Source organism: Pseudotabrizicola sediminis, assembly GCF_004745575.1.
GTDB lineage: Bacteria > Pseudomonadota > Alphaproteobacteria > Rhodobacterales > Rhodobacteraceae > Pseudotabrizicola > Pseudotabrizicola sediminis.
The window spans coordinates 1-56,982 of record NZ_RPEM01000011.1; the positions used below are offsets into that span (position 1 = coordinate 1).

The following is a 56,982-nucleotide window of genomic DNA, read 5'->3' on the forward strand; positions in this document are numbered from 1 at the left end:
TTAGGGGGAATCGGTAACAAGTGTCAGACTCGGAACACTAGTGGTGGCGGGCGAGCAGGCGGATGCCGGCACTTTGACGATTGACTTCGTTCAAACCGCTGTTGAGTGTCCATCATTTACGACCAGCGATAGGTGTGTAGCCTACAGTGGCTTCTCAAGCGTGCTGGCCTTTGTGTTCGATGTGTCTCTAAGTTTCGATGCGTCTCTAAGTTCAGTAGGTTTCCGCTACTCTGAAGTTGACATTGATGAATCAAGAGGCCAATCAGGAAACACCTTCAATCCCTACAACGCCATTTTACTTTATCGGCCTGTTGGCCACTTGGGCGGGTATTTTGAGCGTAACTTTGACATCTTAGTTACACGATCTTCTGTATCGGTGTCTGGCCACCTATTTGATGGACAAGATAATTTATGGCTCTCCCCACAAGGTGCCATTGAGGGTCATAATGGAGACCAATACATTTTTGGGGCGCGAGGGTTTTGGTCGGCACGCTATGAGCCGAGTGGGTTGGACGACGGAACTCCCTTCTCGGTTGTTGCCGCGGTCCCGATCCCCGCAAGCCTTCCTTTACTCTCTGCGGGCCTCGGAATGCTGGTGTTGACAAGACGGCGCAAAAATTCCCTCTGACTTGGATTTCACCTTGTTAAGTTGCCAAGTCTGCCGCGCAATCTGACTTCCATGAACAGACGCAGAACACAGGCCGGGATTGCGATGGGCCGCAAGGGATCATCTTCACGAATAGATGAACACGTCGGACGGTCGAACGCGGCATTTCAACGGAGGCATATGATGAAAGCGATTTTGGCAGCGGCAGCGCTGGCCGTGACAGCGGCGCAGGCGGATGCGGCAGTTTACGAGTTCAGGTTCGATAGTGATATATCGAAGTTTATTGCGAACGAATGCGAGGAAGCCGCATGCGGCGAAGAATCTAAGATAGATGTATTAATCAGAGTTAGACTCCCTTCAATAAATAACGCAAGTTTTAGCGCTGATTTGCACAGAGATTTCACCTCAAATGATGATTTTCTCTACAGCAGTTTAGGCTTGCCTTATGTTTATGGATACTTTAATTTCTCTACTGATGTAGATGGAAAACTCACTTTTATTGAGGCAGCGTTTTTAAGCGATAGCCCGGATTATATTTTCACCATGGATACGGCCACTTATGGCTCAGGAGGCTATCCGTGGTATGAAGCTCAAGGCTCTTGGTCCGTCTCACAAGTTCCTTTGCCTGCATCTGTGTTGTTGCTCTTCGGCGCAATAGCATCGCTTGCCGGTATCCGGAACCGAAGAAAAGTGGTGCCATAGTCGACAGAAAAGGGGAGGGGGTATCCTGCCGGGCAGGACCTGGTTGTGCAGCTTGCCACCTGTCACCCTTGATGGAAAAGTGCCGATACCCTTGATTGCACAGATCAATCGAATCACAGCCCCGTGATCCGCGGCAAACCTGCCGCTGCGTTCCGTGGTGCAGTGTGATGCGTGCCCGGATCGCAACATCTTGTAAGTTTCATCCCGCTGCGACACAACATGACCGTGACCGGATGGACATGACCGGCCCGAACCCGGACGGTAAAGCCGAATTCCAGGGGCGGGGCGGCTGTGCAGATCGCCCGGCAAAGGGAGTGTGCCGTTGAAGATCCTCGCCTTCACCTGTGTGCGCAACGAAGGCCCGTTTCTGCTGGAATGGATCGCCTATCACCGGCTGATCGGGGTTTCGGATTTTGTGTTCTTTTCCAACGATTGCGAAGACGGCAGCGATGATCTGCTGACCTGCCTTGCGGCGCAGGGGGTGCTGCGCCACATTCCCCACCGCGCCGCGCCGGGCAAAAGCGTGCAATGGCAGGCCCTGCAACGGGTGGCACGCGACCGGATGCTGGCGGGGTTTGACTGGGCGATGTGCGTCGATGTCGACGAATTCCCCCAGATTCACGCCGATGGGCACCGGCTTGCCGATGCCATTGACGCTGTGCCGCCTGATACCGATGCCATTGCCATGGCCTGGCGGCTGTTCGGGGCCAGCGGGCATGTGCGGTTTGACGACGCCCCCGTGACCACGCAGTTCCAGCGCTCCGCCCCCGAAGACCTGTCCCACCCCATCGCCGCGCGCTACATCAAAACCCTGTTTCGCCCTGCGCGGTTTCACAAACCCGGCGTGCACCGGCCAAGGCGCCATCCCACCGGCCCGCTGCCGGTCTGGCGCGACGGCTCTGGCGACAGGCTGCCTGATGATTTCGCGGACCGCGAGGCCCAGATCGCCCTGCCCACCCTGACGCCCGGACGGCAGATCATCGAGTTGAACCACTATTCCCTGCGCTCGGTCGAAAGCTTTCTGGTCAAGACGGCGCGCGGACTGGCCAACCGGACCGGCAAGGGCATTGATCTGAGCTATTGGGTTGAGCGGAACTTCAACACCGTCAAAAATACCGCCATAACGCACTGGTCTGATGCCCTGACCACCGAAATTGCGGATCTGCGGCAGCTGCCGGGGGTTGCGTCGCTGCACCAGCACAGCTGCGACTGGCACCGCGCCCGCAGCGCCCAGATCATGCGCTCTGAGGTGGGCTACCGGCTTTATTGCGATTGCCTGCACGCCGCCGACTCGGCCCCTTTGCCGCGCGCGCTGGCGCTGCATCTTTACCGCGTCTTTGCCGAATTGCGCGGGCAAAAGGGCTAGGCCGTGGCGATGCACATCCACATCGGCCTGAACGCCCGACGGACCAATGCGCAAAGCTGGGGCGATCTGCCCTTTGCGCACAGCCTGGCGGCAGCTTTCGCGCAGTTCGGCCATGCGTCGCAGCTGTTTTTCCGCGATGAAGCCCCCACGCTGACCGGGCAGCGCGATGTGGTTTTGCGCATCATCGGCCCGCATCTTGATGAACCGGTGCCGGGGGTACCCAACCTGCTCTGGATGATCAGCCCGCCTAATATGGCCCCGCTGGCCTGTCTGGCGCGGTATCAGGCGCTGTTTCTTGCCTCGAACGCGCTGGTCAGGCGCTGTCTGGCGCAGGGTCTGAACGCCGTTCACCTGCCGCAGGCCACCGACACCCGGGTGTTCAACCCGCTGGCCAGGGGCGATCTGCCGGTGGATCTGCCGATCAGTTTCGTCGGCAACCACGCCCCCCGCGCGCCGCGCCTGACGGTGCGCGCGGCCCTTGATCTGGGCTTTGATGTCAAGATCTGGGGGCAGGGGTGGGAGGGCGTGGTGCCGGCCCATCATCTGTGCGGCACAAGGCTGGACAGTGCCGAACTGGCGCAGGTCTATGCCCGCTCGCACGTCGTGCTCAACAGTCATATGCCCTACATGGCCGAACTGGGCTTCATGAACAACCGCAGCTTTGATGCGCTGGCCTGCGGCGCGCAGGTGGTGTCAGATCCGGTGGCGGGGTTTGCCGACCCGGATTTGCCCGCACTGCACCAGTGCGGGGCTGGGGACACGCTTGGACCGCTGCTGGAACGCCTGCTGGCACCAAACCCGACCGCGCAACAGCGCGCCGATATCGCGGCCAGCGTGGCGGCGGGCTACAGCTTCATGGACCGTGCCACTGCCATTGCCCAATGCGCGGAAAGCCTGCTTCAGCGAAACGCGCGCGCCCGACCCGCCTTTGCCCTGCTGCCGCCACAGCCCCGGCGCGGCGTGCGGACCCCGGTCACCCTGACCGATTGCGCGGACGGGGATGTGGAAACCATCAGCCAGTTTGAGACCCGGCTGGATGCGCTGATCGCGCAACACCAGCTGGATGTGACCCTGATCCTGTCAGACCCCACGACCACCCCGCCGAGCCTTGGGGTGGAACCGGCCATGCGCCGGGCGGCACTGGCTGTGGGGCGGATCGGGGCGGTCATCGCGCGACAGGCTTCTTTTGCGGCGCTGACCGTGCTGGCCCCGCCCGGCCACGCGGGGCAGGGCGTCATCCATGCCGTGATGCACGATCACCGCGCCGCGCAGGCCGCCGCGCTGGACCCGTCCACACCCGCAGCGCTGGCCGTGCTGGAGCCGCTTTGTGCCCGGGCGCGGCGGCTGCTGGAAAGCCCGGCCGAAGAGTGTCTGGCGCTGGCGCAGGGCGATGACGGGCTGGACCCGGTGCAGACCGCCATCCGTCTGCTGACCAACAGGCCACTTTATGCCCATACCCCGGCGGGGTTTTCGCGCGACCGGCAGAAGCGCCACCTGCGGCTGTGGCCCCGCAAGGCGCTGGCGCGCAGTGATCTGTCGATCGGGGTGTTTGTCCATCTGTACTACCCCGACCTCGCAGCGGTGTTTCGGGAACGCTTCGCGGTGCTGGACTTGCCCTACCGGCTGTATGTTTCAACCGACACGGCGGAAAAGGCGATGGCGATCAAGGCGCAGCTGCCAACGGCAGAGTTGCGGGTTGTGCCGAACCGGGGGCGCGACGTGTTTGGCAAGCTGGTCGGCTTTGCCGACGCCCACGCGGATCATGACATCGTGCTACACCTGCATGGCAAGAAATCCCCGCATGCCAGCGGGTTGGACCAATGGCTTGACCATTGCCTGACCTGCCTTTTGCCGAACCGCGAAGAGGTGTTCCGCATCCTGTCGCTGTTCCGGTCCCTGCCTGACCTGGGGATGGTGGCCCCCTTGACCTACCGCTCGGTGCTGGCGGCGGCACATTGGGGCGACAACCTTGATATCGCGCGCGAAATCCTGGCGCGGATCAGGCCAGACCTTGCCCTGCCGCCTGATGAAAGGCTCGACTTTCCGGTCGGCTCGATGTTCTGGGCCAGGGCCGCAGCGCTGCAGCCGCTGCTGGGGCTGGGCCTGAAGGCCTGTCATTTTCCTGTAGAGACCGGTCAGGTCGATGCCACCCCCGCCCATGCCATCGAACGGCTGTTCGGCGTGATCTGTCAGGCGGGCGGCTACCGGATGATCCGGGTGGCTCCGGCGGCCAGCCAGCAGCACAAGGGGCAGCAGATCGTGGCCACGCGGAACGAAGATGTGCGCCGCGCCCTGCAGACCGGGATGTTCGACCCATGACCGCAGTTGCACCTGACTGTCAGGGCTTTTTCGACGCGGATCATTATCAGCGCCAGCTTGCCGCGCCGGTGCCCGACCCTTTGGGTCACTTTCGCGCCCAAGGTGACCGGCGTGGGCTTGATCCGTCTCCCTATTTCTCTACCCGCCATTACAAGGCGCTTTATCCCGAGTGGCAGGCGGGCGGAGCACCGACCGCGCTGGATGATTTTCTGGCGCGCGATGGGGCGGGCCAGTGGCGCAGCCCGCATCCGCTGTTCGACCCCGCCGCCTACCTGCGGCTGTACCCCGACGTTGCGGCGGCGGGCCTGTCGCCGGCGGGGCATTTCGCCCGCCATGGCGATAGCGAAGGGCGCAACCCGTCAGACCGGTTCGATGCCCGCTTCTACCGGCAGCGCTATCTGCGGCTGACCGACAGCTGCGCCTTTGCGCATTACATCGCGGCAGGGCTGGCGGCGGGCCATTTGCCGAAACCCGACCCGCGCAGTGCCGCGCAATCGGCGGGGGCGGCGGCGCAGGCCGTGGCCCGTCTCTCGCGCCCCATCCTCCTTGGCGTGCATGACGCGCAAGAGGCAGGCACGCCGCTGCTGGTGCGCGACATGGCCACACTGCTTATGAAACGCGGCCATGCGCCGCTGTTCGTGCTGCGCGATGGCGGGCCACTGGTTCCAGAGCTGGGGCGGTTGGGCCCGGTTTTCGTGCTGGCCGATGGCTGGGATGCCGCGGGGCTGGTCACCGGCATCGGGCCGGGTGTTCCGGCCCTTGTGCACAGCGCCGAGGCTGCAAGCATCGCCCGCGCCACCGCACAGGCCGGGCTGCCCACCGCGCTGATGATTCACGAAATGCGCGGCTACCTGACGGCGCGGGGCCTGCTGCCCGATCTGATCGCGGCCCAAAGCGCAGGCGCGCGGCTGATCGCGTCTTTTCCCCGCATGGCCACAGCACTCGCCCCCGATCTGGGGCCGTTGGCGGTGGAGCCTCCCGGTGCCGCGCTGCCGCCCGCCCCGCTGTCCGCCTTCCGCCGCTGGCACCGGCTGCGGGCTGGGCGGGCACTGTATGTCGGGGCGGGGCTGGCTGACCATCGCAAGGGGTTTGACCTGTTCTTGCAGGCGGCGCAGGGCATTCATGCCCAACACGCCGATGCCATCTTTGTCTGGCTTGGGGCGATGACCGCGTGGTCGCAGCCGCTGGCCGATCAGGCGATGGGTGATGGCCTGCCGCTGATCCTGCCCGGCTTTGTGACCGACTCCTTGGCCTGCTACGCGGCGGCAAGCGCCTATCTGCTGACCTCGCGCCAAGATCCTGGGCCGACAACCCTGATCCATGCCGCCGCCACCGGCACGCCTTTCGTGGGATATGGGGCCGACATCGGTCTGCGCGGCGTGGTCGATCCGCTGGGGAAATTCGTGGCCTGCGACGACAGGGCGGGGTTTGTTGCGGCGGCGCTGGCCTTCGCGCGGGCCGAGACACCCGCCACGCGGCGCAAACGACGCGCAATGCTGCGGCCCTATCTGGATATGGAGCGCTATCTGGACGCGCTGCTCAGCCTTGTTCCGAACCCTTCCTGACCAGCGCCTGCAGACGCGCCCAATCGCGCACCGTCATCGCCGGGTTGCCCATCATCCGCGCGCCCGCCGGCACATCGCGCAGGACAACTGCCCCCACCCCGATCACGGCGCCGTCGCCGATGCGAAGCGGACGGCCCAGCCTGCCATTGCAGATGATGGCACCGGACCCGATGGTGGCCAAGGCACCGATGCTGATATGGCCATTCAGGATTGACCCGATGGCAAGGGTCGCAAAATCGCCCACCGTCACATCATGCCCGATCGCCTGCGCCAGCACCTGCACCCCGGCGCCCAGCACCACATTGGGGCTGATCGGCGTTTCGGGGTAGATCACGCAGCCCGGCCCCACCTGCACATTGGCGGCCACTAAATCCGGCCTGCGCCGGATCGCTGTGGCAAGCACCGCGCCTTCGTCCGCCAGCCGCGCCGCAATCCGCGCCCGCACATGCCCGTCGCCCATCGACAGCAGCACCGGCACCCGCGCAAAGCGCGCCAACCGCTCGACCCCCGAAATCACCGGCACATTCAGGCCCGGATGCATAAAGCCATGGTTCAGATCATCAATCACCGCCCGCAGGCGGACCCGGTCCTGCCACAACCCCTGCAGCACCATCATGATCATCTCGCTGTGGCCGCGCCCCCCGTAGAGCACCACCTCGTCGAAATCCTCGACCCCTTGCATCCGCTCCCCCGTCACCCAAGCACCCGCCGCACCGCCTGCACCACCCGGTCCGCCCCCGCGCGCCCGATTGCGCCATGCAACGGCAGGGACAGGTACTGTCCCGCCAGCCCACCCGCAACTGCGCGCGCGCAGCTGCTGTGCACTATCGCGCCCTCATACATCGTGCCCGGACCGCACAGCAGCGGAAACGGCGTGCGCGGCAGGATATCGTCGGCATGCAGGCTTGCGATGGTGGCCGCGCGCTGCTCTGCAGGCATCACCAGCGTGTAATACAGATGGCTTTCGCTGGTGCCGGGGCGGGGGGGCAGCACACTGACCCCCGGCATCCCGGCAAAACCGGCGTCATACCAGCGTCGCAGCTGGCGGCGCGCGGCCGTCTCTTCCGCGACCCGTGGCAGCACCGCCAGCCCGAAGGCCGCATGCAGTTCCGACATCTTGGCATTGATCCCCGGGCCGGTCATCCGCCCGTCTTCCAGCCCGAAGTTGCGCAGCCGGGCCAGCGCCGGTGCCAGCCCTGCATCGCGCAGCACAATCGCGCCGCCCTCTGCCGTGCTCAGAAGTTTGGTGCCGTGCAGGGACAACGCGCTTGCATCGCCCGACAGGCAGATGTTGCGCCCCGACGTTTCGATGTCCGGGGCCTGCGCCGCATCGAACACCAGCCAAAGCCCATGCCGTCGCGCGATATCCTCCAGCGCGGCGATATCACAGGCGATGCCCTGAAAATGCACCGCCAGAATCGCCACGCTGCGCGGCGTGATCGCCCGTTCCACCGCCTGCGGGCAGAGTGTTGCGAAGGCAGGCTCGACATCGGCAAACACCGGCACCAACCCGCACCAGTCAATCGCCTGCACCGAAGCGGCAAAGCTCAGCGGCGTGGTGATCACCTCTCCCCCCCGGGCCAGCCCCCCCAAGCGCAGGGCCAGCATCAGCGCCATGGTGCCAGAGGAAACCAGAGACACATGGCCGCCGATCTGGTGGCACAGTGCCGCTTCCAGCCGGTCGTGCAACGCGCCGCCATTGGTCAGTTGCGCAGAGTGAAAGACCGGGTCCAACAACCGTTCAAGATCGTGCTGCTGCGGCATCAGGGGCCTGCCAAAGACAATCCGGTCGGGGCGTTCTGACATTAGACCTTGGTCTCCTTCAGGCTGGCCCCGCATCCCCGCCGCAAACCGGGCAGCACCGCAGGATCACCGCCACCGCGGCTCACCCCGCCGCCCCACCCCACCATCTGATCTGCTTTTGTCCACAGGTTCAACACCCCTCTGCAGACATGGGGGGTCAGGCCACATGGCGCACTGGAATAACGATAGGGATGAGGAATTTGGAGGCGGGTATCGGAATCGAACCGATCTTCACGGATTTGCAATCCGGTGCATAGCCTGCCTGCCCACCCGCCGTTCAGGGGGTCAAGTAGCGCAGCTTGGCCGGGCATGCAAGACCTCAGTTGCGGGTCTGGTCACCCGGATTGCACCCGTGCTACCACTCCCGAAACAGGGGTGTGTCATGATTTACGGATATGCAGAGCAGGACGGGCGGCTGGTCGGGGTGACCGACGGCCTGCCTGCAGCGGCGGTCTGGCTGGATCTTGTTGCGCCGGATCGCGGTGACGAGCAGATGCTGGAATCTCAGCTGGGACTTGACCTGCCCACGCGGGAGGACATGGAAGAAATCGAGCAATCCTCGCGGCTTTATGCCGAGGATGGTGCCCTGTTCATGACCATCATGTTCCCCGCGCACAGCGAGGGCGACACGCCGGTCATGGCGCCGGTCACTCTGGTTCTGACCGAACGGCAACTGGTAACGATCCGCTATCACACGCCCAAAGCGTTTGAGATGTTCGCGCAGCGCAGCGCAAAGGGCGGGCTGCCCTGTGATGGCGCAGATCAGGTGATGTTGTCCCTGCTCGATGTCATGGTGGACCGGCTGGCCGATGTGCTAGAGCGTGTGGGGCGCGATATCGAGGTCATCTCGCGCAGTGTCTTTGCCAAGGACGGGGCGAAGGCGCGCAAGGGCACCGGCTGGCGCTCGGTGCTGGAAGAGATCGGGCGCAAGGGCGATATGGTATCGGTGATCCGCGACAGTCTGGGCACGCTTGACCGGCTGACGGTGTTCTGGGGCCAGCGCCTGCGCGACGAGCCTGACACCAAGGACCTGCGCGCAAGGCTGAAGGATCTGACATCGGATGTGCGCGGACTGGAGGATCATTCGGCCTTCATGGCGCAGAAGATCAGCTTTCTGATGGATGCGACGCTTGGCCTGATCGGGATTGAACAGAACGGGATCATCAAGATCTTCTCTGTTGCTTCGGTGGCCTTTCTGCCGCCCACCCTGATCGCCTCGATCTACGGGATGAACTTCGAGGTGATGCCGGAACTGAGCTGGCCTTATGGTTATCCCATGGCGCTGGGCGTGATGGTGCTGTCGGCGGTTGTGCCATACGTTTATTTCCGCCGGCGCGGCTGGTTGTGACCGCGCAGACCCATCGCATCTGCTGAAAATTGCTGCGAAACGCTTCAAATCGCTAGGTCTGTGTTCGGATATACGGGGTCTCGCTCGCCCCAGGCGTGTGAGTGTTGTATTGATCTTAACGGAAACAGGCTGCACTAAGGCCCGAAAATTCTGCGCCGGGTCGCGCATTGCGACCACGCGCTTTCGTTGGAAGCGAGACTTTATCCATGGCTAAACGTCTTATCATTGCGGTCATTCTGCTTGGCCTGATTGTCGGCGGAATCGTGTGGTTCAATTCTTTCCGGGCCGGCATGATTGCCCAATTCATGGCTGGGCGCGTGCCGCCGCCGGTTCCGGTGACCGTGCAGATGGTGGAGCCGGTGACCTGGACGCCGGGGATCGATGCGATCGGCACTGCCGTTTCCGCGCGCGGCGTCGATCTGGCGATCGAGTCCGGCGGGCTGGTCCGGGCGGTGAACTTCACCTCGAACGACAAGGTGACGGAAGGCCAGATGCTGCTGCAGATCGACGACGACAGCGAACGCGCGTCCCTTGCCGCTGCCGAAGCGGCGCTGGGCGTCACCCAGACGGAATCGCAGCGCGCCGAGACCCTGACCGAACGCGGGGTCGGGACTGCCAACTCGGTGGAAACCGCCCTGGCGCAGGTGGAAAGCGCACGTGCGCAGGTGGCGCAGGTGCGCACGGCCCTGGATGCCAAGACATTGACGGCACCGTTTGATGGCGTGGTCGGCATTCCGCGCGTGGAACGGGGGCAATATGTGACGCCCGGCACGGTTTATGCCACCTTGCAGGATCTGGATCAGATGTATGTCGATTTCACCGTGCCCGAACAACAGATCGGCGCGCTGGATCTGGGGCGCGCCATTTCGGTCAGCACCGAAGTCGCGGATTTTCAAGCCGAAGGCCGCATCACCGGTATTGAGCCGCAGGTTGACCCGCGCTCGCGCCTTGTGTCGGTGCGCGCGGCGGTGGACAACACCAACGGCGGCCTGTTCCCCGGCCAGTTTCTGCGGGTGCGTGTGGCCCTGCCGGAAGAGCAGGGCGTGATCACCGTGCCGCAGACGGCGGTGATTTCCAGCCTTTATGGCGACTCGATCTATGTGGTGATGCCCGAGGGCGAGGGGCTGAAGGTCAATCAGGCTTTCGTGACGCTGGGCCGTCGCTCGGGCGACCGGATCGAGGTGGTCGCGGGCATCGCCGCCGGCGATCAGATCGTGACGTCAGGCCAGAACCGGCTGTCCAACGCAGCGAGTGTGGTGATCGACGACACTGTACAGCTGTCGCCCGCCGTCACAGCGCCCGCCGCCACACCGCCCGCTGAGCCGGCATCCGGTGAAGCCGACGCAACCGGCGACGCCGCTGCGCCCGCTGCGGCCAGCGAATAGGGGCGGCAGATGCATTTTTCAGAACTCTTCATCCGCCGCCCGGTCCTGTCCTCTGTGCTGGCGGCGCTGATCCTGTTCCTTGGTCTGGCCGCCATGGTCAACCTGCCGGTGCGCCAGTACCCCGAGGTTGAGGAAAGCGTGATCACCATCACCACGGTCTATCCCGGTGCCGCCCCGGAACTGATCCAGGGCTTCGTCACCTCGCCCATCGCGGCGGCGGTTTCGACCACCGAAAATCTGGATTATGTGACCAGTGAATCCCGCCCCTCCGCCTCGGTGGTGACGGTGCAGATGCGCCTTGGGGCCGACCCCGATATCGCGCTGACCGAGGTGATGTCCAAGGTGCAGCAGGTGCGTGGTCAGCTGCCGCAGGACACCGAAGATCCGGTGATCGCCAAGGGCACCGGCCAGTCCTTCGCGCTGATGTATCTTGCGGCGCAAAACCCCAATATGACGCCGGAACAGCTGACCGAATACCTTGAACGGGTGGTGCGCCCGCGCGTGACCAATATCGCCGGCGTGGCGCAGATGGAGATTCTGGGGGCGCAGAAATTCGCCATGCGAATCTGGCTTGACCCGCTCTTGCTGTCGGCGCGCGGCGTCACCGCGTCCGAGGTGCTTGCGGCGATCCGGTCCTCGAACTTCCTGTCGGCCCCGGGCAAGACCGAGAATGAATATTTCAGCTATTCCCTGACGCTCGATTCCACCATCCAAAGCCCCGACGCTTTTGGCGCCTTGCCCTTGGGGCAGGGCGACAGCGGCGTGGTGCGCCTGCGCGATGTGGCGCGGATGGAACTTGCCTCCGGGGCCAATGATGCCATCGTGACCTTTGCGGGGGAGCCGGGCATCTTCATCGGCATCATCCCGGCACCGGGCGAAAACCAGCTGGATGTGGCAGGCAATGTCATCGACGCCCTGCCGGGTCTGGTAGAGACCTTGCCCGCCGGGATGACGGTCGATCTGGTCTACGACTCGACCGAAACAATTTCCGCCTCGATTTCCGAGGTGTTCATCACCATCGCCGAAGCCGTGCTGATTGTTGTGGTGGTGATCCTGCTGTTTCTTGGCTCGTTCCGGTCGGTTCTTATGCCCATCGTCACCATTCCGCTGTCCCTGATCGGGGTCTGTTCGGTGATGCTGATGCTGGGCTATTCGATCAACCTGCTGACCCTGCTGGCCATGGTGCTGGCCATTGGTCTGGTGGTCGATGACGCCATCGTGGTGGTGGAAAACATCCACCGCCATATTGATGACGGCATGACCCCGGCGGCGGCCTCTATCAAGGGGATGAAGGAAATCACCGGCCCGGTGGTCGCGATGACCATCACACTTGCCGCCGTGCTGGCCCCTCTTGCCTTTACCGGTGGTCTGACGGGCGCGCTCTTTGCCGAATTCGCGCTGACTCTGGCCGGATCGGTGATCATTTCCGGCATCGTCGCGCTGACCATCACCCCGGCCATGTCGGCGCGGCTGCTTAGCCACGGCGAACCGGGGCGGTTCCAGCGCATCGTGGACCGCACGCTTGGCGGGCTGGCCAACTGGTATGAACGCCGGGTGTCCTCGTCGCTCGATTACCGCCCGGTAACCATTCTGATGGTGGTCTCGCTTTTGGGGGCCACGGGGTTCATGTTCATGAACACCTCCTCCGAACTCGCGCCCGAAGAAGACAGTGGCGCGCTGTTCGCGATCATGAACGCCCCGCGCTATGCGACACTGGACTACACCGATGCCTTCACCACCGAGATCGGCAAACGCACGGGCAGCATCGAAGAGGTGCAGACCTCGTTTTCGGTGGCCGGGATGGGCGGGGCCGCCAATACCGGCTTCTATATCTGGGCGCTGAAGGACTGGTCCGAGCGTACGCGGGGGCAGGCCGAAATTCAGGCGCAGTTGCAGGGCATTCTGGATGCCGCGCCGGGCTTGCAAAGCTATGTCTTCGCGCCGCCCTCACTGCCCGGTTCGGGCGGTGGCCTGCCGATTTCCATGGTGATCCAGTCGATCTATGCGCCCGAGCGGGTGGTCGAGGTGGCCGAGGAAATCCGCACCCGGGCCATGCAGTCGGGCATGTTCATCGTGGTGCAGAACAGCCTGTCGTTCGACGCGCCGCAGGTCCGTGTCACCATCGACCGCGACCGCGCGGCCCAACTGGGCGTGGCGGTCAGCGACATCGGCTCGACCCTTGGCATTCTGGTCGGCGGTGGCGCGGTTGCGCAGTTTGACCGCGATTCCAACAGCTATGATGTGATCACCCAAGTGCCGCCCGAATGGCGCGACAATCCGGAGCGTTTGGGCGAATTTTTCGTGCGCTCGGGCAGTGGTGTCATGGTGCCCTTGTCATCGGTGGTCAGCATCCTGCCCACCGTGTCTGCCGCGTCGATTTCGCAGTTCAACCAGCTGAACTCGGCCACTTTGTCCGGCATGCCGATGATCGGCCTGTCCACCGGGGTTGCACTGGCAGAGCTGGAACGGATCGCGGATGAAGTCCTGCCGGATGGGTTCTTTGTCGAATACTCCGGCCAGTCGCGGCTGGAGAAATCCGAAGGCAACACGATCATCCTTGCCTTCGCGGCGGCGATTGTCGTGATCTATCTGGTGCTGGCAGCGCAATTCGAAAGCTTCCGCGACCCGCTGATCATCCTGATGTCGGTGCCGATGTGTATCTTCGGGGCCATTCTGCCGCTGTATCTGGGGGCAGGGACGCTGAACATCTACACCCAAGTCGGGCTGATCACCCTGATCGGCCTGATCACCAAACACGGCATCCTGATGGTGGAATTCGCCAACCAGCAGCGCGAAGAACACGGAATGCCGCAGCGTCAAGCCATCGTGGCCGCCGCCAAAACCCGTCTGCGGCCCATTCTGATGACCACGGCCGCCATGGCGCTGGCCGTGGTGCCGCTGATCATTGCCGAAGGCGCGGGGGCGGCGGCGCGGCAGGCCATGGGTCTGGTCATCTTCACCGGCCTGCTGATTGGCACCATCTTCACGTTGTTTGTGGTGCCGGCCTTCTACACGCTGATCTCGCTCAGCGATGCAAAATACCTGTTGCACAAGCGCAAGGTAGAACGGCAGTTCGGGTCGGACTCCGGCGCGGCCGCACAACCACATTGATCTGGCAGACCCGCAGGACCATGTCCTGCGCGGCGCGCAAAGTCACAAGGGCGGCATTCGAAAGGATGCCGCCCGAAATTATTGACAAATCACGAAGGTCGCAATGCCAAGTAGTTGATGTCAAAGGGTTCCATGATTTGCAACACAGTGGGTAACCCGTGTTTCATCCCGCTATCACTTGGCCCGCGTCGGGCGGTCAAACACCTTTTTGCCCATCAGGCTGCCGACCAGATCGACCATCAGCCGCGCTGTCATGCCCCGGTCATCGAGGAAGGGGTTCAACTCCACCAGATCTAGGCTGGTCACCAGCCCGGACTCGTGCAGCAGCTCCATCACCAGATGCGCCTCGCGGAACGTGGTGCCGCCCGGCACCGTGGTGCCGACCGCCGGGGCAATCGCGGGGTCCAGAAAGTCGACATCCAGACTGACATGCAGCATGCCCCCCGCCGCACGCACACCCTCCAGAAACAGCCGCAGCGGGGCGACGACCCCATGCTCATCCAGAACCCGCATGTCATGGATGGCAATGTCATGGTCCAGCAGCGCCGCATGTTCGGCGGGATCGACCGAACGGATGCCATAGAGACAGATCCGCTCTGCGGGAACCGGGGCTGGGAAGGGTGGAAACGCCTCAAACCCGGCACGCCCGGCAATATAGGCCACCGGGGTGCCATGCAGATTGCCGCTGGTCGTGGTCATCGCGGTGTGGAAGTCCGAATGCGCATCCAGCCACAGCAGAAACAGTGGCCGCCCGACACTGGTGGCATGCGCCGCTGCGCCGGAAACCGTGCCGAGCGCCAGCGAATGATCCCCGCCAAGGATGATCGGCATCGCCCCATCGTCCAGCGCGTCACTGACCTTTTGTGCGAGGATCTGCGTCCAGCCCAGCACCTCGGCCAGCGAATGCACCGCAGGGTTGGGGCAGGGCGGTGCCACGACCTGAGGGCAGCTCAGATCGCCCCAATCCTCCACCCCATGCCCCTGACCAGAGATTGCCTGCGCCAGACCCGCAACGCGGTAGGCCGCCGGACCCATCAGACACCCGGGCCGCTGTTGGCCCGCGTCGATCGGGGCACCGATAAGGATGGTTCTGGTCACTGCATTCTCCTGTTCTTTGGCCGGGGACGGCCCAGATGGCGGTTGGTTTGATCCGGTGTCCAGTGCAAAATGTACAGGCGGTCAACCAAAGCGGCGGGGTCCATACGCAAACGGACGACCCCGCCTGCTGCCAAAACCGGTGCACAACGGCGCGCCGCCACTCCTGATCTGCCTGAAAGCCTTGGCCTGTTCCCCTCACCGTTCGCGCCGTGGGCAGCCCGAAACCAGACCGCGCCGTGTCGACCAGGCACCACCCACCCGCCAGCCGCCCTGCCAGGGTTGCGCAGACACAACAAAGCAGAAGAATACATCCCAAAACGCGAAGGCCGCCCAGAAGGGCGGCCCGCTAACGTCTTGTAGCTATTCGATATTTTGGCTCCGGCGGTAGGGATCGAACCTACGACCAATTGATTAACAGTCAACTGCTCTACCGCTGAGCTACGCCGGAACACGTGGGCCGTATAGCAAGTGCTTTTGGGGGCGTAAAGGGGAATTGGGGAAAAATCTTCATCGGGTGTCAGTTGGGGTGAAGATTGTGTCGGGGCCGGGAAGGTCGGTGCAGGTCACCAGGTTTCTTTGTTCAAGATCAATAAGATGCGCCAGAACGTTTCTTTGGGCGGCAGGCAGCAATGCGGCGGGTGTCATGTGGTAGATGCGCCGGGTAAGCGTGGCGGGGCTTGCCGGGCCGGTCTGCAGCGCGGCCAGTACCTCGGCTTCGCGGGTGCTGCGATGGTCGGCAAGGGCCTGCAGGCGCGCCGACACGTCAAAGACCGGAGCACCATGGCCGGGCAGCATCAGACACCATCGCTCTTCCATCAGGCGGTGCAGCGATGCCATATAGGCCCCCATGTCGCCATCGGGTGGCGAGATCAGGCTGGAGGCCCAGCCCATGGCGTGATCGCCCGAAAACAGCACATCACCGTAACCTGCGCAGATGTGCCCGCCCATATGGCCTGGCGTGTGCAGGATGCGCAGGCTCTTGCCGGCGCAAGGCAGCACCTCGCCATCGGCCACAGCCCTGTCGGGGCGAAACGCGTGATCCACCCCTTCACCGCCGCTTGCCAGCCCGCTGGCCATCAGCCGCGCCATCACCGGACTGCGCCCGGACGCGGCATCGCCAAAGGCAAGCACCGGGGCACCTGTCAGGACGGCAAACAGCCGTGCGGCGGCGGAGTGGTCTTTGTGGGCATGGGTCACCAGAATGGCCGAGACGCGTTCCGAAGGGGCCAGAGCCGCCAGGATCGCGCCGATATGCGAGCGGTCTTCCGGGCCGGGGTCAACCACGATCACCTCCTTGTCGCGCCCCAGGATATAGGTGTTGGTGCCCGGCCCGGTCATCGGTGATGGGTTGGGGGCAAGAATGCGCCGGATATCGCTTGTGATCCAGTCCGCCACGCCTGCCTGCACCGTGTTGCCCGCTTTCATTTGCCCGTTTGCCCGGCTAGGCTAACGGCATGCGCCTCAGTCTCAAGCCCTTTTTGCCCCGCAGCCTGTTCGGTCGTGCCGCGCTGATTCTGGTGGTGCCGATTGTTACCGTGCAGCTGATCGTCTCGGTCGCCTTTATCCAGCGGCATTTCGAAGGCGTTACCCGGCAGCTGGTGCATGGCGTGGTGGTCGAACTGGCCCTGCTGCGCGACGCGGTCGACTCGGCCAGCAGCGCCGAAGCCGCCCGTGCGGCGGTGCTGCCCCTTGCCCGGACGGTCGAGATGACGGTTGATCTGCCCGCGAAGGATATTGCCGTGGCCGATCTGCGGGGCTGGGCCGATCTGACGGCGCGGCCGGTGATCACCGAACTGCGCAACCGGTTGCCGAACATCCTGTCGATTGATCTGGCCAGCCGGAAGGGCATCGTTCTGCTGGCCGAACAGACCCGTCATGGCCCCATGCTGGTGTCTTTGCCGCGGTCGCGGGTGTCGGCGTCGAACCCGCATCAGCTGCTGGTCATCATGATGCTGTCTTCGGTTCTGATGACCTTGATCGCCTATATGTTCCTGCGCAATCAGTTGCGGCCCATCAAGCGATTGGCCGAGGCCGCCGCGGCCTTTGGCAAGGGCGACGCGGTGCCTTACCGCCCGCGCGGCGCGCTGGAGGTGCGGGCGGCGGGGGCGGCGTTTCTGGACATGCGGGCGCGGATCGAGCGCGCCATCGAGACCCGCACCTTGATGCTGTCGGGCGTCAGCCATGACCTGCGCACGCCGATCACCCGGCTGCGGCTTGGGCTTTCGATGCTGCCCGAAGATGAGGACACGCTGGCGCTGCTGTCTGATGTGCGTGAGATGGAGCGGCTGGTCGATGCGTTTCTGGCCTTTGCCCGGGGCGACGCGATGGAAGAGCCGGTCGAGTGCGATCCGGCCGAGATTGTCCGCCAGATCGTAGACAATGTGGTGCGGTCGGGCCAGAGCCTGGAGGCCGAGTCGCGGCTGGATGGTCCGGTCCAGATGCGCATGCGCCCCCAGGCGGTGCAGCGGGCGGTGGAAAACCTGATCGGCAATGCGCTGCGCCACGGCGCTAAGGTCAAGCTGACACTGTCTGCCACCGACAGGGGGGTGCGCTTTGTGGTCGAAGACAACGGCCCCGGAATCCCGGAAACCCAGCGCGAGGCGGCAATGGCACCCTTTGCCCGGCTTGGGGCTGCGCGCGACCCCAACCACGGCGGTGGGGTCGGTCTGGGCCTGTCGATTGCGGCGGATGTGGCGCGCAGCCATGGGGGGCGGCTGATGCTGGGCCGGTCTGACGCCTTGGGCGGGCTGCGGGCGGAACTGTTTCTGGCCCGCTAGATGCTGACCGGCTCACCAAGCGGCGTGATGACAGGCCCACCAGCCGCGCGGGCATCCTCAACATCATGGGTCACCAGCACCGCCGGAAGACCTTCGGACCGGACCCGCGACAGCACAAAGCTGCGGATCTGCACGCGCAAGGACGCATCCAGCCGGGAAAACGGCTCATCCAGCAGCAGGGCGCAGGGTCTGGCCAGCAGCGTCCGCATCAGGGCCACGCGGGCACGTTGACCACCGGACAGGGTGGCCGGATCACGCGCCGCAAAGCCGGACAGGTCTGCCTGATCCAGCGCGTCATTGATCGCTGCACGGCGCGCGGCGCGACCCTTGACCGATGGCGGCAGCGCAAAAGCCAGATTGTCGCCCACCGACAGATGCGGGAACAGCACATCATCCTGAAACAGCAGGCCGACACCGCGCTTGTGCGGGGGCAGGGTGGTGATGTCGCGCCCCGCCAGCAGGATCTGCCCTTCCCACCGGAAGGCGGCGGAAAGCGTGCCCATCATGGCAGCCAGCGCCGTGGATTTGCCCGAACCGGAGGGGCCCATGATGGTCAGCACTTCGCCGGGGGCCACCTGTTGGGTCAGGCTGACCACCAGCTTGTCGCCCTGTGTGATGCGCAGGGCTTTCAGGTCCAGCGTGCCTGTCATGCCGCCACCGCCATGCCGCGCCGGTTGCGGAACAGGATCGCGGGCAGCAGCAGTGCAAGGGCAAAGCCAAGCGCGGGCAGCAGCATCTGCAACAGGGCATAGGTCCCGATCAGCCTGCGATTGCCGCCAGAGGACAAGGCAACAGCCTCGGTCGTCAGTGTCTCGACCCGCCCGCCGCCGATCAGCAGGGTGGGCAGGTATTGCCCGACCGACACCGCCATCCCCACCGCCGCCGCCGTCAGCACCGGGCGCAACAGCATTGGCAGACGCAGGCGCCAGAACACCCGGGCTGGCGTGGCCCCCAGCGACAGGCCAGCCACCGATATGCGCGTGTCCCAGGCCCGCCAGCTCGGGGCCAGCGATAAAAAGACATACGGCAGCACGAACACCAGATGGGCGGCGGCCACCGCCAGCCAATGCCCCTCGACCCCGCTGCGCAGGGCGGCGAATTGCAAGCCCGGCAGGAAGGCCACCTGCGGCACCAGAAGCGGCAGATAAAGCACCCAAAGCGCTCGCGCGTCGGGCGACAGGGCAAAGCGGTGCTCGGCCTCCAGACAGGCCAACACAAGCGCAAGTGACAGGGCGGTGGCCGTCACCGCGATGCCAAGCGTCAGCGCGCCGGTGCTGGCCAGATCGGGGGCGGCGCGCATCCATGTCCGCAGCGTCAGGGCTTCGGGCAGGGCATCGGGAAACTGCCAAAGCCCCGCCACCGACCACATGGTCAGCCCCGCCAGCCCCAGAATCAGCGCCCCCGCCGTCACCGTCCCGGCAAAGACCGCAAGGATGCGGGCGATGGCGTCCAGCGCATGGGCGCGCAGGCCAGCCCGCGCCAGCGACACGATCCCCCGGCGTGCCAGACGCTCCAGCAATCGCCACCCCACCAAAGCAAGCAGCACCAGCCCCAGTTGCAGCACCGCCCCGGCGGCGGCTGTGGCCTGAAAGCGCAGCGTGGGGTCGGCCATCCAGATCACAACTTGCGCCGACAGCGTGTTGGGGCGGGTAGGGCCAAGGATCATCGCCATCTCGACTGCGGTCATCGAATAGGCCAGAACTGCATAAACCGGCAGGCGCAACTGCCTGTAAAGGCTTGGCAATACAGAAATCACAAAGGCGGCGATCCGGCCTGCGCCCAGACTTTGCCCCACATTCATCCGGCGCGCGACATCGGTCTGCGGCAGGGCGGCGAGTGCCATCAGAAACAGAAACGGCACCTCCTTGGTCACCAGTCCAAGGGTCAGCGACAGACCATAGGGGTCATTCAGGATCAGCAGATCCGGGGGTTGCGTCCATCCGGTCGCCCAAGGCGACAGCAGCCGGACAATCCAGCCCGATGGCGCGATCAGAAAGGCCAGCCCAAGTGCTGCCGCCGCATGTGGCACCGATAGCAAGGGGGCCAGCAGATGCTGGATCAGCGTGAAAATCCGCGTGCCCCACAGGCTGGCCACCAGCACCAGCGTGATCGCCAGCGACAGGCCGGTCGCGGCGACCCCGGTGGTCAGCGACAGCCAGACAGCAGGGCGCAGGCCGGGCCAGTCAAGAAGATCTCGCAAGCCATTGGCATCATTATTGAAAGCCGGAATGACTGTTCCCAGCAGACCTGCCGTCACCGGCAGGATCAGCAAGGCCACAGTAACGCGGGGGGCCCACCGCAGCGGGCCGCCCGTGATCATTGAGCAACGCCATAGCGTTGCATCCAGTCCTGCCCGATCCGCACCATCCAGCTGCCATGCGGCTCCAGCAACGCGGGGCCCAGATCGGCTGGCGCCATTGTGGCTACACCCAGTTCCAGCGCATCAAACCGCGCGCGATCTGAGTCTGAAAGTGAAGAAAGGTCCAGAACGGTCTGGAATCCAAGAACATTCGGGTCTTGCGCGCGGGCCTGAATTTCGGGGTCCAGCAACAGGTTGGCGATCACCTGCGCGCCTGCCTGATGCGACGCGTTGAACGGGATGGCGACGAAAGACGCATTGCCGATGGTGCCGCTGTCAAAGGTGAAGGTGCGCACCGTGTCGGCCAGATTTCCCGCCGCGATTTCGGCACTGGCGCGGCCGGGGTTCAGGGCAAAGCCGATGTCCACCTCGGCATCGGCAAGCAATTGCCCCAGCGCCGGTTCGTTCTGCGGATAGGCCGCCCCCGACCGCCACAGCGCTGGGGTCACGGCATCGAGCCATGCCCACATCGGGGCCACGGTCGCCTCATAGGTCGCGTCATTCAGCGGCTGCTGCATCACCATTGGGTCGGCCAGCGTGCCATAGGCCACCTGCTTCAGAAACGTCGTGCCCAGGTAATCGGGCGGCTGCGGATAGGTGAAGCGGCCCGGGTTGGCGATGATCCAGTCCTTCAACGCATCAAGGCTGCGCGGCGGGTCGGGCAGGCGGGTGGTGTCATATTCAAACACCAGCTGCGCCATGGCCCAAGGGGATTCGTACCCTTCGGTCGGCAGTGTGAAATCGATGGCCACGGCAGGCTTGCCTGCCACATCCACCAGTGGCCAGTTCGGCAAATTTTCAGCAAAAGGGCCGAACAACAGGCCCTGATCCTTCATGGCGGCAAAATTTTCGCCGTTGATCCAGATCAGGTCTACCGCGCCCCCGGTCACGGTGCCCGCATTGCGTTCGCCCAGCACCCGCGCGACCGCATCGGCGGTGGAGGCCAGTTTGACATGCGCAACCGACACGCCATGCCGGGCCTGCGCCTGTTCGCCGACGAAGGCGATGAAATCATTGATCTTCGGATCCCCGCCCCAGGCATGCCAATAGACCGTCTGGCCGCGCGCCTGTGCCACGATGCTGTCCCAGTCTGCCTGGGATTGTGCCTGCGCCGGCAGGGCCAGCAGGGCGGCGGCGGTGATCAGGAAATGGCGTCTGTGCATGGAAAACCCCCTTTGAAAGGGCCTTTTACGGCCCGGTCTGCTTGTCGCAGGATACGTCTTCGGGATAGTCAGGGCAGGGCCGCGCATGCAAGGGAAAATCTTTACAGACAAGTGTTCGTGACGCCCCGACACAGTTGCGCTACCCCCTGTAACGATCCCCTGCTTTCAACCGAAAGCAGGGGGAAGCCCTGCGAAGACGGAGTGCACAACGATGCTTGACGGAGCCATGCGGCGGCTGATCGACCCACCGCTGAACCACGCCGGCCGCTGGCTTGCGGCACGCGGGGCCACGGCGGACGTGGTGACGCTGCTGGGCCTTGGATTCGGGTTGGTTGCGGCAGTGATGCTGGCGCTGGGGCTGCCGGGCTGGCTGGCGCTGGTGCCCTTGCTGACGGGGCGGCTGCTGGATGGGCTGGACGGCGCGGTGGCGCGGGCCACCTTCAAGACCGACTTTGGCGGCTATTTCGACATCTTTTGTGATTTCGTCTTCTATGCAGCGATTCCGCTGGCCTTTGTCATCCGCGATCCTGCGGCCAATGCCGTGGCTGGCGCATTTCTTCTGGCGGCATTTTATACAAATGCCGCCAGTTTTCTGGGTTATGCCATCATCGCGGCCAAACGCCGCATGACCACGACGCAGCAGGGGGAAAAGTCGCTGTATTACGCGGTCGGCCTGCTGGAAGGGACCGAGACGATTGCGTTTTTTGCGCTGATCTGCGTGATGCCGTCGCTGTTTGCGCCGGCCGCGCTGATCTTTGGGGGGCTATGTCTGATGACCGCCCTGGCCCGGGTTGTACTGGCGCGCCGTGCCTTTTTCGATGCACCCTCAGGGCGCGATTAAACCAGGTGGCGCGCGGCCTGATGAAAGCGGGAAAACCCATGCGTCGCATGCGGCCAAAGGGCGGCATCATAGGGCCGCATCGCCCGGATCAGGCGGATGTTCTCGGCCGCCAGCCGCTTGTCGAGCGAGGCCAGCAGCCCTGCCACCGGCCCGACCGGGGCAAAGGGTGTTACCACCTGCGCGGCCCCGGTCTGGCGCGCCCAGGCCACCAGCGCATCGACCGCGCCCGGCCCTTGCACCGGGCCGTGCAGGCTTGACAGATCCGGCCCCAGACGGCGGCTGCAATCTTCCACCGCGCCGCGCAGGAAGGCCTTGATCAGGGGCGAGACGGGGCGGGGTGAGCGCGCATCGGGGGCCACCAAAAAGGCGGTGGACTGCGGGCGCAGGCCCGCGTTCAGCAACCAGTCGGGGGACAGGTCGTCTTCGTGCAGCAACAAAGCGGTCGGCAATTGCCGGTCCCACGCCCCGCCTTGCGGGCAGGGGCCGGGGACCGGGTTAGACGGGCCTGCGACGACAAAGGATTGCGTCGCAAGCCCTTTGGGCCAGTGTGCCCCGTCGCTCAGCGAGGTGATCACCTCGGATTTGGCAAGATAGGCTTTCCCGGGGGTGTGCAGGCCCGCAACCCAGCGCCAGGACAGGGTGTTCGAGGCCGGGTCGCCATCCAGCAAATTGCGCAGGAAAAAATCGGCCCCCAACTCCCACGGCAGATGCAGCGTGAAGATCCAGATCGAGGCAAAACACATCCGCTGGTGATTGTGCATGTAGCCTGTTGTGGTCAGGGCGCGGGCCCAGTCATCAAAGCCCTCAATCCCGGTGCGCCCTTCGCAGGCGGCTTCATAGGTATGGGCAAGATCGCGGTCCCGGTCCAACCTTGCCAGACCTGCGTAAACCCCGGCCTGCGTTTCGCGCCAGACCTGGGGCCGCATTTCCAGCCAGCCTTTCCAATAGGCGCGCCACAGGACCTCGGCCACAAAAACATCGGCGCGATTGCCATGCAGGGCGCGGGCCCGATCAATCACCTCGGACTCGGACAGCACCCGGTGCCGCAGATAGGGCGACAGGCGCGAGACGTGATCATGCTCTGGCTGGTGCAGGTTTCGCAGCTTTGCATAATCCTCGCCCGCAACGGGCAGGAATTGCGCAAGGCGGTCAAGGGCACTGGTACGCGTCGCAACTGTGGGGAAAGCGGTCATCATCATTGTTCGCGAGATGTAGCCCCCACACAGGCGTGATCAAGCCCGCCGGCCCCAGCCGGCAAAGCCGGTGGAACCGAGGAAAACGCCACCTGCCCTTGCAGCCCCCGCATCGCACTACTAAGACTCTGTCAACCACCGCCCGATATTCACCGTTCAGACATCCAAGAGGCAGGCCCCCCATGCGCGATCCCGTTGACTACTTCACGAATAACCTTGTCCCCATGGTTGTCGAACAGACCAGCCGGGGGGAACGAGCCTATGACATCTTTTCGCGCCTGCTGAAGGAGCGGATCATTTTCGTGAACGGGCCGGTCCATGATGGCATGTCCACCCTGATTGTGGCGCAGCTGCTGCACCTTGAGGCGGAGAATCCTTCCAAGGAAATCTCGATGTACATCAACTCGCCCGGCGGGTCGGTGGTGGCGGGGATGAGCATCTACGACACGATGCAATATATCCGGCCCAAGGTCTCGACCCTGGTTTGCGGGCTGGCCGCGTCGATGGGATCGGTGATTGCGGTGGGCGGGGCCAAGGGGCAGCGCTTCTCGCTGCCGAATGCGGAATTCCTGGTGCACCAGCCTTCGGGCGGCATGCAGGGCACCGCGGCGGATATCATGATTTCCGCCCGCCACATCGAACAGACCCGCGAACGCATGTACCAGCTGTACATGCGCCACACCGGCCAGGACTACGATACGGTCCGCGCCGCGATGGAGCGCGACAAGTGGATGACCCCGGAAGAAGCCAAGGAATGGGGCCATGTCGACGAGATCGTGGCCAACCGCGAAAAGCTGGATGACACGGCGAAGTGACGCTTTGCCTCCCGGGCGTTCGGTCCGGGGGGCAATTTGACATTGTGGAGGGTCCGGGCTTGGCCTAGACTTATCCAGACAAGGCTTGAGGAAACCCATGGCGAACAATTCCGGCGACAGCAAGAACACGCTTTACTGTTCCTTCTGCGGCAAAAGCCAGCACGAGGTGCGAAAGCTGATTGCCGGGCCCACTGTGTTCATCTGCGATGAATGCGTGGAACTGTGCATGGACATCATCCGCGAAGAGACCAAGGCCACCGGCCTGAAGGCAACCGATGGGGTGCCTGCACCGCGCGACATCTGCAAGGTGCTGGATGACTATGTGATCGGCCAGATCCATGCCAAGCGGGTGCTCTCGGTTGCGGTGCACAACCATTACAAGCGGCTGAACCATTCGTCGAAATCCGATATCGAACTGTCGAAATCCAACATCCTGCTGATCGGCCCCACCGGCTGCGGCAAAACCCTGCTGGCACAAACGCTGGCGCGTATTCTGGATGTGCCCTTCACCATGGCCGATGCCACCACGCTGACCGAGGCGGGTTACGTGGGTGAGGATGTCGAAAACATCATCCTCAAACTTCTGCAAGCCTCGGAATACAACGTCGAACGCGCGCAGCGCGGCATCGTCTACATCGACGAGGTCGACAAGATCACCCGCAAATCCGACAACCCGTCGATCACCCGCGATGTCAGCGGCGAAGGCGTGCAACAAGCGCTGTTGAAGATCATGGAGGGCACCGTGGCATCGGTGCCGCCGCAAGGGGGCCGCAAGCATCCGCAGCAGGAATTCCTGCAGGTGGACACGACCAACATCCTGTTCATCTGTGGTGGGGCGTTTGCGGGCCTGGAAAAGATCATCGCGCAGCGCGGCAAGGGGTCGGGCATCGGCTTTGGGGCTGATGTGAAAGACCCTGATGGCCGCGGTGTGGGCGAGCTGTTCAAAGAGCTGGAGCCGGAAGACCTGCTCAAATTCGGCCTGATCCCGGAATTTGTCGGCCGACTGCCGGTGCTGGCCACCCTGACCGATCTGGATGAGCCGGCGCTGGTCACCATCCTGACCGAGCCGAAGAATGCGCTGGTCAAGCAGTATCAGCGCCTGTTCGACATCGAAGGCGTCAAGCTGACCTTCACGCCCGATGCGCTGGTCGCCATTGCCAAACGGGCCATCAAGCGCAAGACCGGCGCGCGCGGCTTGCGGTCGATCATGGAAGATATCCTGCTGGATACCATGTTCGAACTGCCGGGAATGGAAGGCGTTCAGGAAGTCGTCGTCAAGGAAGAGGCGGTGAACGCGGGGGCCAAGCCGATGCTGGTTTATACCGAGGTGCCGAAGAAGAAAGAAACGGCAAACGCCGGGTAAGGGTTTGCTGGCCTGATCGGGCCGCTAAAGGCGCGGGGTTGTCCCCGCGCTTTTAATTTTCGCAAAAAATTTGTCTGATGACCGGATATATTTTTCTGCGCAAAATCGCGCATACCCCCGCCAACCGCGCCCGTCGATCGATTGCAGACCCTAGACCTTGCCCGCCATTTCGGCCATATCAGGGCCAAGCAACCGGAGGCTCCCGATGTATTTCCTCAAGCGCCTGCTCACATGGTGGAACAGCCAGACCATCGGCACCCAGATCTTTACCGCCCGCAAGGGCATAAAGGTGGGCGAGGATGATCAGGGAAATCTCTACTACCAAACCGCCGACGCAAAAAAACGCTGGGTGATCTACAATGGCGAGATGGAGGCAACCCGCGTCTCGCCCGACTGGCATGGCTGGCTGCATTTCACCTGGGATCAGCCGCCGACCAAGGCACCATTGACCCATAAGGTCTGGGAAAAGCCGCATCAGGAAAACCTGACCGGGACCATGGGGGCCTATGCGCCTGCCGGGTCGCTGCGTCGCACGGCCCCGGTGGCCCGCACCGATTACGAAGCGTGGCAACCGGAATAATGGCGTCGGAACGGGCTGAAATCCTGACCGGCGCTGCGGTGCTGGCGGTGGCAGTTGGCTTTCTGGCCTATGCCGCCAACTCTGCCGGTCTGATGGCACGCGGGGGGGAGACCTATCCGCTGACCGCCAGCTTCCGTGCAATGGACGGCATCAGCGTGGGGTCTGACGTGCGGCTGGCGGGGATCAAGGTGGGCACGATCAGTGACCTGCGCCTGAACCCGCAGACCTTTTTCGCCGATGCCACCATCCGGCTGCGCAGCGATATTCTGCTGCCTGATGATTCTGCGATCCTGATTTCGTCGGAAGGTCTGCTGGGCGGCAATTTTGTCGAGATCCTGCCCGGTGGGTCATTGGACAACTATGCTGCCGGAGATGAAATCGAAGACACCCAAGGGGCTGTCAGCCTGATCACATTGCTGATGAAGTTCGTCGGCGGCGGGTCTGATGCGGCCGGGGCGGCGGAATGATCCGGGTTCTGGCTCTGACCTTGGCCGTGCTTTGCCCGCTGCAGGCTGCGGCGCAAGAGATGCAAGCGGCCCCCGGCGGCACTCTGCGGCTGTTGGACAAGGTGACTGGCCGGGTGGCGGATCTGGCCCTGTCGCGTGGGCAGTCGGTCGGTCAGGGCCGTGTCACCGTTCAGCTGGATGAATGCCGCTATCCCCGCGACAACCCTGCCGCCGATGCGCAGGCGCATCTGACGGTGGTGGATACGGCGGCTGGAACGACCGTGTTTTCCGGCTGGATGCTTGCCTCCAGCCCGGCGCTGTCGGCGATGGATCATCACCGCTATGATATCTGGGTCTTGTCCTGCGATTCCGGCTTTGTGGCCCCCGATGTGACCGCACCCGAGGAAGACCCCGACGCGCCGCTGGAAGAGATCAACGAAGGATAGGGCGCATAGCCGGGCGGGTCGAAGGTGGCCGTCCGGCCAAGGGCATGTTGCAGCCGGGCGTGATAGGCCGCGCGCGAAATTTCCTGAGCGCCAAGGCTTGCCAGATGCGTCGTCAGGAATTGCGTGTCAAACAGGGTGAATCCCCCCGCCCGCAACCGGTGCACCAGCCAGGCCAGGGCGATCTTTGACGCGTTGGTTCGGCGGGAAAACATGGATTCGCCAAAAAACGCCGCCCCCAGCACCACGCCGTAGACCCCGCCGATAAGGGTCTCACCGTCCCGCACTTCCAGGCTATGGGCATGGCCCTGGCTGTGCAGGGTCAGATACAGCGCGGTTAATCTGTCATTGATCCAGGTTTCCGGCCGGTCGGCGCAAGCGGCCAGCACGCCCGCAAAATCGGTGTCGACCGTCACGCTGTATCCGCCGCGCAGGATGGCGCGGTGCAGGCTGCGCGAGATGTGGAAGCCATCAAGCGGAAACACCCCCCGCCTGCGGGGATCAACCCAGTGGATCGTTGGGTCTGTAACCGATTCTGCCATGGGGAAGATTCCCATGGCATAGGCGCGCAATAGCAGATCGGGGGTGATATCGGTCTGATCCGCCATCAGGGTCGGACCTCGCAAGGCGGAAAAGGGGGCCAATGGCCCCCTTTGTGCTTTACTGCCCGAACTGTGACGCGAGCCATTTTTCCAGCCAGTGAATGTTATACTCGCCGCTCTGGATATCCGGCTCGTTCAAGAGCGCCTCGAACAGCGGGGTGCTGGTGTCGACGCCGTCGATGATCAGCTCACCCAAAGCGCGGCGCAGACGGGCCAAGGCCTCGGGCCGGTCGCGGCCATGCACGATCAGCTTGCCGATCAGGCTGTCGTAATAGGGCGGGATCGAATAGCCGGAATAGAGCGCCGAATCCATCCGCACGCCAAAGCCGCCCGGCGCATGGAACATCTTGACCTTGCCAGGGCAGGGTGAAAAATTCGGCAGCTTTTCGGCGTTGATCCGCACCTCGATGGCGTGGCCGTTGATCTCCAGCTCATCTTGCGTGAACGACATTGGCAGGCCCGATGCCACGCGGATCTGTTCGCGCACCAGATCCACCCCGAAGATATATTCAGTGACCGGGTGTTCGACCTGCAGGCGGGTGTTCATCTCGATGAAATAGAACTTGCCGTCTTCATACAGAAACTCGACCGTGCCCGCACCGATGTAGTTGATCTTGGCGCAGGCATCGGCGCAGATCTTGCCAATCTCGGCCCGCATTTTGGGGGTGATCGACGGGCCGGGGGCCTCTTCGAACACCTTCTGGTGGCGGCGCTGCAAGGAGCAGTCGCGCTCGCCCAGATGCACGGCATTGCCCTTGCCGTCGCCGAACACCTGAATCTCGATATGGCGCGGTTTTTGCAGGTATTTCTCGATATAGACTTCGTCATTGCCAAAGGCGTTCTTTGCCTCGGATCGGGCGGTGCGGAAAGCGACTTCCAGCTCGGCGGCGTTTTTTGCCACCTTCATGCCGCGCCCGCCACCGCCTGCGGTGGCCTTGATGATCACCGGAAAGCCGATCTTTTCGGCCACGCCGATCGCGGTTTCAAAATCGGGCACACCGCCATCGGACCCCGGCACGACCGGAATGCCCAGATCCATTGCGGTGACCTTGGCGGTGATCTTGTCCCCCATGATCCGGATATGCTCGGCATTGGGGCCGATGAAGGTCAGGCCGTGGTCTTGCAACGCCTGCGCAAAGCTCGCGTTTTCCGACAGGAAGCCATAGCCCGGATGCACGGCTTGCGCGCCGGTGATCTCGCAGGCCGAAATGATCGCGGCCTTGTTCAGATAGCTTTCCGAACTGGGCGCGGGGCCAATGCAGATCGATTCGTCGGCCATGCGCACATGCATGGCATCGGCGTCGGCGGTGGAATGGACGGCGACCGATTTGATCCCCATTTCACGGCAGGCGCGGATCACGCGCAGGGCGATTTCCCCCCGGTTGGCGATCAGGATTTTTTCAAACATCGGCGTCACTCGATGATCAACAGAGGTGCGCCGAATTCAACGGGCGTGCCATCCTCGACCAGAATGCGCTTGATCACACCGGCGCGTGGGGCAGGGATGTGGTTCATGGTTTTCATCGCTTCGATGATCAGCACGGTCTGACCCTCGGCCACGGTGGCCCCGATGGTGATGAAGGGGGTCGCACCGGGTTCGGCGGCCAGATAGCAGGTGCCGACCATGGGAGAGGTGACAGCTCCCGGGTGCTGGGCCGGGTCTTCCAGCGCCGCTGGTGCGGCTGCTGATGCGGCGGCGGCAGGGGCTGCGGCATAGACCGGGGCCGGGCCGACCATCTGCGTGGTCACGATATTGGCCTGCTTGACCACCCGCACCTCAAGGCTGTCATCCTCGCCATATTCGCGCTTCACGCTCAGCTCGGTCAGCTCGTTCTTGTTCAGAAGTTCTGCAAGGGCCGAGATAAAGGCCACATCTGCGTCGGGGGAATGTTTGCTCATACCGTCCTCTGGTTGGCTTTTGTGCCAGTTGGTGACCGATCTGTCCGGGCACAAAGGCCGGGCGTCGGGGCTGATTGCTTATAGCCCGCGTTTTCGGGCGAGAAAAGCACCCATTCGGCTGCGCAATTTTTGGGCAGTTCTGCTCGGCGGCACCGGAATTTTGCTGCGCGCTAAAATTTACCGTTTGATAAAAAAACGGACCTGTGCCAATTTTTTTCTAAAGAACAACCAAAAAGGGAGACGACTGCCCATGACCAACAGCCCGCTGACGCCCGGCATTGTGCCCAGCCGTCTGCCAGCCGACCGGATCGCCCGGCACTTTGCCGATCACACGCCGCCGCTTGACGGGCATGAGGCGCTGGTGGCCGCTGACCGCTGCTATTTCTGTCATGATGCGCCCTGTGTCACCGCGTGTCCGACCAGCATCGACATTCCGCTGTTCATCCGCCAGATCGCCACAGGGACTGCCGAGTCTGCGGCAACCACGATCTGGACGCAGAACATCCTTGGCGGCATGTGTGCCCGCGTCTGCCCCACGGAAACCCTGTGCGAAGAGGTCTGCGTGCGTGAGGTGGCCGAAGGCAAGCCGGTGGAAATCGGGCGGTTGCAACGTTTTGCCACCGACACGGCGATGGCGCGTGGGCTGCACCCGTTTGTGCGGGCGGCCAGCACCGGCAAGTCGGTCGCTGTTGTGGGGGCGGGGCCTGCGGGGTTGGCCTGTGCGCACCGACTTGCGATGCACGGGCATGAGGTGGTGGTGTATGAGCGCCGCGCCAAGGCGGGCGGGCTGAACGAATACGGAATCGCCAGCTATAAATCGACCGGGGACTTTGCGCGAAGGGAGGTGGACTGGCTGCTGCAGATCGGCGGCATCACGGTGAAAACCGGGGTAGAGCTGGGCCGCGATGTCACGCTTGACGGCTTGCTTGCAAGCCATGACGCAGTGTTCCTTGGCATTGGCCTCGGTGGCGTCAATTCCCTGCGCGCGCCCGGCGAGGACAAGGCCGGCGTGGCCGATGCGGTCGATTTCATTGCCGAGCTGCGTCAGACCGCTGACCTGACCACGCTGCCGGTGGGCCGCGATGTCGTGGTGATCGGCGGCGGCATGACGGCGGTGGACGCCGCCGTCCAGTCAAAACTGCTGGGGGCGGAAAACGTGACAATCGTCTACCGGCGCGGACAGGAAAAGATGTCTGCCAGTGGCTACGAGCAGGACCATGCCACAAGCGCCGGTGTGCGGATCATCTGCAACGCGGCCCCCGTTGCCGTGCACGGCAATGGCGCGGTGCGCGAGGTGGAGTTCGGCTATATGGCCGACACGCCCGCAGGATTGCAGCCGACCGGCGAGACCTTCCGCCTGAAGGCCGATCAGGTGTTCAAGGCCATCGGCCAGACCCTGACCGGCGCGCCCGAAGGGGCTACGCTGGAGGGCGGCAAGATTGCAGCCCTTCCCGCGCGGGTCTGGGCCGGGGGGGATTGCACCGGCGGCGGCGAAGACCTGACGGTGACGGCGGTGGCGCAGGGGCGCGATGCGGCGGAAGACATTCACAACGTCCTGATGGGGGTGGCGGGGTGAACCCCGCCCTACGGAGAATTTGACATGGCAAACCTGACAACCGACTTCATCGGCATCAAATCCCCCAACCCTTTCTGGCTGGCCTCGGCCCCGCCGACGGACAAGGAATACAACGTCCGCCGCGCGTTTGAAGCGGGCTGGGGCGGGGTGGTGTGGAAAACCCTCGGCTCTGAAGGGCCGCCGGTGGTGAACGTCAACGGCCCGCGCTATGGCGCGATCTGGGGCGCGGACCGCCGACTTTTGGGGCTGAACAACATCGAACTGATCACCGACCGGCCGCTGGAGGTGAACCTGCGCGAGATCAAATCGGTCAAGCGTGATTACAAGGACCGGGCGATGATCGTGTCGCTGATGGTGCCTTGCGATGAGGAGTCGTGGAAAGCCATCCTCGCCCATGTCGAGGAGACCGAAGCCGACGGGGTAGAGCTGAACTTCGGCTGCCCGCATGGCATGGCCGAACGCGGCATGGGCTCTGCCGTGGGGCAGGTGCCGGAATATATCGAGATGGTGACCCGCTGGGTGAAACAGCACAGCCGCATGCCCTGTATCGTCAAGCTGACGCCCAACATTTCCGACATCCGCAAACCGGCAGAAGCGGCAAAGCGCGGCGGTGCGGATGCGGTGTCCTTGATCAACACCATCAACTCGATCACGTCCGTTAACCTCGACAGCTTCAGCCCCGAACCGATGATCGACGGCAAAGGCACCCATGGCGGCTATTGCGGCCCGGCGGTCAAACCCATCGCGCTGAACATGGTGGCCGAGATTGCGCGATCGCGCGAAACCCATGGCTTGCCGATTTCTGGCATCGGTGGGGTGACAACATGGCGCGATGCGGCAGAGTTCATGGCGCTGGGGGCGGGCAATGTGCAGGTCTGCACGGCGGCCATGACCTATGGTTTCAAGATCGTGCAGGAGATGATTTCCGGCCTGTCGCAGTATCTGGATGACAAGGGCATGACTTCGACCGCCGATCTGGTGGGGCGTGCCGTGCCCAATGTGACCGACTGGCAGTACCTGAACCTGAATTACGTCACCAAGGCACAGATTGATCAGGATGCGTGCATCAAATGCGGGCGCTGCTATGCGGCCTGCGAAGACACCAGCCATCAGGCCATCGCGATGCTGCCCGGTCGGATGTTCGAGGTGATGGATGACGAATGCGTCGCCTGCAACCTGTGCGTCAACGTCTGCCCGGTCGAGAATTGCATCACCATGGTGGAAATGCCCAAAGGTGCGGTCGACCCGCGCACGGGAGATGCGGTGGGCGATTATGCCAACTGGACCACGCATCCGAACAACCCGAGCGTGCAGGCGGCCGAGTAGGGCGGGGTTCACCCCGCCGCCCCTAATTTCTCACCGCGCGCCGGGGCTTTGAAGCCTGCGGCGCGCGGCCTCGGCCAGCCGTTTGTGCGTGGTGCCGGTGCGGTTGCGCAGGTGCATCGCGGCAAAGACCGGTTGGCGGATCACTGGTGCATCGCTGACCATGTGGAACCCGCCCGCCGCCACCAGACCCTGCGCGTGGCTTTCCATCACATACCCCGCACCGCCAAGGCTGGCCAGCAGCAGCGCCACGGCGCTGCTTTGCCCCACCGACAGGGGCGCGGCATGGAGGGCTGGCAGAAGCTGGCGATGCGCCGCCTCGAACGCGGGCGAGAAGTTGGCGCAGATGTAGCGGTCCGGGGTCAGGTCGGACAGGCTGGCAGGGCACGACGAAATCAGCCGGTAGGGGATGTCAGGCAGCGACTGGAAAAACAGGTCCGGCTGCGGCTTTGGCGTGAACAGGATGGCGAAGTCCAGCGCCCCGGTGACCAGATCGGCGCACATCTGGGTGGAGTAATCCGGCTCGACATACAGCGCCGCCTGCGGCAGCAGCGCGCGGTAGGCGGCGATCAGCGCGCCCAGATGCTCGGCCACCAGATCATTCTGGATGCCGATACGCAATGTCAGCGCCGCCGTGCCAGAGTCGGCCACCGCGCGGCGCGCCATCATCCATTCCTGCCGCAAAAGCCGCGCATGCGGTTCGAACTTCAACCCTTCGGTGGTAAGCTGCGTGCCCGCGCGCGACCGGGTGAACAGCCGCGCGCCAAGCGCCTGTTCAAGGGCGATCACCCGACCCGAAATGGTGGATTGCGTCAGGCCCAGACGTTCCGCGCTGCGGTTGAAGCTGCGGGTCTCGATCAGGTCGAGGAAGGTGTCGATCAGCTCGATCTGCATGGGATGATCCTGTGGCAAACCCCCGGGGCTCTGCCCTGGACCCCGAAGTACTTGGGTCAAGATGAAGCTGATCGGAATTTCCGATCAATAGCGGGCATGAGGGTGAATTGAAAGACTTTGTCTCTGCGCGGATAGTAGCGACAGTTGGCAGGGGAGAGTGGCATGGCAGGCTTGCCGGGCAGCGCGCGTGTGGTGATCATCGGGGGCGGCGCTGTGGGGGCGTCGTGCCTGTATCATCTGGCTTTGGCCGGGTGGCGCGACTGCGTGCTGCTGGAAAAGAACGAGCTGACGGCGGGCAGCACCTGGCATGCGGCGGGCAATGTGCCGACGTTTTCCGCCAGCTGGTCGATCATGAACATGCAGCGCTATTCGGCGGGGCTGTATCGGGGGCTTGGCGAGGCGGTCGGCTATCCGATGAACTACAATGTGACCGGATCGGTGCGGCTGGGGCACAGCGCGGAGCGGTTGCTTGAATTCCGGCGCGTGGCGGGGATGGGGCGGGCCCAAGGGATGGATCTGGACATCCTTGCGCCAGAGGAGATCCGCACGCGCTATCCGTTTGTGGAAACGCATGATCTGACCGGCGCGCTGTATGACCCCTATGACGGCGATATTGACCCGGCACAGCTGACCCAGGCGCTTGCCAAGGGCGCGCGCGATCTGGGCGCGCATGTGGAGCGGTTCTGCCCGGTGACGGGGGCCGCTTGGACCGGCAGCGAATGGGTGCTGACGACCCCTAAAGGCGAGATCCGGGCCGAATATGTGGTGAATGCGGGCGGCTATTACGCGGCCGAGGTCGGCCGGATGTTCGGCCGCCGGGTGCCGATGATGGTGATGAGCCACCAGTACATGCTGTTCGACGCCATCCCCGAACTGGAAGCCTGGACGAAAGAGGCCGGCCACAAGCTGCCGCTGCTGCGCGATGTCGACAGCAGTTACTACCTGCGACAGGAAAAGATGGGCTTCAACCTCGGCCCCTATGAAAACCCCTGTCGCGCGCATTGGGCCACGCCGGATGACCCGATGCCGGACGATTTCAGCTTTCAGCTGTTCCCCGACGATCTGGAGCGGCTGGAGTTCCAGATCACCGACGCGATGGCGCGGGTGCCGCTGCTGGCGCAGGCGAACCTGCAAAAGGTGATCAACGGGCCGATCCCCTATACCCCCGATGGCAACCCGCTGATCGGGCCGATGCCGGGGGTGCCCAATGCGTTCGAGGCTTGCGTGTTCACTTTCGGCATCTGTCAGGCCGGCGGGGCTGGCAAGGTGCTGGCGGAATGGGTGACCGAGGGTGCGACCGAATGGGATATGTGGTCGTGTGATCCGCGCCGCTTTACCGGGTTCGAGGATCACTATTATTGCGTCGCCAAGGGGATGGAGGTGTACGGCCACGAATATGCCATGCATTTCCCGCATCATGTCTGGCCTGCGGGGCGGATGAAGAAGCAAAGCGCGGTGCATGACCGGGTGGCAGGTTTGGGGGCGCAGTTCGGGCCCTACAATGGCTGGGAGCGGGCGCTTTGGTATGCCGCTGCCGGGGATGACACTTCGGAAGACGCACAGCGGACATGGGCGCGCAAGGGGCCGTGGTTCCGCGCGGTTCAGGCAGAGTGTCAGGCGGTGCGGGACGCCTGCGGCATACTCGACCTGCCGGGGTTCTCGCGCTTTGTGGTGACTGGGGCGGGGGTGGCGGACTGGCTGGCCCTGCAGATCACCGGGCGGGTGCCCGGCGTGGGGCGGCTTGGGCTGGCCTATTTCGCTGATGACAAGGGCCGGATCGTGACCGAGATGTCAGTGGCGCGATTGGCTGAGGACAAGGTGCTGCTGATCACCGCCGCCACCGCGCAGGCGCATGACAAGGACTGGCTTTTGCGGCATCTGGCCCCGGGGCTGGTGCTGGAAGACCAGACCGACGACTGGTCTACCCATATCCTGACCGGCCCGAAATCGCGCGACGTCTTGGCAGCGGTCACGGATGCGGACCTGGCGCGGCCATGGCTGACCTGGCAACAGGCGCGGATTGCCGGGGCCGAGGTCATCCTGATGCGGGTCAGCTTCGCGGGGGAACTGGGCTGGGAAATCCATTCGCGCGTGGCGGACACGCCCGGCGTCTGGGATGCGGTCTGGGAGGCTGGGCTGGCGCATGGGATGGTGCCCTTTGGCATGTTCGCGCTGAACTCCCTGCGGATCGAAAAGGGGTATCGCGCGTGGAAGGGCGACCTTTCTACCGACTACACCGTGTTGCAGGGTGGGTTGGACCGGTTCGTGGACTGGACCAAACCTGACTTTCGCGGGCAGGCGGCACTGGCTGCGCAAAAGCAGGCGGGCGTGGCCAAGCGCTTTGTCACCCTGCGGATCGACGCGGGCGATCTGGACCCGCCCTATATGGCGACGCTGTGGCACGCGGGTGTGGCCGTAGGAGAGGTCACCAGCGCGGCTTTCGGCCATCGGGTGGGGGCCTGCCTTGGCCTTGGCATGTTGCGCGCCGATCTGGCGACGCCGGGGACGGTGCTGGAGGTGGAGGTGTTCGGCGAGCGCGTCCGGGCCGAGGTGATGCCGGAGGGGCCGGCGTGGGACGCGGGCAACACACGGTTGCGCGGCTGAGAGTGCGGGACCGGGGGTTTCACACCCCCGGAGCCCCCGTGGGATATTTTTGAACAGATAATGAGGTTTGACGTGGGTTTGCCGGACAAGGCGCGGGCGGTGATTGTCGGGGGGGGCATTTCGGGCTGCTCTGTTGCCTATCATCTGGCGAAGGCTGGGTGGACCGATATTGTGCTGCTGGAGCGCAAGCGGCTTACCTCGGGCACCACATGGCATGCGGCGGGGCTGATCGGGCAGTTGCGGGGGTCGGCCAACATGACCCGGCTCGCACGGTATTCGGCGGGGCTTTATGTGGGGCTGGAGGCAGAGACCGGCATTGCCACCGGCATGCGGCAGGTGGGGTCAATCTCGGTGGCGCTGACGCCGGACCGGCTGGAGGAATTGCGCAGGCAGGCGACACTGGCGCGAATTTTCGATGTTGAGGTGGGGGAGATTTCTCCGTCTGACATCAAGGCGATGTATCCGCATCTGGAGGTGGGGGATGTGCTGGGCGGGGTGCATCTGCCGCTGGATGGGCAATGTGATCCGGCCAATATCGCGATGGCATTGGCCAAGGGCGCGCGGATGCGCGGGGCGGTGATTGCCGAAGGTTTCGCTGTGACGAAGGTCACGACGGCAGGGGGCCGGGTTACCGGGGTGGATTATACGGGGCCAGAGGGTGCCGCGCATATCGCCGCCGATGTGGTGATCAACTGCGGCGGCATGTGGGGGCGCGATCTGGCGGCGCAGAACGGGGTCACCGTGCCGCTGCATGCCTGCGAGCATTTTTACCTCGTGACCGAGCCGATTGCCGACCTTGGCCATCTGCCGGTGCTGCGGGTGCCTGATGAATGCGCCTATTACAAATCCGACGCGGGCAAGATGATGCTGGGGGCGTTCGAGCCGAAGGCCAAGCCTTGGGGCATGGGCGGCATCCGCGCCGATTTCGAGTTTGATACGCTGCCCGAGGACTGGGACCATTTCCAGCCGATCCTTGAGGCGGCAATGGAGCGGATGCCGCTGTTCCAGACCGCTGGCATCCATACGTTTTTCAACGGGCCAGAGAGTTTCACCCCCGATGACCGCTATTACCTTGGCGAGGCCCCGGGCCTGGGCGGGTATTGGGTGGCTGCAGGGTACAACTCTGTCGGCATTGCGTCCAGTGGCGGGGCGGGGATGGCGCTGGCGCATTGGATTACCGAAGGCGAGCCGCCGTTCGATCTGTGGGAGGTCGATATCCGCCGGGCGCAGCCATTCCAGAAGAACCGCAGTTATCTGAAAGAGCGGGTGAGCGAGACGCTGGGGCTGCTCTACGCCGATCACTACCCTTACCGCCAGATGGCGACCAGCCGGGGGGTGCGGCGCAGCCCGCTGCATGAACACCTCAAGGCGCGCGGGGCGGTGTTCGGCGAGGTGGCGGGCTGGGAACGGGCGAACTGGTTTGCCGATGCGGGGCAGGAGGGGGCGTATCGCTATGGCTGGGGCCGGGCGAACTGGTTTACCAACCAGCGCGCCGAGCATATGGCGGTGCGCACCGGGGTTGGCCTGTTCGACATGACCAGTTTTGGCAAGATCCGGGTCGAGGGGCCGGGTGCCTGCGCCTTTCTGAACCGGGTCTGTGCCGCGCAGATTGATGTGGCTGTGGGCCGTGTGGTCTATAGCCAGATGCTGAACCCGAAGGGTGGCATCGAGAGTGATCTGACAGTGACGCGGCTGTCAGAGACGGCCTTCCTGCTGGTGGTGCCGGGGGCGACCCTGCAGCGCGATCTGGCCTGGCTCTCGCGGCATCTGGGCGATGATTTCGCGGTGATCACCGATATGACGGCGGCGGAATCGGTGCTGTGCCTTATGGGGCCGCAGTCGCGTGAGATTATGGGCCGGGTGTCGCCACAGGACTTCAGCAATGCCGCGCATCCCTTTGGTGCCGCGCGGGAAATCGAGATCGGCATGGGGCTGGCCCGGGCGCACCGGGTGTCTTATGTGGGCGAGCTTGGGTGGGAGTTGTATGTGCCCACCGATCAGGCCGCCCATGTGTTCGAGGCGCTTGTCGAGGCGGCGCCTGAACTGAAGCTCTGCGGTCTGCATGCCCTTGATTCGTGCCGGATCGAGAAGGCCTATCGCCATTTCGGCCATGACATCACCGATGAGGATCATGTGCTGGAAGCGGGCTTGGGCTTTGCCGTCAGCCGCAAGAAGCCCGGTTTCATCGGGCGCGACGCGGTGCTGCGCAAGGCCGAGGCCGGATTGTCGCGGCGGATGGTGCAGTTTCTGGTGCGCGATCCCGAGGCGATGATCTTTCACAATGAGGCGATCGTGCGGGATGGCCGCATTGTCGGGCCGGTGACCAGCGGTAACTACGGCCATGCCTTGGGTGGGGCCGTGGGGCTGGGTTATGTGCCTTGCGCGGGGGAGAGCGACGCGGATGTGCTGGCGTCCGTCTATGAGATCGAGATTGCCGGGCGGCGATACGCGGCCGAGGTATCCTTGGTGCCGCTGTATGACCCCACATCCGAACGGATGCGCGCGTGACTGACGCTGGGGGGCTGTCTGCCCCCCGGCCCCCGAAGGATAGTTTCAGACAGAAAATGGGTGATGCGATGAGTGATCTTGGCGAAGTGTGTGAGCCGTCGCGTGCAAAACGCTCAGGCGGGCGGGGGGCGCGGGTGGCGTTGCGCTCGGCCCCGTTGTCAGATGCGATGCGGCCCATCCGTCCCGGGATGCCGGGCGGGCAGTACCGACCGCTGACCGACGCGGGAATGGCCCGCATCCATCAGGCGGCCTTGCAGGCGCTGGAGGAGATTGGCCTTTCTCAGGCCCCGCCTTCAGGGGTGGAGGTGATGACCGCCGCCGGGGCCATTCAGGGCAATGATGGTCGGCTGCGCTTTCCCCGCGCGCTGGTCGAGGATATGCTGGCAGTGGCGGCGCGCAACATCACGCTGCATGCCCGCGACCCGCGCCATGACATGCAGCTGACCGGCAGCAATGTGCACTACGGCACGGCGGGCGCGGCGGTGCATATCGTCGATCCGTTCACGCTGGAGTATCGCGACAGCACGGCGCAGGATCTGTATGATGCGGCGCGGCTGGTGGATAACCTCGACAACATCCATTTCTACCAGCGCACCATGGTTTGCCGCGATGTGGTGGACAACCGCGACATGGACCTGAACACACTGTATGGCTGCCTTGCCGGCACGGTGAAACATGTGGGTACCTCGTTCAGCGACCCGGCCCATGTGGCCGATTGTTTTGACATGCTCTACATGGTGGCAGGGGGCGAGGAGAAATGGCTGGAACGGCCCTTTGTCAGCAATTCCAATTGCTTCGTCGTGCCGCCGATGAAGTTTGCCGAAGAATCCTGCATCACAATGGAGGATTGTATCCGGCGCGGGATGCCGATGCTGCTGCTCTCTGCCGGGCAGGCCGGGGCGACGGCGCCTGCGCCGATCGCGCTGACGATCGTGCAGGCGGTGGCGGAATGTCTTGCCGGGGTGGTCTATGCCAATTCCATCATAAAGGGCGCGCCCTGCATCTTTGGCACCTGGCCTTTCGTCAGCGATCTGCGCACCGGGGCGATGTCGGGCGGGTCGGCGGAACAGGCACTGTTGACGGCAGGCTGTGCGCAGATGCACCGGTTCTACGACCTGCCGGGCGGGGCGGCGTCGGGCATTTCCGACAGCAAGCTGCCCGACATGCAGGCCGGGTGGGAGCAGGGGATCACCAACACGCTTGCCGGTCTGGCGGGGTTGAACCTGTGCTACGAGGCGGTGGGGATGCATGCGTCGCTTCTGGGCTTCTGTCTGGAATCGCTGGTGCTGGGGGATGATCTGCTCGGTCAGGCGATGCGCTGTGTGCGCGGCATCGACGTGACCGAGGACAGCACCAGCATTGACGCGATGAAGGAGGTCTGCCTTGGCGGGCCGGGGCATTACCTTGGATCAGACCAGACCCTGCGGTTGATGCAGACCGAATACACCTATCCCATGGTGGGCAACCGCATGAGCCCGAAAGAGTGGAACGAGGCGGGCAAGCCGCAACTGCTCGACAAGGCGGTGGAGCGCAAGAATGCGATCCTTGCCAAGGCCGGGTGTCGGGTGGACCCCGAGATTGATGCGGCGATCCGGGCAAAATACCGGATTCATTTTCAGTGAGGCGCGCTATGGGCGGAGACGCAAAGTGAAGATCGGGTATATCGGGCTTGGCAATCTGGGCGGGCATCTGGCGGCCAGCCTGATAAGCGCGGGGCATCAGGTGGTGGTCTATGACCGCGACCCGGTGCTTGCAGAGCGGCACCGGGCGCTTGGGGCAGGGGTGGCGGACAGCCCGGCCGAACTGGCGGCACTGGTGGATCATGTCTTCACCTGCCTGCCGTCGCCCGCCGTGTCCGAAGCGGTGCTGGCACAGGTGCTGACCACGGCGCGGCCCGGCATGACCTGGGTGGAAAACTCCACCCTTGGCCGCGATGATGTGATCCGGCTGGCGGCAGTCGCGCAGGCGGCGGGGCTGCGCATGCTGGAGGCTCCGGTGACGGGCGGCGTGCATCTGGCGGCGCGGGGGGAAATCACGGTGCTGGTGGGCGGCGACGCTGACCTTTTGGACCTGCACCGCCCCGCCCTGATGGCGATTGGTAACCGCTTGTTCCACATGGGGCCCTTGGGGTCGGCGGCGGTGATCAAAGTGATCACCAATATGCTGGCCTTTATCCATCTGGTGGCGGATGGCGAGGCGCTAATGCTGGCAAAACGCGGGGGCCTGGATCTGAAAACCGCGTGGGAGGCAATTGCAGCGTCATCGGGCAGCAGTTTCGTGCATGAAACCGAAGGCCAGCTGATCCTGAACGGCAGCTATGACATTGCGTTTACGATGGATCTGGCGCTGAAAGACCTCGGCTTTGCCATGGGGTTCGGGCAGGAATTCGGCGTGCCGCTGGATCTGGCGGGCCAGACCATGCAAACCTTTGTCAAGGGTCGCGCGGCCTATGGCGGGGCGGCGCAATCGACGCAGATCGTGAAACTGCTGGAAGATGCGCTTGGCACTGACCTGCGGGCCAAAGGTTTCCCGGCCCGCCTGGAGTGAAGGTCTCTGCGTCGTCCTATCGCCAGATCGGGTTGGACCATGCCCGCTTGCCTGCCGCATCCATCAGGGTAACACGCAGCCAGGGGCTGTTGCCAAACCGTTCCAAGTCCAGTTGTGATGTGGTCATGGAGTGGCCGTGGACCGCGCGTGCGGCGGTGCCTTGGCCTTGTACGATCATGGCGGCCACGGCAGAACTGTCGACTTCGATCCGGTCGTCGAACAGGCGGATGTCGCGCAGTTCCGGCCCTTGGCTGGAGTAGAAATCGCCGGATTTGAGCGCGGACAGCAGGGCGTCGGACGTGTTCCCGGGCGCTTTCACCATCACCCAGCCGCCGAAGTGGTCGGGCTCATGGAAATGGGCGTCATCGGTGGCGATCATGGTCAGGCGTCGGCCCTCGGTCAGCAGCAGGTCGGCGATGGCCGCCCCATCCGGCCGGTCGCAGCCCATGGCGCAGCCGTGGTTGTAGATCTCTACCGCATGGGCCGCAGTCACCCCGCGCGCATCGGCCAGCGTCAGGCCCGACCATTGCGGATGGGCGATGGCGACAAAGGCCCCGGCTTCGACCGCGCGCGCGGCCAGTTCGGCAGCGGTTTCCTGACCCGGTTTGACGTGGAAATCCGGGCTGTCGGATGGCGCGAAATCGGCGGGCAGGCCGACCGCCAGAATGTGCCACAGCTCGCCATTCGCCATCGCGCCGGAGTGCAGCTCGGCTCCGAGGATGGTGGTGAAATCGTCGGTCCGGAATGGCACTGTATCCACGATCGGATAGTCGTAGCAGCCGACAAAATGATCGGTCAGGGCCAGAAAATCATAGCCTTCCGCGCGGTAGCGGCGGCAGACCTCTTCCGGTGACAATACCCCATCGGACCGGGTGGAATGGGTGTGCAGATTGCCGCGCCAGAAGCGACCGGCGGCGGAAAAGGCGGTGGGGCGGATCATGGCTTTCGGCTTTCTGAAAGGGCGCTGCCGCGGCACGCTAGCCGCGGCAGATCACCGTTTCAAGAACCCCGTCAGCCCAGCGTCACCAGCGCGTGGCGTTTCTTTCCCGCCGTCAGCTTCAACGGTTCGGCCAGATCGCCCGCGCCGAAGCGGCGGCCGCTGTCGGTGACGATGTCATCATTCACGCGAGCGCCCCCTTCGGAAATCAGCCGCTTGGCGTCCTTGCCACTGGCCGAAAGCCCTGCGCGCACGAACAGCTGCACAATGCCGATGCCATCCGCCATCTCCTCGGGGCTCAGCATCACTGTGGGCAGATCATCGCCGATGCCGCCCATCTCGAACACTTCGCGCGCGGTGGCCTCGGCGGCCTGCGCGGCATCAAGCCCGTGCAAAAGCGTCGTCACCTCGTTGGCGAGGATGATCTTGGCTGCGTTGATCTCGGCCCCTTGTAGCGCGCCCAGACGGTCACACTCCTCCACGGGGAGTTCGGTGAACAGCTTGAGGAAGCGGCCCACATCGGCGTCGGTGGAATTGCGCCAGAACTGCCAGAATTCGTAGGGCGACAGCATCGCGCCATTCAGCCAGACCGCGCCATTGGCCGATTTGCCCATCTTGCGCCCGTCTGACGTGGTCAGCAGTGGCGTGGTCAGCCCGTACACCTCATGGTCCACCACCCGGCGCGTCAGATCCACGCCGTTGACGATGTTGCCCCATTGATCCGACCCGCCCATCTGCAACAGACAGCCGTAGCGGCGGTTGATTTCAAGGAAATCATAGGCTTGCAGGATCATGTAGTTGAATTCAAGGAAGGACAGCGACTGTTCGCGATCCAGTCGCGATTTCACGCTGTCAAACGACAGCATCCGGTTGACGCTGAAGTGCCGCCCGATGTCGCGCAGGAATTCCAGGTAATTCAGATGATCCAGCCATTCGGCGTTGTTGAGCATGATGGCATCGGACGGCGCGTCGCCATAGCTCAGGTAGCGGGCAAAGACCTGTTGCATCCCGGCGATGTTCTCGTCGATCTTTTCCGGCGTCAGCAGCGGGCGTTCCTCGGCGCGGAACGACGGGTCACCCACCTTGGTGGTGCCACCCCCCATCAGCGTGATCGGCTTGTGGCCACATTTCTGCAGCCAGCGCAGCACCATGATGTTGAGCAGATGGCCCACATGCAACGATGCCGCCGTGGCATCATAACCGATATAGGCCGGCACGACCCCCTTCAGAAATGCCTCGTCCAGCGCCTGATAATCCGTGCAATCGGCCAGAAAGCCACGGGTCATCATCACGCGCATGAAGTCTGATTTCGGATGGTAGGTCATTGGATCCCCGTGTCATAGACTGGGGGCGGTATAGCGGCGGCTGGGGGGCTTGGAAAGATGCGAGTGACAGGGGCGATCTGGGCTTTGGGGGCGATGTCGGGCACCTCGCTCGACGGGGTTGATGCGGCGATGGTGCTGACAGACGGGCACAGCATTGCCGAGTTCGGTCCCGATGCTTACCGCGTCTACACCGATCCCGAGCGCGCGGTGATCCGCGCCGCATTTGGCCAATGGCCGGGTGAGGCGGGGGTGGCCGAGGCGGCAGAGCTGGTGGAAACCGCCCATGCGCAGGTGCTGTCGCGGTTTTCCGGGGTGGATGTGGTGGGGTTCCATGGCCAGACGCTGGCGCATGATCCCGCCGGGCGCGGCACCCATCAGGCGGGCAACGGGGCCTTGCTTGCGGGTGTGCTGGGGGTGCCGGTGGTCTGGGATTTCCGCAGCACCGATGTGCAGTTGGGCGGGCAGGGCGCGCCGCTGGCCCCGTTCTTCCACCACGCCTGCGCCCGCTTTGCCGGGCTGACGGCACCGGTGGCGTTTCTGAATCTTGGCGGCGTGGGAAACCTGACCTGGGTGGACCCAAGGGTGGCGCGGCCCGATGATCCGGGCGCGCTCATGGCCTTTGACACCGGGCCGGCCAATGCGCCGGTCAATGATCTGATGCTGGCGCGGCGCGGTCTGGCGCAGGATGCGGGCGGGGCACTGGCCGCGTCTGGTACGGTGGATGAGGGGGTGGTCACGGCATTTCTGTCCCACCCGTATTTCTTCAAGATGCCGCCGAAGTCACTGGACAGGAACGATTTTCCCGGTCAACTGCCTGCGGTTGCGCATCTGCCCGACGCCGATGCCGCCGCCACGCTGGTCGCCTGTGCTGCCGCCGCGGTCGCGCGTGGGGCCGAGCATTTTCCGCTGCCCGTGGCGCGCGTGCTGGTCTGCGGCGGCGGGCGGCACAATGCGGCGCTGATGGCGCAACTGGCCTTGCGTCTGGGGGTTTCAGTCGAGCCGGTGGAGGCGATCGGCCTGAACGGTGACATGCTGGAGGCGCAGGCCTTTGCCTATCTGGCGGTGCGGGTCATGCGCGGCCTGCCGACATCAGGGCCCACGACAACCGGCGTGCGCGCGGCGGTGGGGGGTGGGCAGATCAGCCGGCCCTGACCCGCACCGCCCGGTTCAGTCGTCGGTCAGCGGCAGATCGGGCAGCAGGCGCGCGGCTTCCTTGCGGGCGAATGTCTTCAGTCCCAGACCGGGGCCATCCATGAACTCGGCGGCGCGCGCGGGGTCGTGTTTGGACAGAGCGCCCAGCCAGTCGGCAATCGCCTTCTGGATGAACCAGTTGCGGTCGGGCACCAGATGTTCGGCCCAGATCAGCCCGGTTTCGCGGATGTCGTATTCCACGTCCTTGAGGTTATTCATCTTGGCAAAGGGCAGCAGCATCATCAGGCCCGCACGCCGCACCCAGTGGTTGTCGCTGACCACCCATTCCTCCAGATCGGCCACACGCGACGGGTCGGCCACCACCCGCTTTTGCCCGGCAGTCGTCACCAGATCGGTCAGCGCCCAGACGTCAAGCTCGGGCACCCACATGCAGATCACTGTCCAGGCCCGGTTGTCAGGGCGCAGGCGGGCTTGCGTGAGCAGTTTTGCGGCGGCGACGCGCGCGTCATGCACATTGGTGTTCCACAAACCTTCGGCCAGCGATACCCGCCCTTCAACCGACAGATCGGCGCGCCATTGCGCCACGTGGTCGTCGATCTGCGCCGGGGTCAGGCCCAGATAACGGCGCTCGGCTTCCGCCGGGGCCTTGTGATACTCGGCGGCCTCGGTTGCTTTGGCCGGGTCGGTCAAAGTCTCAAGAGTTTCAAGCGCCTGATAAGGGGTCATTCGACAGTCACCGATTTGGCCAGATTGCGCGGTTGGTCCACATCGGTCCCCTTGGCAATGGCGGTGTGATAGGCCAGCAATTGCGCTGGAATGGCATAGAGGATCGGGGCAAAGATCGGGTCGACGGCGGGCATGGTCAGCGTGGCCCAGGTGCCCGGACCGGCCTCGGCCACACCTGCGGCATCCGAGATCAGCAGCACCTTGCCGTGCCGCGCCATCACCTCTTGCATGTTTGACACCGTCTTGTCGAACAAAGCGTCGCGCGGGGCCAGAACGATGACCGGCACCTGCGCATCAATCAAAGCGATCGGGCCGTGCTTGAGTTCACCCGACGCATATCCTTCGGCGTGGATGTAGCTGATTTCCTTCAGCTTCAGTGCGCCTTCCAGTGCCATCGGATACATCAGGCCGCGCCCTAGAAACAGGATGTCCTGCGCGCGGGCCAGCTCTTCGGCCAGTTTGGCAATCTCGCCCGACTGGCCAAGCGCGTGGTTCATCAGCCCCGGCAGCGCGTGCAGCGCCGCCAGATGCCCGGCCAAGGCGGCTGCGTCCAGCCGTCCCCGGTCCACCCCGGCCTTCAGCGCCATCAGCGCGAGCACCATCAACTGCGAGGTGAAGGCCTTGGTCGAGGCCACCCCCACCTCGACCCCCGCCATGATCGGCAGGGTCAGGTCGGATTCGCGCGCGATGGACGAGGTGGGGACGTTGACCACCGACACCACGCGTGCCACCTTTTCCTTCGCGTAGCGCAGGGCGGCGAGGGTATCTGCCGTCTCGCCCGACTGGCTGACAAACACCGCCCATTGCTTGGGCGACAGCGGCGGTTCACGGTAGCGGAATTCCGACGCGATATCGATGTCGCAGGGCAGGCCTGCGAGGCTTTCAAACCAGTATTTCGCGACGTGGCAGGCATAGGACGCGGTGCCACAGGCCACCAGAACGATGCGGTCTACCCCGGTGAAATCCACCCCTGCAGGCAGGTGCAATGTGCCGGACCGGCTGTAATGGCGCAACCCGTCGGCCAGCACCACCGGCTGTTCGGCGATTTCCTTGGCCATGAAATGCTTGTAACCGGCCTTTTCGATCCGGGTCGCATCAATCTGGATGCGCGTCTCGGCCCGGTTGGCGCGGCGGTCGTGCTCGTCAAAGATCTCGGCGCCCTTGCGGGTGATCACCGCCCAGTCGCCTTCCTCCAGATAGGTGATGCGGTCGGTCATCGAGGCCAAAGCGATGGCGTCTGAGCCTACAAACATCTCGCCATCACCATGGCCGATGGCAAGCGGGCTGCCCTTGCGCGCGGCGATCAAGAGGTCATCTTCGCCGTCGAACAAAAAGCACAGCGCAAAGGCCCCGTGCAGGCGCTTGAGCGTCTGGCGCGCGGCTGTCGCCGGGGTGGCCCCGCCCTCCATCGCCTGATGCACCAGCAAGGCGACGGTTTCGGTATCGGTCTGGCTTTCCTGCGCATAGCCTGCCGCCGCCAGCTCTTCGCGCAGCTCGCGGAAGTTTTCGATGATGCCGTTATGCACCACAGCCACCGGCCCTGCCTTATGCGGATGCGCGTTCACCACCGTGGCCGCGCCATGGGTGGCCCAGCGGGTGTGGCCGATGCCCGCCTTGCCCGCCAGCGGTTCATGCACCAAAAGGTCCGACAGGTTCACCAGCTTGCCCACCGCGCGCCGCCGGTCCAGCCGGCCGTTGTTCACCGTAGCAATGCCCGCGGAGTCGTAGCCGCGATATTCCAGCCGCTTGAGCGCCTCGACCAGCAGGGGGGCGACTTCGTGATCACCCAGAACGCCGACAATTCCACACATGGGGTTATCCTTTGGCCTTTGCGGCCTTGATGGCGCGCAGACGCGCGAACAGTTTGGGTGCCAGCCCGGGTTTGGTCACCTGCCGCGCGCGGCCCACCGCCAGCGCCTCGGCGGGCACATTTTCGGTGATGACAGACCCCGAGGCGGTCATCGCCCCATCGCCCACGGTGACCGGGGCCACCAGCATGGTGTCAGATCCGATGAAGGCATTCCTGCCGATGCGGGTGCGGTGCTTCATCACGCCATCATAGTTGCACGTCACCGTGCCCGCGCCGATATTGGTATGCTCGCCAATGTCAGCGTCGCCGATATAGGTCAGGTGGCCGACCTTCACGCCTTCGTCCAGAATGGCGTTCTTGATCTCGACAAAGTTGCCGACATGCACATCCTCGGCCAGTTCGGCCCCGGGGCGCAGGCGGGCAAAGGGGCCGACGGTGGCACCGCGGCTGATGTGGCAGCCTTCCAGATGGCAGAAGGGTTTGATCTCGGCCCCGGATTCCACGGTGACACCGGGGCCGAAGACCACATTCGGCCCGATGATGGCATCGCGGCCCACCACGGTATCAAGGGCGAAGAACACGGTGTCCGGCGCGGTCAGGGTAACGCCGTTTTCCAGCGCCTCCGCCCGGGCGCGGATCTGAAAAGCGCGTTCGGCATCAGCCAGTTGCGCGCGGGTGTTCACGCCCAAGGTCTCATCCTCGGGGCAGATCACCACACCTGCGGACAGCCCGCGTTTGCGGGCCAGTTCGGGCAGATCGGTCAGGTAGTATTCGCCCGCCGCATTGGCATTGCCCACCTCGGCCACAAGGCTGAACATCAGCTTTGCATCGGCGCAAATGACGCCGGAATTGCAAAGCGTTATCGCGCGTTCCTCATCCGACGCATCCTTGAATTCCACAATTTTGTGCAAGGTTTCTCCATCCGCCACCAGCCGCCCATAACGGCCCGGATCGGCGGCGTGAAAGCCCAGCACCACCACCGCATGGCGCGCGCGGGCGGCCTGCATCGCCTCCAGCGTTTCGGGGCGCACGAAAGGCGTGTCGCCGTAAAGCACGATCACATCGCCGGAGGCGTCGGCCAGAAGGGGGGCGGCTTGCGCCACCGCATGGGCGGTGCCCTTCTGTTCGGCCTGCACCACGGTCAGCGCGTCTTCGTCAAAGGCCAGCGTGGCCTTTGTCACCGCGTCGGCCCCGTGCCCGGTGACCACCACCACCCGTTCGGGATCAAGCGCGCGTCCGGCCTGCATCGCATGGTGCAACAACGGGCTGCCCGCCACATGGTGCAGCACCTTTGGCAGGTCGGAATTCATCCGCGTGCCCTGACCTGCCGCCAGAATGACCAAGGATACCGGCATACTGCCCCTTTCTTTCTTGTTGTCCCCGTTTTACCCATGGGGCCCCGGGCCGCAAGGCCTGTGTTCCTCACGCAAGGTTACAGTCTATGCGCACTGTCGTATTCGATCTGGATGGCACGCTGGCCGATACCAGTGGCGATCTTCTGGCCGCCGCCAATGCCTGTTTCCAAAGGTTGGGCCATGGAGACCTGCTGGGGCCCGACGATACGCTGACGGCGTTTCATGGCGGGCGGGCGATGCTGCGCTTGGGGTTCTCTCGGCTGGGGGCGATGGATGAGGCCATGATCGACGCGCAGTATCCGGTGCTGCTGGAGGCCTACGGTCAGGCGATTGCCGTGCACACAAGGCTGTATCCGGGCGCGGTGGAGGCGGTAGAGGCGCTGCGCAGCAAGGGGTTTGCGGTGGCGATCTGCACCAACAAACCCGAAGGGCTGGCGGAAGAGCTGACCCTGCGGCTTGGCATCCGTGGGTTGTTCGGCGCGCTGATCGGGGCCGATACCTTGCCCACCCGCAAGCCCGATGCCGCGCCCTATGTCGCGGCGGTGCGGCAGGCCGGCGGCAATGTCGCGCGGTCGATGCTGATCGGCGACACTGAGACGGACCGCAACACCGGGCTTGCTGCCGGGGTGCCAGTGGCACTTGTCACCTTCGGCCCCGAAGGCCGCAGCATCGAGCGGCTTAAGCCCGAAGCGCTGCTGGACCATTTTGACGACCTGCCCGATCTTGCCGCCCGGATGCTGGGCTGACGCCTATCGCAGGAAAGCGCTGCGGCACCAGCGCGCGGTATCGTTGTATTCGGTGACCAGCTGGGCCGGTGTGCGGCTGGTCATGATCCGGTCAAACCGCTGCACCATCGCGCGGCGGCGCTGGTCTTCGGTGCCGGGCACCTGATCAAGGATCACAAGGGCTGCCCGCTGCGCCGTATCGCGGGTGTTGCGCGCAATTTCACCCATGTCATACAGCGTGGACGACACGATGAACAACATGGCCGAACAGTGCAGCGCCTGCGCTGCACGGCCGTCAATGACCAGATCGGCATGGGCCGGCCCGGACTGAACCGGAATCGCGAAAGACAGCGCCAGCAGGGTGGCGATGCAGAGGTGGCGCATGGGGGCTTCCTTTTTCCTGAACCCCACCGTGACACAGCGTCCCCCCCGCGCCAAGCCATTGACGACCCGGCGATTGCGGCACATGTTCCCCGTCATGGAACGGTTCACCGGCAGCTTCACCCAACAAGAGCCCATCCCCGAAGCGGGGATAGAGGCGGCGATGGCCATCCTGCGGCACGGGCGGCTGCACCGCTATAACACCGCGCCGGATGAAATTGCGCAAACCGCGCTCTTGGAAGAAGAATTCGCCGCCTTCACCGGCGCGCGCTATTGCCTTGCGGTGGCCTCGGGCGGTTATGCGATGGCCACGGCTTTGCGCGCCCTGCAGGTTGGCCCGGGCGCGCCGGTGCTGACCAACGCTTTCACGCTGGCCCCGGTGCCGGGGGCCATTGCCAGCATTGGCGCGCGGCCGGTGTTCATCGAGACCACACCCGATCTGACCATCGACTTCGCCCATCTGGAAGCGATGGCGCAGGCCACCGGCGCGCGGGTGCTGATGCTGTCGCACATGCGCGGGCATCTGTGCGACATGGACCGGTTGATGGCCCTGTGTGACCGTCTGGGCATGAAGGTGATCGAGGATTGCGCCCATACCATGGGGGCGGCATGGAACGGCGTGCCCTCGGGCCGGCATGGGGTGATCGGCTGCTACTCGACGCAGACCTACAAGCACATGAACTCGGGCGAGGGCGGTTTGCTGTTGACCGATGACGCCGATCTTGCGGCCCGCGCCGTGCTGCTGTCGGGCAGCTACATGCTGTATGCCCGCCACCGCGCCGCGCCGCCGGCGCAGGTGTTTGAGGGGTTGCGGCTGGAGGTGCCTAACATTTCCGGCCGGATGGACAATCTGCGCGCGGCGATCCTGCGGCCCCAGATTGCGCTGCTGCCGGACCGCGCGGCGCGGTGGCTGGCGCTGTACCGTGTTCTGGAAGACGGGCTGGACCAGACCAATGGTTTGCGCTTGATCCCGCGACCGCAAGCCGAGCAGTTTGTGCCCTCCAGCTTTCAGTTTACCCTGCCGGGGTGGGAGCCTGCGCGGGTGGCTGCGCTGATTGCTCGTTGTGCGGCAAGGGGGGTAGAGCTGAAGTGGTTCGGCGCGCCGGACCCGGTGGCCTTTACCAGCCGCTATGACCATTGGCATTACGCCGACCCCCAGCCCCTGCCGCAGACCGATGCGGTGCTGGCAGGGCTGATCGACATGCGCCTGCCGCTGACCTTTACCCCCGCGGATGCGGCACAGATCGCTCGGATCATCCGGTCAGAAGTGCAGAGTGTGGGGCAGGGGGAAATTGCCCCTGTTGCTGCGCTGCCTCTGGGCGACTGACGGCTTGTTCCCGGCGGCGAAACAGTTAGCCTTTCGATTCGCTTGCCGCAGTGCAGCAAGTATCTGGAACTGCAAGGCATGCCTTGTGCCTCGATTTACAGATGCGACGATATTCACCATGTATTGTCGCGTGTTTTCGATACCCTGTCCGTTGACCCTGCCGGGGGAGCAGAGTAAACGGGTGCGCAAGAGTGCAAGCGGGTCGCCAGCATCCGCAGCTCGCAGTCGCCAGCCGAAGGAGCATCTCGTGGACGCACTTCTCCGAGAGTATTTTCCCATTATCGTTCTGCTTGCCGTGGCTATTGGTCTGGGGCTTCTGCTGCTGCTTGCCGCAGTCGTGCTTGCGGTGCGAAATCCCGACCCTGAAAAGGTTTCGGCCTATGAGTGCGGGTTCAACGCATTCGACGATGCCCGGATGAAATTTGATGTGCGGTTTTACCTCGTGTCAATCTTGTTCATCATCTTTGATCTGGAGGTTGCGTTCCTGTTTCCCTGGGCGGTTGCCTTTGGCGAAATCAGCATGACCGCGTTCTGGTCGATGATCGTGTTCCTTGGCGTGCTGACGGTGGGCTTTGCCTATGAATGGAAGAAGGGGGCCTTGGAATGGGAGTGATGGCAGGAGCCAACACGGCGGGCGGCGACATGGAGGTTGCCACCCAGGCCCTGAACCGTGATCTGCAGGACAAGGGGTTCTTGCTGACCTCGACCGAGGATATCATCAACTGGGCCCGGACCGGGTCTTTGCACTGGATGACCTTTGGTCTGGCCTGCTGCGCCGTTGAAATGATGCACACCTCGATGCCGCGCTATGATGTGGAACGCTTCGGCGTGGCCCCGCGCGCTTCCCCGCGCCAGTCGGATGTGATGATCGTGGCGGGCACGCTGACCAATAAGATGGCCCCGGCGCTGCGCAAGGTCTATGACCAGATGCCGGAACCGCGCTATGTGATTTCCATGGGCTCGTGCGCCAATGGTGGCGGCTATTACCACTACAGCTATTCGGTGGTGCGCGGCTGTGACCGGATCGTACCGGTCGACATTTATGTCCCCGGCTGCCCGCCCACAGCCGAGGCGCTGCTGTACGGCATCCTGCAGTTGCAGCGGAAAATCCGCCGCACCGGCACCCTGACCCGCTGAGGAGGAACCAATGTCCGAAGCGCTTCGCGAACTTGCCGCCCATATCGAAACCCGCCGGCCCAATGATGTGCTGGCGTCGCATGTCGCCTTTGGCGAGCTGACGCTGGAAGTTGTCACCAGCCATATCGCCGATTTTACCGACTTTCTGCGCAACGATGCGGCCTGCCGGTTTTCGTCGCTGGTTGATATCACTGCGGTGGACCACCCCACGCGTGAGCGGCGCTTTGATGTGGTGTACCATTTTCTGTCGATGTATCAGAACCACCGCATCCGGGTGAAGATTGCCGTGGGCGAGCAGGACATGGTGCCGTCGCTGGTTGATGTGTTTCCGGCGGCAAACTGGTTCGAGCGGGAAGTGTTCGACATGTTTGGCATCCTGTTTTCCGGCCACCCCGACCTGCGCCGCATCCTGACCGACTATGGGTTTCGCGGCCACCCGCTGCGCAAGGATTTCCCGACCACCGGCTATACGGAAGTGCGCTATGACGAGGCGCAGAAACGTGTGGTCTACGAGCCGGTGAAACTGGTGCAGGAATACCGGCAGTTTGATTTCATGTCGCCATGGGAAGGCGCACAGTATGTGCTGCCCGGGGATGACAAGGCGGGGGCGAAGTGATGTTCCGCGATATTAAGGGAGCGTTCTGATGGACGGCGATATCCGCAAGAACACCTATGACGACGGCTCGACCGATTACGAGACCGGCGAACAGAAGATCCGCAATTTCAACCTGAACTTCGGCCCGCAACACCCTGCGGCGCACGGGGTTTTGCGTCTGGTGCTGGAACTGGACGGCGAGATTGTCGAACGCTGCGACCCGCACATCGGCCTGCTGCACCGTGGCACCGAAAAGCTGATGGAATCGCGGACTTACCTGCAGAACCTGCCGTATTTCGACCGGCTGGACTATGTGGCCCCGATGAATCAGGAACATGCCTGGTGTCTGGCCATCGAACGGCTGACCGGCACCGTGGTGCCGCGCCGCGCCTCGCTGATCCGGGTGCTGTACTCCGAGATTGGCCGGGTGCTGAACCACCTGCTGAACGTGACCACCCAGGCCATGGACGTGGGCGCGCTGACGCCGCCGCTCTGGGGCTTTGAAGAACGCGAAAAGCTGATGGTGTTTTATGAGCGGGCCTCTGGTGCCCGCCTGCATGCCGCCTATTTCCGCCCCGGTGGGGTGCATGTCGATCTGACCGACAAGCTGATCGAAGACATCGACCAATGGGCGGTGGAATTCCCGCGCGTGCTGGACGATATCGATACGCTGCTGACCGAAAACCGCATCTTCAAACAGCGCAATGCCGATATCGGGATTGTCACCGAGGATGATATCCTGACATGGGGCTATTCAGGCGTGATGGTGCGCGGCTCGGGTCTGGCATGGGATTTGCGGCGCAGCCAACCCTATGAATGCTATGATGAATTCGACTTCAAAATCCCGATCGGCAAGAATGGCGACTGCTATGACCGCTACCTGTGCCGCATGCAGGAAATGCGCGAGAGCACGTCTATCATCCGTCAGGCTTGCGCGAAACTACGGGTGGAAAAGGGCGATGTGCTGGCCCGCGGCAAGATCACGCCGCCCAAACGCGGTGAGATGAAAACCAGCATGGAAGCGCTGATCCATCACTTCAAACTCTACACCGAAGGCTTCCACGTGCCTGCCGGTGAGGTTTATGCGGCGGTTGAGGCCCCGAAGGGCGAATTCGGCGTCTATCTGACCGCCGATGGCACCAACAAACCCTACCGCGCCAAGATCCGCGCGCCGGGGTTTTTGCACCTGCAATCCATGGATTATATCTGCAAGGGGCATCAGTTGGCTGACGTCTCTGCCATCATCGGCACGATGGATGTCGTGTTCGGGGAGATCGACCGCTGATGCTGCGCCGCCTTCACAAAGACCAGCCTGCCTCGTTTGAATTCACGCCTGCGAACCTTGCCTGGGCGGAGGGGCAGATTTCCAAGTACCCCGAGGGGCGTCAGGCGTCGGCTATCATCCCGCTGTTGTGGCGCGCGCAGGAACAGCATGGCTGGCTGACGCGGCCTGCCATTGAGTATGTGGCGGGCATGCTGGGCATGGCCTACATCCGCGCGCTGGAAGTGGCGACGTTCTACTTCATGTTCCAGCTGCAACCCGTTGGGTCGATTGCCAATATCCAGATCTGCGGCACCACGTCGTGCATGATCTGCGGGGCAGAAGACCTGATCGCGGTGTGTCAGGAACTGATTGCCAAACAGCCGCATACCGTGTCGGCGGATGGCAAGTTTTCCTGGGAAGAGGTCGAATGTCTGGGGGCGTGTTCCAACGCGCCGATGGCCCAGATCGGCAAGGATTACTACGAGGATCTGACGCCGGAAAAACTGCGTGATCTGATTGCGCGGTTCAGCGCCGGAGAGGTTCCGGTGCCGGGGCCACAGAACGGGCGCTATGCGTCGGAACCGGTAACCGGGCTGACCAGCCTGAAAGACCATGAAGCCGGGCGCAAACCCTATAACGCAAGCGCGCAGCTGGCGGTGGACATTGGCGAGACCGTCAAGCGTATCGACGGCACCGAAGTGCCGCTGACCACGCCATGGATTGCGCGGCCCGAGGCACCGCATGGGTCCGACGCAGCCGATGATGTGCCCAGCGGACCGACGCCCGGCGCGGGGATACCCGCGGATGCCAGCGGGGTGACGGTGCAGGAGGCACCGGCGAAATCCGCCGGCAGGCCGATCTCGAAAGGTGAACCGGCCAGCACGCCGACAGAGGTTGCCGCTGCGCCAGAAACTGTCCCGTCCAAAGCGACACAAGACGGTGCCGCCCTGCAGCCCGAACCCGGGCTTGCGCCACCGCTGACCGCTGGCACCAAACCGCAGGCGCTTGAAGCTCCGCGCGGTGGCGTGGCGGATGATCTGAAGGTCATCGAAGGCATCGGCCCATCGCTGGAAAAGCTGTGCCATGAGCTTGGGGTCTTCCATTTTGACCAGATCGCCTACTGGTCCGAGGCGGACATCGCCTGGATGGACCAGAACCTGAAAGGCTTTCGTGGCCGGGTCACCCGTGACAAATGGGTGGCACAGGCAAAGATCATCGTGACCGAAGGGCTGGACGCATTCCGCATCCGGGCCCGGACCAACGATTACTGAGGATATGGCATGACCCGGCCAGATCCGGAACGCGACCGCACCACGGCCCACAAGGCCAGGCTTGTCGCCTTCGTTCTGGCCGGGACCATGCTGTTGTGGATGGGCGCGCAATTTGTGGGCGGACAGATGGGGTGGGACCCCCGCTATGTCTTTCTGTTCGATTTTGCCGCAATTGCCGCGTTCTTCTGGGCGCTGGTTGTGACGTATCAGATCTGGCGCAGTCGTCAGGGTTGAAGGAAGGGGCAAGCAATGCTCAAGGATCAGGACCGCATCTTTACCAACCTCTACGGGATGCATGACCGCAGCCTGGCGGGCGCAAAGGCGCGCGGCCATTGGGATGGCACGGCAGAGATCATCGCGCGCGGTCGCGACAAGATCATCGAGCAGATGAAGGCATCCGGTTTGCGCGGGCGCGGCGGGGCAGGGTTCCCGACCGGGCTGAAATGGTCGTTCATGCCCAAGCAGTCCGATGGTCGCCCTGCCTATCTCGTGATCAACGCCGATGAATCGGAACCCGGCACCTGCAAGGACCGCGAGATCATGCGCCATGATCCGCACACGCTGATCGAAGGTGCGCTGATCGCGGCCTTTGCGATGAATGCCAACGCCTGCTACATCTATATCCGTGGCGAATACATCCGCGAGAAAGAGGCGCTGCAGGCCGCGATTGACGAATGCTATGACGCCGGGATGCTGGGGCGCAATGCCGCGAAATCCGGCTGGGATTTCGACCTGTACCTGCACCACGGGGCCGGGGCCTATATCTGCGGCGAGGAAACAGCACTTCTGGAAAGCCTTGAGGGCAAGAAGGGCATGCCGCGGATGAAGCCGCCGTTCCCGGCGGGTGCGGGGCTTTATGGCTGCCCGACCACGGTGAACAATGTGGAGTCGATTGCCGTTGTGCCCACCATCCTGCGGCGCGGGCCCGAGTGGTTTGCGTCCTTTGGGCGGCCGAACAATGCGGGCACCAAGCTGTTCGGCATCTCGGGCCATGTGAACGCGCCTTGTGTTGTTGAGGAGTCGATGTCGATCCCGCTCAAGGAATTGCTGGAGCGGCATTGTGGTGGTGTGCGCGGCGGGTGGAAGAACCTCAAGGCCGTGATTCCCGGCGGGTCTTCGGTGCCACTGCTGAACGCGGCGCAATGCGACGATGCCATCATGGATTTCGACTGGCTGCGCGAGCAGCGGTCGGGTCTGGGCACGGCGGCGGTGATCGTGATGGATCAGTCCACCGATGTCATTAAGGCGATCTGGCGCTTGTCGAAGTTCTACAAGCATGAGTCCTGTGGCCAGTGCACGCCGTGCCGCGAAGGTACCGGCTGGATGATGCGGGTGATGGACCGTCTGGTGCGCGGCGAGGCCGAGGTCGAGGAGATCGACATGCTGATTTCCGTGACCAAGCAGGTTGAGGGGCATACGATCTGTGCTTTGGGTGACGCCGCTGCATGGCCGATCCAAGGTCTTGTGCGGGCGTTCCGCGATGAGATCGAAGACCGGATCAAGGCCAAGAAAACCGGGCGCATCAGCGCCGTCGCTGCGGAGTGATGCGGATGGCCGCAGCCCTTTCCCTGACGCTGGCGCTTGGTGCCTGCGTGCAGCCGGCCCCGCAAGGGGCCGGTCAGGGTGTGGCTGCGCCGTCGTCTGCCCCCTTGCGGGTGACCAACAATGGCCAACCTTTCGGGATGCATGAAGGCGCCGCCGCGCGCCGGGTGGCCGAGGCCACCTGTACGGCCGAAGGGC

50 protein-coding genes and 2 tRNA genes (1 of these 52 only partly in view) are annotated in these 56,982 nt (G+C 63.9%); 32 read left to right on the top strand and 20 right to left on the bottom strand.

The genetic code is table 11. The features are described from left to right. Positions 1 to 43 precede the first annotated feature (43 nt). The 5 genes from EEB11_RS15090 (at position 44) to EEB11_RS15110 (ending at position 6,559) form a co-directional block, all read left to right on the top strand. Complete coding sequence (locus EEB11_RS15090) at positions 44 to 628, top strand: VPLPA-CTERM sorting domain-containing protein (protein WP_167852761.1); 585 nt, start codon at positions 44 to 46, stop codon at positions 626 to 628. A 162-nt stretch (positions 629 to 790) separates the two neighbouring features. Continuing rightward, positions 791 to 1,309 (top strand): VPLPA-CTERM sorting domain-containing protein, encoded by a 519-nt coding sequence (locus EEB11_RS15095; protein WP_167852762.1) that lies wholly within the window; start codon positions 791 to 793, stop codon positions 1,307 to 1,309. A 322-nt stretch (positions 1,310 to 1,631) separates the two neighbouring features. Next, entirely contained in the window at positions 1,632 to 2,675 is a 1,044-nt protein-coding gene (locus tag EEB11_RS15100) for a glycosyltransferase family 2 protein (RefSeq protein ID WP_167852763.1), read from the top strand. 9 nt (positions 2,676 to 2,684) lie between these two features. Then, positions 2,685 to 4,994 carry a rhamnan synthesis F family protein gene (locus EEB11_RS15105; RefSeq protein WP_245298937.1) on the top strand — a complete coding sequence of 770 codons (2,310 nt, stop codon included), beginning with the start codon at positions 2,685 to 2,687 and terminating at the stop codon, positions 4,992 to 4,994. Beyond that, positions 4,991 to 6,559, top strand: coding sequence for a glycosyltransferase (locus EEB11_RS15110; protein ID WP_135432721.1), 1,569 nt, complete (start codon positions 4,991 to 4,993; stop codon positions 6,557 to 6,559). The genes EEB11_RS15105 and EEB11_RS15110 overlap by 4 nt, the downstream gene beginning before the upstream one ends. On the opposite strand, the gene EEB11_RS15115 is transcribed toward EEB11_RS15110, so the two are convergent. From EEB11_RS15115 to EEB11_RS15125, 3 genes are all read right to left on the bottom strand, one after another. Further along, complete coding sequence (locus EEB11_RS15115; RefSeq protein ID WP_135432723.1) at positions 6,534 to 7,241, bottom strand: LbetaH domain-containing protein; 708 nt, start codon at positions 7,239 to 7,241, stop codon at positions 6,534 to 6,536. The genes EEB11_RS15110 and EEB11_RS15115 overlap by 26 nt on opposite strands. Positions 7,242 to 7,252: 11 nt before the next feature. Further along, positions 7,253 to 8,365: a DegT/DnrJ/EryC1/StrS family aminotransferase gene (locus EEB11_RS15120; RefSeq protein ID WP_167852764.1), complete on the bottom strand. Its 1,113-nt coding sequence runs from the start codon at positions 8,363 to 8,365 to the stop codon at positions 7,253 to 7,255. A gap of 198 nt (positions 8,366 to 8,563) precedes the next feature. Further along, a tRNA-Cys gene (locus EEB11_RS15125) sits at positions 8,564 to 8,637 on the bottom strand. 107 nt (positions 8,638 to 8,744) lie between these two features. Here EEB11_RS15125 and corA point away from each other — a divergent pair. The 3 genes from corA to EEB11_RS15140 all read left to right on the top strand — a co-directional run bounded on the left by corA (position 8,745) and on the right by EEB11_RS15140 (position 14,206). Beyond that, the gene (gene corA / locus EEB11_RS15130; protein ID WP_135432727.1) at positions 8,745 to 9,710 is read left to right on the top strand and encodes a magnesium/cobalt transporter CorA; all 966 of its coding nucleotides are present in this window, start codon (positions 8,745 to 8,747) and stop codon (positions 9,708 to 9,710) included. Between the two features lie 206 nt (positions 9,711 to 9,916). Continuing rightward, positions 9,917 to 11,095 (top strand): efflux RND transporter periplasmic adaptor subunit, encoded by a 1,179-nt coding sequence (locus EEB11_RS15135; protein ID WP_135432729.1) that lies wholly within the window; start codon positions 9,917 to 9,919, stop codon positions 11,093 to 11,095. Between the two features lie 9 nt (positions 11,096 to 11,104). Continuing rightward, on the top strand, positions 11,105 to 14,206 hold the full coding sequence (locus EEB11_RS15140) for an efflux RND transporter permease subunit (RefSeq protein ID WP_135432731.1): 3,102 nt from the start codon (positions 11,105 to 11,107) through the stop codon (positions 14,204 to 14,206). Between the two features lie 174 nt (positions 14,207 to 14,380). On the opposite strand, the gene rocF is transcribed toward EEB11_RS15140, so the two are convergent. From rocF to EEB11_RS15155, 3 genes are all read right to left on the bottom strand, one after another. Then, a complete protein-coding gene (gene rocF / locus EEB11_RS15145; protein ID WP_135432733.1) occupies positions 14,381 to 15,304 on the bottom strand; it encodes an arginase in 924 nt (307 codons plus the stop codon). Positions 15,305 to 15,677: 373 nt separating this feature from the next. Next, positions 15,678 to 15,752 (bottom strand) — tRNA-Asn (locus EEB11_RS15150). Between the two features lie 59 nt (positions 15,753 to 15,811). Then, a complete protein-coding gene (locus EEB11_RS15155; protein ID WP_167852765.1) occupies positions 15,812 to 16,729 on the bottom strand; it encodes an MBL fold metallo-hydrolase in 918 nt (305 codons plus the stop codon). A gap of 29 nt (positions 16,730 to 16,758) precedes the next feature. Between EEB11_RS15155 and EEB11_RS15160 the strand changes: the two genes are divergently transcribed. Further along, positions 16,759 to 18,081: an ATP-binding protein gene (locus tag EEB11_RS15160; protein WP_135432735.1), complete on the top strand. Its 1,323-nt coding sequence runs from the start codon at positions 16,759 to 16,761 to the stop codon at positions 18,079 to 18,081. Here the strand turns inward: EEB11_RS15160 and EEB11_RS15165 are convergent. From EEB11_RS15165 to EEB11_RS15175, 3 genes are read right to left on the bottom strand one after another with little or no spacing between them, the layout of a single operon-like run. Continuing rightward, the gene (locus EEB11_RS15165) at positions 18,078 to 18,731 is read right to left on the bottom strand and encodes an ATP-binding cassette domain-containing protein (RefSeq protein WP_135432737.1); all 654 of its coding nucleotides are present in this window, start codon (positions 18,729 to 18,731) and stop codon (positions 18,078 to 18,080) included. The two genes, EEB11_RS15160 and EEB11_RS15165, sit on opposite strands and share 4 nt — an antisense overlap. Further along, positions 18,728 to 20,401: an ABC transporter permease gene (locus tag EEB11_RS15170; protein WP_135432739.1), complete on the bottom strand. Its 1,674-nt coding sequence runs from the start codon at positions 20,399 to 20,401 to the stop codon at positions 18,728 to 18,730. Before EEB11_RS15170 ends, EEB11_RS15165 begins: the two co-directional genes overlap by 4 nt. Beyond that, positions 20,398 to 21,603 (bottom strand): ABC transporter substrate-binding protein, encoded by a 1,206-nt coding sequence (locus EEB11_RS15175; protein ID WP_135432741.1) that lies wholly within the window; start codon positions 21,601 to 21,603, stop codon positions 20,398 to 20,400. Before EEB11_RS15175 ends, EEB11_RS15170 begins: the two co-directional genes overlap by 4 nt. 211 nt (positions 21,604 to 21,814) lie before the next feature. On the opposite strand from EEB11_RS15175, the gene EEB11_RS15180 reads away from it, so the two are divergent. Further along, positions 21,815 to 22,444 (top strand): CDP-alcohol phosphatidyltransferase family protein, encoded by a 630-nt coding sequence (locus EEB11_RS15180; RefSeq protein WP_135432743.1) that lies wholly within the window; start codon positions 21,815 to 21,817, stop codon positions 22,442 to 22,444. Here EEB11_RS15180 and EEB11_RS15185 read toward each other — a convergent pair. After that, positions 22,441 to 23,637, bottom strand: coding sequence for an FAD-binding domain-containing protein (locus EEB11_RS15185; RefSeq protein WP_135432886.1), 1,197 nt, complete (start codon positions 23,635 to 23,637; stop codon positions 22,441 to 22,443). The genes EEB11_RS15180 and EEB11_RS15185 overlap by 4 nt on opposite strands. 182 nt (positions 23,638 to 23,819) lie before the next feature. Between EEB11_RS15185 and EEB11_RS15190 the strand changes: the two genes are divergently transcribed. The 5 genes from EEB11_RS15190 to EEB11_RS15210 all read left to right on the top strand — a co-directional run bounded on the left by EEB11_RS15190 (position 23,820) and on the right by EEB11_RS15210 (position 27,287). Beyond that, positions 23,820 to 24,452 (top strand): ATP-dependent Clp protease proteolytic subunit, encoded by a 633-nt coding sequence (locus EEB11_RS15190; protein ID WP_135432745.1) that lies wholly within the window; start codon positions 23,820 to 23,822, stop codon positions 24,450 to 24,452. 97 nt (positions 24,453 to 24,549) lie between these two features. Further along, entirely contained in the window at positions 24,550 to 25,815 is a 1,266-nt protein-coding gene (gene clpX / locus EEB11_RS15195; protein WP_135432747.1) for an ATP-dependent Clp protease ATP-binding subunit ClpX, read from the top strand. 205 nt (positions 25,816 to 26,020) lie between these two features. Next, positions 26,021 to 26,395, top strand: a complete 375-nt coding sequence (locus EEB11_RS15200) for an NADH:ubiquinone oxidoreductase subunit NDUFA12 (protein ID WP_135432749.1) — start codon at positions 26,021 to 26,023, stop codon at positions 26,393 to 26,395. Next, positions 26,395 to 26,862 (top strand): outer membrane lipid asymmetry maintenance protein MlaD, encoded by a 468-nt coding sequence (gene mlaD, locus EEB11_RS15205; RefSeq protein WP_135432888.1) that lies wholly within the window; start codon positions 26,395 to 26,397, stop codon positions 26,860 to 26,862. The genes EEB11_RS15200 and mlaD overlap by 1 nt, the downstream gene beginning before the upstream one ends. Further along, the gene (locus EEB11_RS15210; protein WP_135432751.1) at positions 26,859 to 27,287 is read left to right on the top strand and encodes a DUF2155 domain-containing protein; all 429 of its coding nucleotides are present in this window, start codon (positions 26,859 to 26,861) and stop codon (positions 27,285 to 27,287) included. The genes mlaD and EEB11_RS15210 overlap by 4 nt, the downstream gene beginning before the upstream one ends. Here EEB11_RS15210 and aat read toward each other — a convergent pair. The 3 genes from aat to accB are packed head-to-tail and all read right to left on the bottom strand — an operon-like array spanning position 27,182 to position 29,785. Continuing rightward, positions 27,182 to 27,892, bottom strand: a complete 711-nt coding sequence (aat, locus tag EEB11_RS15215) for a leucyl/phenylalanyl-tRNA--protein transferase (RefSeq protein WP_135432753.1) — start codon at positions 27,890 to 27,892, stop codon at positions 27,182 to 27,184. The genes EEB11_RS15210 and aat overlap by 106 nt on opposite strands. A gap of 52 nt (positions 27,893 to 27,944) precedes the next feature. Next, entirely contained in the window at positions 27,945 to 29,294 is a 1,350-nt protein-coding gene (accC, locus tag EEB11_RS15220) for an acetyl-CoA carboxylase biotin carboxylase subunit (protein ID WP_135432755.1), read from the bottom strand. Between the two features lie 5 nt (positions 29,295 to 29,299). Further along, complete coding sequence (gene accB / locus EEB11_RS15225) at positions 29,300 to 29,785, bottom strand: acetyl-CoA carboxylase biotin carboxyl carrier protein (protein ID WP_135432757.1); 486 nt, start codon at positions 29,783 to 29,785, stop codon at positions 29,300 to 29,302. Between the two features lie 250 nt (positions 29,786 to 30,035). On the opposite strand from accB, the gene EEB11_RS15230 reads away from it, so the two are divergent. Both EEB11_RS15230 and preA read left to right on the top strand, forming a co-directional pair. Continuing rightward, positions 30,036 to 31,361 (top strand): NAD(P)-dependent oxidoreductase, encoded by a 1,326-nt coding sequence (locus EEB11_RS15230; protein WP_135432759.1) that lies wholly within the window; start codon positions 30,036 to 30,038, stop codon positions 31,359 to 31,361. 24 nt (positions 31,362 to 31,385) lie between these two features. Continuing rightward, positions 31,386 to 32,687: an NAD-dependent dihydropyrimidine dehydrogenase subunit PreA gene (gene preA / locus EEB11_RS15235; protein WP_135432761.1), complete on the top strand. Its 1,302-nt coding sequence runs from the start codon at positions 31,386 to 31,388 to the stop codon at positions 32,685 to 32,687. Between the two features lie 30 nt (positions 32,688 to 32,717). Here the strand turns inward: preA and EEB11_RS15240 are convergent, their stop codons facing one another. Then, entirely contained in the window at positions 32,718 to 33,578 is an 861-nt protein-coding gene (locus EEB11_RS15240) for a LysR family transcriptional regulator (protein ID WP_135432763.1), read from the bottom strand. A 162-nt stretch (positions 33,579 to 33,740) separates the two neighbouring features. Here EEB11_RS15240 and EEB11_RS15245 point away from each other — a divergent pair, with 162 nt between their 5' ends. From EEB11_RS15245 to EEB11_RS15260, 4 genes are all read left to right on the top strand, one after another. Then, a complete protein-coding gene (locus EEB11_RS15245; RefSeq protein ID WP_135432765.1) occupies positions 33,741 to 36,182 on the top strand; it encodes a GcvT family protein in 2,442 nt (813 codons plus the stop codon). Positions 36,183 to 36,242: 60 nt separating this feature from the next. Beyond that, on the top strand, positions 36,243 to 38,690 hold the full coding sequence (locus tag EEB11_RS15250; protein ID WP_135432767.1) for a GcvT family protein: 2,448 nt from the start codon (positions 36,243 to 36,245) through the stop codon (positions 38,688 to 38,690). Positions 38,691 to 38,758: 68 nt separating this feature from the next. After that, on the top strand, positions 38,759 to 40,312 hold the full coding sequence (locus tag EEB11_RS15255) for a trimethylamine methyltransferase family protein (RefSeq protein ID WP_135432769.1): 1,554 nt from the start codon (positions 38,759 to 38,761) through the stop codon (positions 40,310 to 40,312). Positions 40,313 to 40,337: 25 nt separating this feature from the next. Beyond that, positions 40,338 to 41,237 carry an NAD(P)-dependent oxidoreductase gene (locus EEB11_RS15260; RefSeq protein WP_135432771.1) on the top strand — a complete coding sequence of 300 codons (900 nt, stop codon included), beginning with the start codon at positions 40,338 to 40,340 and terminating at the stop codon, positions 41,235 to 41,237. Positions 41,238 to 41,253: 16 nt separating this feature from the next. Here EEB11_RS15260 and EEB11_RS15265 read toward each other — a convergent pair whose 3' ends face one another. Together EEB11_RS15265 and tyrS are read right to left on the bottom strand one after the other, a co-directional pair. Then, positions 41,254 to 42,177, bottom strand: a complete 924-nt coding sequence (locus tag EEB11_RS15265) for a PHP domain-containing protein (protein WP_435531114.1) — start codon at positions 42,175 to 42,177, stop codon at positions 41,254 to 41,256. Positions 42,178 to 42,248: 71 nt separating this feature from the next. Continuing rightward, entirely contained in the window at positions 42,249 to 43,499 is a 1,251-nt protein-coding gene (tyrS, locus tag EEB11_RS15270) for a tyrosine--tRNA ligase (protein ID WP_135432773.1), read from the bottom strand. A gap of 57 nt (positions 43,500 to 43,556) precedes the next feature. On the opposite strand from tyrS, the gene EEB11_RS15275 reads away from it, so the two are divergent. Beyond that, a complete protein-coding gene (locus EEB11_RS15275) occupies positions 43,557 to 44,651 on the top strand; it encodes an anhydro-N-acetylmuramic acid kinase (RefSeq protein WP_135432775.1) in 1,095 nt (364 codons plus the stop codon). A 15-nt stretch (positions 44,652 to 44,666) separates the two neighbouring features. Here EEB11_RS15275 and EEB11_RS15280 read toward each other — a convergent pair whose 3' ends face one another. Genes EEB11_RS15280 through glmU form a run of 3 tightly spaced genes read right to left on the bottom strand, consistent with a single transcriptional unit; the run spans position 44,667 to position 48,542 of the window. Continuing rightward, a complete protein-coding gene (locus EEB11_RS15280) occupies positions 44,667 to 45,377 on the bottom strand; it encodes a DNA alkylation repair protein (protein WP_135432777.1) in 711 nt (236 codons plus the stop codon). Beyond that, positions 45,374 to 47,188: a glutamine--fructose-6-phosphate transaminase (isomerizing) gene (glmS, locus tag EEB11_RS15285; protein WP_135432778.1), complete on the bottom strand. Its 1,815-nt coding sequence runs from the start codon at positions 47,186 to 47,188 to the stop codon at positions 45,374 to 45,376. The genes EEB11_RS15280 and glmS overlap by 4 nt, the downstream gene beginning before the upstream one ends. Before the next feature lie 4 nt (positions 47,189 to 47,192). Beyond that, a complete protein-coding gene (gene glmU / locus EEB11_RS15290) occupies positions 47,193 to 48,542 on the bottom strand; it encodes a bifunctional UDP-N-acetylglucosamine diphosphorylase/glucosamine-1-phosphate N-acetyltransferase GlmU (RefSeq protein ID WP_135432780.1) in 1,350 nt (449 codons plus the stop codon). An 86-nt stretch (positions 48,543 to 48,628) separates the two neighbouring features. On the opposite strand from glmU, the gene EEB11_RS15295 reads away from it, so the two are divergent. Continuing rightward, positions 48,629 to 49,288 (top strand): HAD family hydrolase, encoded by a 660-nt coding sequence (locus EEB11_RS15295; RefSeq protein WP_135432782.1) that lies wholly within the window; start codon positions 48,629 to 48,631, stop codon positions 49,286 to 49,288. Between the two features lie 3 nt (positions 49,289 to 49,291). On the opposite strand, the gene EEB11_RS15300 is transcribed toward EEB11_RS15295, so the two are convergent. Then, positions 49,292 to 49,651, bottom strand: coding sequence for a hypothetical protein (locus EEB11_RS15300; protein ID WP_135432784.1), 360 nt, complete (start codon positions 49,649 to 49,651; stop codon positions 49,292 to 49,294). A 94-nt stretch (positions 49,652 to 49,745) separates the two neighbouring features. On the opposite strand from EEB11_RS15300, the gene EEB11_RS15305 reads away from it, so the two are divergent. From EEB11_RS15305 to EEB11_RS15345, 9 genes are all read left to right on the top strand, one after another. Further along, complete coding sequence (locus EEB11_RS15305) at positions 49,746 to 50,975, top strand: DegT/DnrJ/EryC1/StrS family aminotransferase (protein ID WP_135432892.1); 1,230 nt, start codon at positions 49,746 to 49,748, stop codon at positions 50,973 to 50,975. Positions 50,976 to 51,222: 247 nt separating this feature from the next. Further along, the gene (locus EEB11_RS15310; protein WP_135432786.1) at positions 51,223 to 51,588 is read left to right on the top strand and encodes an NADH-quinone oxidoreductase subunit A; all 366 of its coding nucleotides are present in this window, start codon (positions 51,223 to 51,225) and stop codon (positions 51,586 to 51,588) included. Further along, positions 51,588 to 52,112: a NuoB/complex I 20 kDa subunit family protein gene (locus tag EEB11_RS15315; protein WP_167852766.1), complete on the top strand. Its 525-nt coding sequence runs from the start codon at positions 51,588 to 51,590 to the stop codon at positions 52,110 to 52,112. Before EEB11_RS15310 ends, EEB11_RS15315 begins: the two co-directional genes overlap by 1 nt. A 10-nt stretch (positions 52,113 to 52,122) precedes the next feature. Continuing rightward, complete coding sequence (locus tag EEB11_RS15320) at positions 52,123 to 52,728, top strand: NADH-quinone oxidoreductase subunit C (RefSeq protein WP_135432788.1); 606 nt, start codon at positions 52,123 to 52,125, stop codon at positions 52,726 to 52,728. 28 nt (positions 52,729 to 52,756) lie between these two features. Next, entirely contained in the window at positions 52,757 to 53,992 is a 1,236-nt protein-coding gene (locus tag EEB11_RS15325) for an NADH-quinone oxidoreductase subunit D (protein ID WP_135432790.1), read from the top strand. Then, complete coding sequence (locus tag EEB11_RS15330) at positions 53,992 to 55,242, top strand: NADH-quinone oxidoreductase subunit E (protein ID WP_135432792.1); 1,251 nt, start codon at positions 53,992 to 53,994, stop codon at positions 55,240 to 55,242. Before EEB11_RS15325 ends, EEB11_RS15330 begins: the two co-directional genes overlap by 1 nt. A gap of 9 nt (positions 55,243 to 55,251) precedes the next feature. Next, positions 55,252 to 55,476 (top strand): DUF5337 domain-containing protein, encoded by a 225-nt coding sequence (locus tag EEB11_RS15335; protein ID WP_135432794.1) that lies wholly within the window; start codon positions 55,252 to 55,254, stop codon positions 55,474 to 55,476. A gap of 15 nt (positions 55,477 to 55,491) precedes the next feature. Continuing rightward, on the top strand, positions 55,492 to 56,787 hold the full coding sequence (nuoF, locus tag EEB11_RS15340; RefSeq protein ID WP_135432796.1) for an NADH-quinone oxidoreductase subunit NuoF: 1,296 nt from the start codon (positions 55,492 to 55,494) through the stop codon (positions 56,785 to 56,787). A gap of 5 nt (positions 56,788 to 56,792) precedes the next feature. After that, a protein-coding gene (locus EEB11_RS15345) for a hypothetical protein (RefSeq protein WP_135432798.1) crosses the window boundary here: on the top strand, positions 56,793 to 56,982 show its 5' portion. It continues 71 nt past the right edge of the window; the window shows 190 of its 261 coding nt (coding positions 1-190); its start codon is at positions 56,793 to 56,795; its stop codon lies beyond the right edge, outside the window.

Coding starts and splice junctions, on each gene's coding strand:
- mlaD (WP_135432888.1), top strand. CDS start 26,395: ATGGCGTCGGAACGGGCTGAAATCCTGACCGGCGCTGCGGTGCTGGCG.
- accC (WP_135432755.1), bottom strand. CDS start 29,294: ATGTTTGAAAAAATCCTGATCGCCAACCGGGGGGAAATCGCCCTGCGC.
- EEB11_RS15120 (WP_167852764.1), bottom strand. CDS start 8,365: ATGTCAGAACGCCCCGACCGGATTGTCTTTGGCAGGCCCCTGATGCCG.
- EEB11_RS15175 (WP_135432741.1), bottom strand. CDS start 21,603: ATGCACAGACGCCATTTCCTGATCACCGCCGCCGCCCTGCTGGCCCTG.
- EEB11_RS15275 (WP_135432775.1), top strand. CDS start 43,557: ATGCGAGTGACAGGGGCGATCTGGGCTTTGGGGGCGATGTCGGGCACC.
- accB (WP_135432757.1), bottom strand. CDS start 29,785: ATGAGCAAACATTCCCCCGACGCAGATGTGGCCTTTATCTCGGCCCTT.
- EEB11_RS15240 (WP_135432763.1), bottom strand. CDS start 33,578: ATGCAGATCGAGCTGATCGACACCTTCCTCGACCTGATCGAGACCCGC.
- EEB11_RS15315 (WP_167852766.1), top strand. CDS start 51,588: ATGGCAGGAGCCAACACGGCGGGCGGCGACATGGAGGTTGCCACCCAG.
- EEB11_RS15280 (WP_135432777.1), bottom strand. CDS start 45,377: ATGACCCCTTATCAGGCGCTTGAAACTCTTGAGACTTTGACCGACCCG.
- EEB11_RS15245 (WP_135432765.1), top strand. CDS start 33,741: ATGGCAGGCTTGCCGGGCAGCGCGCGTGTGGTGATCATCGGGGGCGGC.
- EEB11_RS15295 (WP_135432782.1), top strand. CDS start 48,629: ATGCGCACTGTCGTATTCGATCTGGATGGCACGCTGGCCGATACCAGT.
- EEB11_RS15110 (WP_135432721.1), top strand. CDS start 4,991: ATGACCGCAGTTGCACCTGACTGTCAGGGCTTTTTCGACGCGGATCAT.
- EEB11_RS15330 (WP_135432792.1), top strand. CDS start 53,992: ATGCTGCGCCGCCTTCACAAAGACCAGCCTGCCTCGTTTGAATTCACG.
- EEB11_RS15200 (WP_135432749.1), top strand. CDS start 26,021: ATGTATTTCCTCAAGCGCCTGCTCACATGGTGGAACAGCCAGACCATC.
- glmS (WP_135432778.1), bottom strand. CDS start 47,188: ATGTGTGGAATTGTCGGCGTTCTGGGTGATCACGAAGTCGCCCCCCTG.
- EEB11_RS15115 (WP_135432723.1), bottom strand. CDS start 7,241: ATGCAAGGGGTCGAGGATTTCGACGAGGTGGTGCTCTACGGGGGGCGC.
- EEB11_RS15165 (WP_135432737.1), bottom strand. CDS start 18,731: ATGACAGGCACGCTGGACCTGAAAGCCCTGCGCATCACACAGGGCGAC.
- EEB11_RS15255 (WP_135432769.1), top strand. CDS start 38,759: ATGAGTGATCTTGGCGAAGTGTGTGAGCCGTCGCGTGCAAAACGCTCA.
- EEB11_RS15300 (WP_135432784.1), bottom strand. CDS start 49,651: ATGCGCCACCTCTGCATCGCCACCCTGCTGGCGCTGTCTTTCGCGATT.
- EEB11_RS15160 (WP_135432735.1), top strand. CDS start 16,759: ATGCGCCTCAGTCTCAAGCCCTTTTTGCCCCGCAGCCTGTTCGGTCGT.
- tyrS (WP_135432773.1), bottom strand. CDS start 43,499: ATGACCTACCATCCGAAATCAGACTTCATGCGCGTGATGATGACCCGT.
- aat (WP_135432753.1), bottom strand. CDS start 27,892: ATGGCGGATCAGACCGATATCACCCCCGATCTGCTATTGCGCGCCTAT.
- EEB11_RS15325 (WP_135432790.1), top strand. CDS start 52,757: ATGGACGGCGATATCCGCAAGAACACCTATGACGACGGCTCGACCGAT.
- EEB11_RS15320 (WP_135432788.1), top strand. CDS start 52,123: ATGTCCGAAGCGCTTCGCGAACTTGCCGCCCATATCGAAACCCGCCGG.
- glmU (WP_135432780.1), bottom strand. CDS start 48,542: ATGCCGGTATCCTTGGTCATTCTGGCGGCAGGTCAGGGCACGCGGATG.
- EEB11_RS15305 (WP_135432892.1), top strand. CDS start 49,746: ATGGAACGGTTCACCGGCAGCTTCACCCAACAAGAGCCCATCCCCGAA.
- EEB11_RS15180 (WP_135432743.1), top strand. CDS start 21,815: ATGCTTGACGGAGCCATGCGGCGGCTGATCGACCCACCGCTGAACCAC.
- EEB11_RS15250 (WP_135432767.1), top strand. CDS start 36,243: ATGAGGTTTGACGTGGGTTTGCCGGACAAGGCGCGGGCGGTGATTGTC.
- EEB11_RS15210 (WP_135432751.1), top strand. CDS start 26,859: ATGATCCGGGTTCTGGCTCTGACCTTGGCCGTGCTTTGCCCGCTGCAG.
- EEB11_RS15105 (WP_245298937.1), top strand. CDS start 2,685: ATGCACATCCACATCGGCCTGAACGCCCGACGGACCAATGCGCAAAGC.
- corA (WP_135432727.1), top strand. CDS start 8,745: ATGATTTACGGATATGCAGAGCAGGACGGGCGGCTGGTCGGGGTGACC.
- EEB11_RS15095 (WP_167852762.1), top strand. CDS start 791: ATGAAAGCGATTTTGGCAGCGGCAGCGCTGGCCGTGACAGCGGCGCAG.
- EEB11_RS15230 (WP_135432759.1), top strand. CDS start 30,036: ATGACCAACAGCCCGCTGACGCCCGGCATTGTGCCCAGCCGTCTGCCA.
- preA (WP_135432761.1), top strand. CDS start 31,386: ATGGCAAACCTGACAACCGACTTCATCGGCATCAAATCCCCCAACCCT.
- EEB11_RS15335 (WP_135432794.1), top strand. CDS start 55,252: ATGACCCGGCCAGATCCGGAACGCGACCGCACCACGGCCCACAAGGCC.
- EEB11_RS15170 (WP_135432739.1), bottom strand. CDS start 20,401: ATGATCACGGGCGGCCCGCTGCGGTGGGCCCCCCGCGTTACTGTGGCC.
- nuoF (WP_135432796.1), top strand. CDS start 55,492: ATGCTCAAGGATCAGGACCGCATCTTTACCAACCTCTACGGGATGCAT.
- EEB11_RS15140 (WP_135432731.1), top strand. CDS start 11,105: ATGCATTTTTCAGAACTCTTCATCCGCCGCCCGGTCCTGTCCTCTGTG.
- EEB11_RS15265 (WP_435531114.1), bottom strand. CDS start 42,177: ATGATCCGCCCCACCGCCTTTTCCGCCGCCGGTCGCTTCTGGCGCGGC.
- clpX (WP_135432747.1), top strand. CDS start 24,550: ATGGCGAACAATTCCGGCGACAGCAAGAACACGCTTTACTGTTCCTTC.
- EEB11_RS15135 (WP_135432729.1), top strand. CDS start 9,917: ATGGCTAAACGTCTTATCATTGCGGTCATTCTGCTTGGCCTGATTGTC.
- EEB11_RS15185 (WP_135432886.1), bottom strand. CDS start 23,637: ATGACCGCTTTCCCCACAGTTGCGACGCGTACCAGTGCCCTTGACCGC.
- EEB11_RS15190 (WP_135432745.1), top strand. CDS start 23,820: ATGCGCGATCCCGTTGACTACTTCACGAATAACCTTGTCCCCATGGTT.
- EEB11_RS15155 (WP_167852765.1), bottom strand. CDS start 16,729: ATGAAAGCGGGCAACACGGTGCAGGCAGGCGTGGCGGACTGGATCACA.